At 72.7% G+C, this 41089-nt stretch carries 37 protein-coding genes and 1 pseudogene (1 of these 38 only partly in view); 23 read left to right on the top strand and 15 right to left on the bottom strand.

The genetic code is table 11. The features are described from left to right. Positions 1-448 (bottom strand): annotated as a pseudogene (locus E1212_RS10110) (hypothetical protein); the annotation flags it as partial. 204 nt (positions 449-652) lie between these two features. On the opposite strand from E1212_RS10110, the gene E1212_RS10105 reads away from it, so the two are divergent. Then, complete coding sequence (locus tag E1212_RS10105) at positions 653-2068, top strand: PQQ-binding-like beta-propeller repeat protein (protein WP_162605407.1); 1416 nt, start codon at positions 653-655, stop codon at positions 2066-2068. Here E1212_RS10105 and E1212_RS10100 read toward each other — a convergent pair. Continuing rightward, positions 2065-2373 carry a MoaD/ThiS family protein gene (locus E1212_RS10100; RefSeq protein ID WP_131981900.1) on the bottom strand — a complete coding sequence of 103 codons (309 nt, stop codon included), beginning with the start codon at positions 2371-2373 and terminating at the stop codon, positions 2065-2067. The genes E1212_RS10105 and E1212_RS10100 overlap by 4 nt on opposite strands. 7 nt (positions 2374-2380) lie before the next feature. Further along, positions 2381-3211: an alpha/beta hydrolase gene (locus tag E1212_RS10095; RefSeq protein WP_203416717.1), complete on the bottom strand. Its 831-nt coding sequence runs from the start codon at positions 3209-3211 to the stop codon at positions 2381-2383. Positions 3212-3305: 94 nt separating this feature from the next. Between E1212_RS10095 and E1212_RS30915 the strand changes: the two genes are divergently transcribed. From E1212_RS30915 to mshD, 3 genes are read left to right on the top strand one after another with little or no spacing between them, the layout of a single operon-like run. Further along, positions 3306-4079 (top strand): response regulator transcription factor, encoded by a 774-nt coding sequence (locus E1212_RS30915; RefSeq protein ID WP_131981898.1) that lies wholly within the window; start codon positions 3306-3308, stop codon positions 4077-4079. Between the two features lie 22 nt (positions 4080-4101). Then, the gene (locus E1212_RS10085) at positions 4102-4875 is read left to right on the top strand and encodes an alpha/beta fold hydrolase (RefSeq protein WP_131981896.1); all 774 of its coding nucleotides are present in this window, start codon (positions 4102-4104) and stop codon (positions 4873-4875) included. A gap of 2 nt (positions 4876-4877) precedes the next feature. Continuing rightward, positions 4878-5780, top strand: coding sequence for a mycothiol synthase (gene mshD / locus E1212_RS10080; RefSeq protein ID WP_131981894.1), 903 nt, complete (start codon positions 4878-4880; stop codon positions 5778-5780). A 5-nt stretch (positions 5781-5785) separates the two neighbouring features. Here the strand turns inward: mshD and E1212_RS30745 are convergent, their stop codons facing one another. Both E1212_RS30745 and E1212_RS10070 read right to left on the bottom strand, forming a co-directional pair. Beyond that, on the bottom strand, positions 5786-8326 hold the full coding sequence (locus E1212_RS30745) for an ABC transporter permease (protein WP_131981912.1): 2541 nt from the start codon (positions 8324-8326) through the stop codon (positions 5786-5788). 2 nt (positions 8327-8328) lie between these two features. After that, positions 8329-9069: an ABC transporter ATP-binding protein gene (locus E1212_RS10070; RefSeq protein WP_420814364.1), complete on the bottom strand. Its 741-nt coding sequence runs from the start codon at positions 9067-9069 to the stop codon at positions 8329-8331. Positions 9070-9201: 132 nt separating this feature from the next. On the opposite strand from E1212_RS10070, the gene E1212_RS10065 reads away from it, so the two are divergent. The 9 genes from E1212_RS10065 to pstB all read left to right on the top strand — a co-directional run bounded on the left by E1212_RS10065 (position 9202) and on the right by pstB (position 20080). Further along, positions 9202-10461: a sensor histidine kinase gene (locus E1212_RS10065; RefSeq protein ID WP_131981892.1), complete on the top strand. Its 1260-nt coding sequence runs from the start codon at positions 9202-9204 to the stop codon at positions 10459-10461. Then, positions 10449-11093: a response regulator transcription factor gene (locus tag E1212_RS10060; RefSeq protein ID WP_131981890.1), complete on the top strand. Its 645-nt coding sequence runs from the start codon at positions 10449-10451 to the stop codon at positions 11091-11093. Before E1212_RS10065 ends, E1212_RS10060 begins: the two co-directional genes overlap by 13 nt. A 50-nt stretch (positions 11094-11143) precedes the next feature. Continuing rightward, positions 11144-13222 carry an RNA degradosome polyphosphate kinase gene (locus E1212_RS10055; RefSeq protein ID WP_131981888.1) on the top strand — a complete coding sequence of 693 codons (2079 nt, stop codon included), beginning with the start codon at positions 11144-11146 and terminating at the stop codon, positions 13220-13222. Beyond that, a complete protein-coding gene (locus E1212_RS10050; RefSeq protein WP_162605406.1) occupies positions 13219-14829 on the top strand; it encodes a CYTH and CHAD domain-containing protein in 1611 nt (536 codons plus the stop codon). The genes E1212_RS10055 and E1212_RS10050 overlap by 4 nt, the downstream gene beginning before the upstream one ends. Continuing rightward, positions 14829-15746 (top strand): NUDIX hydrolase, encoded by a 918-nt coding sequence (locus E1212_RS10045; RefSeq protein ID WP_238992300.1) that lies wholly within the window; start codon positions 14829-14831, stop codon positions 15744-15746. Before E1212_RS10050 ends, E1212_RS10045 begins: the two co-directional genes overlap by 1 nt. Positions 15747-15950: 204 nt before the next feature. Beyond that, the gene (pstS, locus tag E1212_RS10040; RefSeq protein ID WP_203416715.1) at positions 15951-17093 is read left to right on the top strand and encodes a phosphate ABC transporter substrate-binding protein PstS; all 1143 of its coding nucleotides are present in this window, start codon (positions 15951-15953) and stop codon (positions 17091-17093) included. Between the two features lie 121 nt (positions 17094-17214). Then, complete coding sequence (gene pstC, locus E1212_RS10035; protein WP_131981880.1) at positions 17215-18171, top strand: phosphate ABC transporter permease subunit PstC; 957 nt, start codon at positions 17215-17217, stop codon at positions 18169-18171. After that, the gene (gene pstA, locus E1212_RS10030; RefSeq protein WP_131981877.1) at positions 18171-19283 is read left to right on the top strand and encodes a phosphate ABC transporter permease PstA; all 1113 of its coding nucleotides are present in this window, start codon (positions 18171-18173) and stop codon (positions 19281-19283) included. The genes pstC and pstA overlap by 1 nt, the downstream gene beginning before the upstream one ends. Before the next feature lie 17 nt (positions 19284-19300). Continuing rightward, the gene (gene pstB / locus E1212_RS10025; RefSeq protein ID WP_131981875.1) at positions 19301-20080 is read left to right on the top strand and encodes a phosphate ABC transporter ATP-binding protein PstB; all 780 of its coding nucleotides are present in this window, start codon (positions 19301-19303) and stop codon (positions 20078-20080) included. 64 nt (positions 20081-20144) lie between these two features. Here the strand turns inward: pstB and E1212_RS10020 are convergent, their stop codons facing one another. The 4 genes from E1212_RS10020 to E1212_RS10005 all read right to left on the bottom strand — a co-directional run bounded on the left by E1212_RS10020 (position 20145) and on the right by E1212_RS10005 (position 28303). Further along, positions 20145-24815, bottom strand: a complete 4671-nt coding sequence (locus E1212_RS10020) for a ThuA domain-containing protein (protein ID WP_131981873.1) — start codon at positions 24813-24815, stop codon at positions 20145-20147. A 108-nt stretch (positions 24816-24923) separates the two neighbouring features. Beyond that, the gene (locus E1212_RS10015) at positions 24924-25931 is read right to left on the bottom strand and encodes an inorganic phosphate transporter (protein WP_131981871.1); all 1008 of its coding nucleotides are present in this window, start codon (positions 25929-25931) and stop codon (positions 24924-24926) included. A gap of 4 nt (positions 25932-25935) precedes the next feature. After that, entirely contained in the window at positions 25936-26547 is a 612-nt protein-coding gene (locus tag E1212_RS10010; RefSeq protein WP_131981869.1) for a DUF47 domain-containing protein, read from the bottom strand. A 94-nt stretch (positions 26548-26641) separates the two neighbouring features. Then, positions 26642-28303, bottom strand: a complete 1662-nt coding sequence (locus tag E1212_RS10005) for a serine/threonine-protein kinase (protein ID WP_162605405.1) — start codon at positions 28301-28303, stop codon at positions 26642-26644. Positions 28304-28502: 199 nt separating this feature from the next. Here E1212_RS10005 and E1212_RS10000 point away from each other — a divergent pair, with 199 nt between their 5' ends. Beyond that, positions 28503-29321, top strand: a complete 819-nt coding sequence (locus tag E1212_RS10000) for a helix-turn-helix transcriptional regulator (protein WP_131981865.1) — start codon at positions 28503-28505, stop codon at positions 29319-29321. A 3-nt stretch (positions 29322-29324) separates the two neighbouring features. Here the strand turns inward: E1212_RS10000 and E1212_RS09995 are convergent, their stop codons facing one another. Together E1212_RS09995 and E1212_RS09990 are read right to left on the bottom strand one after the other, a co-directional pair. Then, the gene (locus tag E1212_RS09995) at positions 29325-29699 is read right to left on the bottom strand and encodes a YybH family protein (RefSeq protein ID WP_131981863.1); all 375 of its coding nucleotides are present in this window, start codon (positions 29697-29699) and stop codon (positions 29325-29327) included. A 19-nt stretch (positions 29700-29718) separates the two neighbouring features. Beyond that, the gene (locus tag E1212_RS09990) at positions 29719-30315 is read right to left on the bottom strand and encodes a cysteine hydrolase family protein (RefSeq protein WP_131981861.1); all 597 of its coding nucleotides are present in this window, start codon (positions 30313-30315) and stop codon (positions 29719-29721) included. A gap of 208 nt (positions 30316-30523) precedes the next feature. Between E1212_RS09990 and E1212_RS09985 the strand changes: the two genes are divergently transcribed. From E1212_RS09985 to E1212_RS09965, 5 genes are all read left to right on the top strand, one after another. Then, positions 30524-31426 carry a DUF559 domain-containing protein gene (locus E1212_RS09985; protein ID WP_131981859.1) on the top strand — a complete coding sequence of 301 codons (903 nt, stop codon included), beginning with the start codon at positions 30524-30526 and terminating at the stop codon, positions 31424-31426. Between the two features lie 100 nt (positions 31427-31526). Continuing rightward, the gene (locus tag E1212_RS09980) at positions 31527-33128 is read left to right on the top strand and encodes a peptide chain release factor 3 (protein WP_131981857.1); all 1602 of its coding nucleotides are present in this window, start codon (positions 31527-31529) and stop codon (positions 33126-33128) included. Between the two features lie 46 nt (positions 33129-33174). Beyond that, on the top strand, positions 33175-33852 hold the full coding sequence (locus E1212_RS09975; RefSeq protein ID WP_131981855.1) for a uracil-DNA glycosylase: 678 nt from the start codon (positions 33175-33177) through the stop codon (positions 33850-33852). 261 nt (positions 33853-34113) lie between these two features. Beyond that, positions 34114-34317, top strand: a complete 204-nt coding sequence (locus E1212_RS09970; protein ID WP_069109710.1) for a cold-shock protein — start codon at positions 34114-34116, stop codon at positions 34315-34317. Between the two features lie 362 nt (positions 34318-34679). Beyond that, positions 34680-35510, top strand: coding sequence for a SigB/SigF/SigG family RNA polymerase sigma factor (locus tag E1212_RS09965; RefSeq protein ID WP_203416714.1), 831 nt, complete (start codon positions 34680-34682; stop codon positions 35508-35510). Here E1212_RS09965 and E1212_RS09960 read toward each other — a convergent pair. After that, on the bottom strand, positions 35498-36379 hold the full coding sequence (locus tag E1212_RS09960) for a LysR family transcriptional regulator (protein WP_131981853.1): 882 nt from the start codon (positions 36377-36379) through the stop codon (positions 35498-35500). The genes E1212_RS09965 and E1212_RS09960 overlap by 13 nt on opposite strands. A 106-nt stretch (positions 36380-36485) precedes the next feature. On the opposite strand from E1212_RS09960, the gene E1212_RS09955 reads away from it, so the two are divergent. Beyond that, entirely contained in the window at positions 36486-37340 is an 855-nt protein-coding gene (locus E1212_RS09955) for an aldo/keto reductase (RefSeq protein ID WP_131981851.1), read from the top strand. Positions 37341-37349: 9 nt separating this feature from the next. Here the strand turns inward: E1212_RS09955 and E1212_RS09950 are convergent, their stop codons facing one another. Together E1212_RS09950 and cutA are read right to left on the bottom strand one after the other, a co-directional pair. Beyond that, positions 37350-37721, bottom strand: a complete 372-nt coding sequence (locus E1212_RS09950) for an STAS domain-containing protein (protein WP_162605404.1) — start codon at positions 37719-37721, stop codon at positions 37350-37352. Positions 37722-38002: 281 nt separating this feature from the next. Continuing rightward, on the bottom strand, positions 38003-38320 hold the full coding sequence (cutA, locus tag E1212_RS09945) for a divalent-cation tolerance protein CutA (RefSeq protein WP_131981847.1): 318 nt from the start codon (positions 38318-38320) through the stop codon (positions 38003-38005). A gap of 97 nt (positions 38321-38417) precedes the next feature. Here cutA and E1212_RS09940 point away from each other — a divergent pair, with 97 nt between their 5' ends. The 3 genes from E1212_RS09940 to E1212_RS09930 all read left to right on the top strand — a co-directional run bounded on the left by E1212_RS09940 (position 38418) and on the right by E1212_RS09930 (position 41025). Then, positions 38418-39104, top strand: coding sequence for a PadR family transcriptional regulator (locus E1212_RS09940; RefSeq protein ID WP_131981845.1), 687 nt, complete (start codon positions 38418-38420; stop codon positions 39102-39104). A gap of 170 nt (positions 39105-39274) precedes the next feature. Then, the gene (locus E1212_RS09935) at positions 39275-40237 is read left to right on the top strand and encodes an ABC transporter ATP-binding protein (RefSeq protein WP_131981843.1); all 963 of its coding nucleotides are present in this window, start codon (positions 39275-39277) and stop codon (positions 40235-40237) included. After that, a complete protein-coding gene (locus E1212_RS09930) occupies positions 40234-41025 on the top strand; it encodes an ABC transporter permease (protein WP_131981841.1) in 792 nt (263 codons plus the stop codon). The genes E1212_RS09935 and E1212_RS09930 overlap by 4 nt, the downstream gene beginning before the upstream one ends. 3 nt (positions 41026-41028) lie before the next feature. Here the strand turns inward: E1212_RS09930 and E1212_RS09925 are convergent, their stop codons facing one another. Then, positions 41029-41089, bottom strand: the 3' portion of a protein-coding gene (locus E1212_RS09925) for a CehA/McbA family metallohydrolase domain-containing protein (protein ID WP_131981839.1). The gene runs 1451 nt beyond the window's last position; 61 of the gene's 1512 nt are visible here — the last part of the coding sequence; its start codon lies beyond the right edge, outside the window; the stop codon is at positions 41029-41031.

Below are 41089 nucleotides of genomic sequence, written 5' to 3'. Positions count from 1 at the left end.
CCACCGCCCCCACCCCCAGCAGCGCCAGCCCGACGGGATACCGCCCGTCGCTGGACTCGCGCAGCGCCAGCCAGGTGACCGGCAGGACGGCCAGCACGGACGCCGTGACGGCGACCGCCAGCGACGTGGTGAGCCCGGCCCGGCCGTCGCGCCGCCAGAGCTGGACCACGATCGAGAGCACCAGCGTGGGACCCAGCAGCGCCGCGATGGGCGTGAGGTCGGACGTGCTCTCGGCCCACGTCCACCCGAGCGCGCCGCCGGCCGCGAGCAGGGCGACGACGGCCGACCAGCGGGCCGAGTGCACGCGCGCCGCGCCGACCGCGCCGAGCGTGAAGATCAGGACGACCAGGGCGATGCCGCCGGCCAGCAGGGTGCTCCCGGATGCCGACGCGAGGACCAGGACGCCGGCGAGGGCGGCGACGGCCAGCGAGGCTTGGACGGAGGGCACCTTTGAATGCTTGCAGACCCGGACCCCCCACCCACGCCGAAATGACAACAAGTCCACAACAGTCCGGCCGCTGGACGGGCGCTCGGCGGGTGCGGCGTGATGTCGGTCTCGCCCGCTGGACGGGCGCCGGTCCCCTACGGTATATGGCACAACGTTTCACGTGATGACGAACGGGCACATGTCGACCGAGAGGATCCACTGGACATGTCCACCACTCGCGGCCGGATCGCGGCGCTCCTGGCCGTCGCGGCGGTCGCACTGACGGGGTGCGGCGACGACTCCGACCCCTCCGCCTCCGAGCCCAGCACCGACGCGCCGAGCCAGGCGCCGTCGGACGACTCCACCCCCGAGGAGACCGGCCTGGAGTCTCCCTGCCCACCGCAGCTGCGCGAGTCGCTGCCCGAGGGCCTCCGCCCGGACGCCTGCTGGGCGCACTCGGACCTGGAACGCCCGGTCCTGGCCGACGGCATCGTGTTCGCGCTCGAGCCGGACGCCTCCGACCCCACGGCCGCGCGGCACGTGATCGCGTTGGACGCCGAGACCGGCGACCGGCTCTGGAAGTCCTCGGTGCTGCCCGGCCCGGCGTCCGGGCTACGCGCCACCGAGGTCGGCGGCGACCCGGGCGTCGCCGTCGTGGTCACCGAGAGCGACGCCGGCGACGCGCTGACCGAGGCCTCGGCGGCTTGGGGCTACCTGGCGTGGCCGGCCGACGCGGGCGGCGACGACGGCGGCGACGCCGGCAGCGAGGACCCCGCCTTCGAGCCCGAGGTGCACATCACCGCCCCGCAGAGCGAGCTGGCCGCGACCGACGTCTACTGGACCGACCAGGGCCTGCTGGCCGGCGATCAGTTCCTGGCCCCGGGCGCGGCCGAGTTCACCACGGTGAACCGCGACCCTGAGCCGATGGTCATCGGCGACTACGACCTGGACGAGCGGTTCGCCGGAGTCTCCGGCGACCTCCTGCTGTCCTACGTCAAGGGCGTGGCCTGGACCCCGGACGGCCCCGAGAACGGCTCGACCCACGTGGGCTGGCTGGCCCGCAGTGCCGACGGCACCGAGGCCTGGAACACCGTCACCGGGACGCCCAACGAGGAGGACAGCCTCTTCGGCGAGGGCCCGAACCAGCTGACGATCATCGTGGGCGGCTACGTGCTGACCGTCACCCCGACCGACGAGAACTACACGACGTTCGAGCTGAGCTGGCTCGACGCCGCCACCCACGAGGCCGTCACGCCTACCCCCGCCGACCTTGCCGGGGCCGAGCCGGCCGCCGCGGCCGCCGACGTCATGGCCGGCGAGACCGGGACGCTGCTCTCGCCCGACGGCACGCACCTGTTCGCGTCATGGTCGACGCTGGCCGTCATCGTGGACATCGAGGCCGGCACCGTCACCCGGGTGCCGACGGACTTCGGCATCCAGGGCTGGGCCGTCGACGACACCACCGTCTACGGCTCGACCGAGAACGGCACCCTCACCATCGACCTGGCCTCGGGCGAGGCGACGGCGATCGAGCCGCCGCACGAGAGCTTCGAGATGGTCGACGGCGAGTTCGGCGCGGCGATCCTGGAGGGGGCGGTCGGTGAGCCGTCCTACCTGGTCGGAGGCCGCCGCACCAGCTAGCCCTCGGATGTCGTCGGGCCGGGCCAGGAGGTCACGCGCGGGCTGCTCCCGCCGGCGAACGGCGGGAGCAGCTCGACGGCGGACCCGTCGTGCAGCGCGATGGCCGACCGGTCGCGCGAGCCGGCGGGTGTGCCGTCGACCACCACGGCGCAGATGTCGAGGACGGTGGCGAACCGCGGGTTGCCGGCGTGCGCCGCGCGGGCCGCGGCCAGCGCCTCGGCGAGCGTGCCGGCGTCGACGACCTCTTCGGGGATGCCGGCCGCCGCGCGGATGGCCGCCCAGTAGTGCAGGGTCACCTTCGCCATGGATCCATCATGCCCGGACGGCGTCGACGGCGCGCGTGTGCTGGTCGAGCCAGGCGCCGATGCGCGAGACCAGCGACTCGGTGGCGCCGGCCTCGGCGTGCCCGAAGCCGCGCTCGAGCCAGAGCGTGGCCTCGGGCGCGGCGGCGTGCACCTGCCAGGCGTGGTGCACGGGGAAGTAGTCGTCCTGGTCGCCGTGCACCACCAGCAAGGGAACGTCGAGCTCGGCGGCCGCGGCGCGCGCGTCGATGGGGTCGGGCGTCGACCAGCCGAGCGGCGACACGCGCGTGCGCCGGGCCAGCCGCAGCAGCAGCCGCCCCGGCTTGGTGAGGATGAGCCGCAGCAGCGTGCGCATGGCCGCCGTGCCGCGGTAGTGCCACTCGCCGGGGACGCTGACGGCGGCCACGGCGCCGACGCCGCGGTGCAGCGCGCCGTGCCGCACCGCGACCGCGGAGCCGAGCGAGAACCCGAGCGTGGCGACCCGCCGGTAGCCCAGCGCCCGCGCCCAGCTCACCGCCGCGTCCATGTCGAGCACCTCGCGCCAGCCCAGCGTGGAGTGCCCGCGGGAGCGGCCGTGGCCGCGCAGGTCGAGCAGGACCACCGACGCGTGCTCGCTGAGCCAGCTGCAGATGCGCTTCATCTGCGGGCTGCGCGAGCTCTGGGTGAACCCGTGGGCGACGACCACGGCGAGGTCGCCGGCGACGCCGTCGCGGCGGGGGAAGTAGCGGGCGTGCAGCAGCGTCCCGTCGGCCGCCAGCAGGCGGCGCGTGTGTCCGGAACGTGTCGGGCGGACGTCCGGCCGGGGATCGATGTCTGCCCCGGACGTGTCGAGGTCGGGCATATCAGCTATTCTCTCTCACCAAGGGACCTGGGCGATGACGCCGACAGGTCCCTTGTGCGTTCGTGGGGCACCCGGCCCGACTGGAGGTCGCGACATGGCAACCATCGTCCTGCTGACCAACTCGCTGCAGCCCTCGGCCGAGGTGCTACCGGCACTGGGCTTCCTGCTGCACGACGTCCGGGTCCTCCCGGCGGAGGCATCGGCGCTGGTCGACGCGCCGACGGGTGACGTCGTCGCCGTCGACGCGCGGCGCGACCTCTCCCAGGCGCGCGGCCTCACGCGGCTCATCCGCACCACCGGCGTCGACGTGCCGCTCATGGCCATCGTCACCGAGGGCGGGCTGGCCGCGGTCACCGCCGAATGGGGCATCGACGACGTCCTCCTCGACTCCGCGGGGCCGGCCGAGGTCGAGGCTCGGCTGCGGCTCGCGCAGGGCCGGCTGGCCGCGGCCGGCGACGACGCACCCGACGAGATCCGCTCCGGCGACCTCGTCATCGACGAGGCCACGTACACCGCCAAGGTGGCCCGGCGCACACTCGACCTCACGTACAAGGAGTTCGAGCTGCTGAAGTTCCTGGCCCAGCATCCCGGCCGTGTGTTCACCCGCGCTCAGCTCCTCCAAGAGGTGTGGGGCTACGACTACTTCGGTGGTACCCGCACGGTCGACGTCCATGTGCGGCGGCTGCGGGCCAAGCTCGGCGCCGACCACGAGTCGCTCATCGGCACCGTCCGCAACGTCGGGTATCGGTTCGTCCCTCCTACGCAGGGCCGGTCCGGCCGGGCGACGGCGAGCGTGCCGCTCCCTGACGAGGATGTGCCGCCCGCCGGGGTCGAGCGCGGCGCCATGAGCATCACGCTGCCCGACTGACCCCTGCCGCTAGGGTCGTCCCATGGGTGACTACGTCACGATCGGGCCGGCGCGCACCTGGTACGAGCAGCACGGCGACGGCGGCCCGCTGGTCCTGCTGCACGGCGGCATGGTCGACTCCCGCTGGTTCGAGCCCAACCTCGGGCCGCTGGCCGAGCGGTTCACCGTCTACACGCCGGACCTGCGCGGACACGGGCGCACGGCCGACGTCGATGGCCCCATCACGTTCCAGGCCATGGCCGAGGACATGATCGCGTTTCTCGAGCAGGCCGTCGGCCGCCCCGCCGACGTGCTGGGGCACAGCGTCGGCGCGTTCGTGTGGCTGCTGGTCGCGCTGCAGCGCCCCGAGCTGGCGAACCGCATGGTCCTCATCAGCGGCGGGTTCAGCAAGGACGGCGACGCGGTGCCCGACGCGCCGTGGGACCTCGACCTGCTCGAGCAGTTCCTCGGCCCGGCCTACGCCGAGGTGTCGCCCGACGGCGCCGAGCACTTCCGCGTCGTGGCGGAGAAGGTCGGCGCGATGTCCGAGCGTGAGCCGTACCTGCCGGTCGCCGAGCTGGCGAAGGTTTCGCACCGCACACTGCTCATGGTCGCCGACGACGACCTCGTCACGCTGGCGCACATGGTCGAGATGTACGACGCGATGCCGAACGCCGAGCTGGCCGTCGTGCCGGGCACGTCGCACTTCCTGACGCAGGAGAAGCCCGGCCTGGTCAACCGGCTGGTGCTCGACTTCCTGACCCAGGACCCGGTGCCGACGGTCGCGCCGATCCGCCGCGCGCCGGCCGCCGCCTGAGCATGGCCACCACGTTCACGGCCGCCGAGGTCGCCGAGCTGGTCGCGCTGGCCGGCCGCGCCCGGGCCGCCGACGGCGCCGCGCCGTTCTCCGACGACTTGTTCCCGGCCGCCCGCGACGGGTCGACGACGGCGGCGCTGGCCGTTCGAGCCGGTGACCGCCTCGCGGGCGCGGCGTACGCGGCCGTCCAGGGCGACCGGCTCGCCGCCGAGCTGGTCGTCGACCCCGAGCACCGCGGGCGCGGCCTGGGCGGCGCGCTGCTCAACGACCTGCTCGACTTCATCACCGGCGAGCTCTGGCTCTGGTCGCACGGCGACCACCCGGGCGCCGCCGCGCTGGCCCGGCGGCACGGCCTCACCCGCGCTCGCGAGCTGCTGCAGCTGCGCCGGCGCGTCGCCCCGGGCGAACTGCCCGAGCCGCAGTGGCCCGACGGCGTCCGGCTGCGGCCGTTCGAGCCGGGCCGCGACGAGGCCGCCTGGCTCGAGGTCAACAACGCCGCGTTCAGCTGGCACCCGGAGCAGGGCGGCCAGACCCTCGCCGACATCACCGCGGCCGAACGCGAGCCCGGCTTCGACCCGGCCGGCTTCCTGCTCGCGGTCGACGCCGACGACCGGCTGCTCGGCTACCACTGGACGAAGGTGCACGAGCACGACCCCAACCCGGGCCGCGACGGAGTCGACGAGGCGATCGGCGAGGTGTACGTGCTGGGCGTCGCGCCGTCCGCGCACGGCCGCGGACTGGGCCGCGCGCTCACCACGGCCGGGCTGCGGTACCTGGCCGACGTGGCCGGCGTCCGCACCGTCACCCTCTACGTCGAGGGCGACAACGCGGCCGCCGTCCGCCTCTACGAGGGGACCGGCTTCACCCGCCACGCCGTCGACGTCGCCTACCGCCGCGACGCCTGAGCGCGTCACTCGCGCAGCCCGATCGCGTCGACGGGGCGCAACCGGAGCGCGGCGCGGGCCGGGACACCGATGGCGAGGAAGCCCAGCAGCGCTGTCGTCAGCACGATGCCGAGGAACCCGGCCGCCGAGATCGACGGCAGGAACGACTCCGTCAGGCCCACGCTGACCCCCACCAGCGGCGGCAGCGCGACCAGCAGGCCGACCACGACCGACACCGCGACGATCACGGCCGCCTCGACCCGCATCATCGCCAGCACGTGCCGCCGCCCCGCCCCGGCCAGCCGCAGCAGGGCGAACTCACGGGTCCGCTCCGACGTGGCCATGACCAGCGTGTTCACGACCGACACCGCCAGGTAGGCGAGCAGTGCGAGCAGCGCGACCAGACTGGTGGACGACTCCGCCGACCGCTCGGCCGAGCCGGCCGCGGACAGGCCGGCGCCGGTGCCGGCGACCAGGCCCGGGTAGGCGGCGGCCACCCGGGCGAGGGTGTCGCCGGTGGCCTCGGCATCGGCGCCGCCGATCAGCACCCAGCTGTCCTGCCCGGTGGTCGTGTGCGCCGCCAGCTGGTCGTGCGGCAGCGTCAGGTCGCCGAAGCCCAGGCCACGACCGTAGACCGCGACCACGGTCGGCTCGATGGCGGTGCCGTCGCCCAGCACGATCTCGACGGTCTCGCCGACCGAGGCGCCGAACGTGGCCGAGGCGTTGCGGCTCAACGCCACGGTGCCGTCGCGCAGGTCGCCGAGGTCGCCGTCGCGGACCTCGAGGTCGAGCGTGCGCTCGAGCCCGGCGGGGTCCAGCCCCTGCGCGGCGAACGTCTCCTGGGCCGGGTCGCCCAGCTCGGTGTACCGGACGACGACCTGGCTGTGCACGACCGGCGTCACCGTGGCGTCGTCGCCCAGCTCGCGCCGCAGCTCGTCCGTGACCGCCGCGCCGACGCCGCCGTCGCTCCCGGTGACCACATGGCCGGCCACGACGCCGTCGACGGTCTGCCGGCCGGCCGCGGCCGCCAGCGTGCTCTGACTGAACAGCTGGACGGAGACGACCGCGACCGCCAGCACGATCGGCGTGACGGCCGCCGCCAGCCGGCGCGAGTTGGCCCGCATGTTCGCCGTCGCCAGATACCCGTGCACGGGCGACAGCCGCCGCACCGGGGCGGCCAGCAGCCCGGCCGCCGCGCCCAGCACCCGCGGCCCCAGCAGCGCCACGCCGATGGCCAGCAGGAGCGCCCCGCCCGCCGCACCGGCCACGGCCACCGTGCCGGGCACCAGCATCGGGATGCCCGACGCCGCCAGCCCCAGCAGGATCAGCACCACGCCGGCGATGACCCGCCCGGTGCCCAGCCGCGGCTCCTCGACCGCGCTCTCCCCCAGCGCCTCGACGGGGTTCAACCGCGCCGGTCGCCGGGCCGCCACCCACCCCGCCAGCCGCGCCGTCACCAGGCACAGCACGATGGCGGCAAGCCCCGGCAGCGGGCTCATCGCGAGCCGGAAGTCGGCCGGCAACAGCCCGGAGCCGGCGAATCCCCTGCCCAGCAGGACCGCCACCAGGTACCCGGGCACCGCGCCGAGCACCGCGGCCGTGCCGGCGAGCAGCATGACCTCGGCGCCGACCAGCCGCCGGACCTGCCCGCGCTTCGCGCCGACCGCCCGCAGCAGCGCGAACTCGCGCCGTCGCTGCTGGATCGACAGCGCCAGCGTGCTCGCCACGACGAACATCGCGATCAGCACCGTGGTGCCGGCCAGTGACAGCGCCAGGAACGTCAGTTCGCTGCGGGCCCGCCCGATGTCGAAGAACTCCACGTGGCCCCGGGCGTCTCCGGTGTAGGTGCGCACGCCGGGCACGGCGTCGGCGATCCGGCCGGCCAGGTCGTCCGTGGCCACCCCGTCGGCCGCGACCACGCCGACGGCGTCCCACCGCCCTTCCGCGCCGGCCAGCTCGCCGGCCCGCTCGTCGGTGAGGAACACCGCCGACTCGCGCGCGTCGGCGCCGCCGGGCCGGGTCACCACGCCGGTCACCGTGTACTCGGACGCGACCCCGCCGACGGCCAGCTCGACGCGGTCGCCGACCCCGGCGCCCAGCGACGACGCGAGATCGTCCTCGAGCGCCACCTCGTCGTCGCGCTCCGGGCCGGCGCCGTCGCCGTCGACCTCGAACGGCGTGAGCACCGCCGACGACCAGCCGTGCCCGGTCACCGGCCGCGGCGTGTCGGCCACCGCGCCGCCGGCCACGACGCTCACCGGGACGGCGACGTCGCCGGCCGCCTCGGCCACGCCCGGCACGGCGGCGACGGCGTCGACCACGCCGGCCGGCAGCCGGACCCGTTCGGACAGCGGGAGATCGGTGTCCTCGACGACCGGCAGCGCCTGCACGCCGCCCACGACGACGTCGGCGCCGTCGTAGCGCTGGGGCGGCAGGCCGCCCCGCACACCGGACTCCACCAACACGCCCAGCGCCGTCACCAGCACCGACGCGAGCAGCACGGCGAGGAACGCGCCGGCGAACCCGGCCTTGCGCCCCTTGATGGTCTTGCGGGCGATGTCGCGCATCCTCACCACGCCCCGAGCTTCGTCATGCGCTCGGCGACCAGCTCGGCCGTCGGCGCGTCCACGACGCCGGTGATCCGGCCGTCGGCGAGGAACAGCACCCGGTCGGCGAAGGACGCCGCGACCGGGTCGTGCGTCACCATGACCACCGTCTGGCCGCTCTCGTCGACGACGCGGCGCAGCAGCTCCAGCACCTGCCGGCCGGTGCGCGTGTCGAGCGCCCCCGTGGGCTCGTCGGCGAAGACGGCGTCCGGCTCGGTGACCAGCGCCCGGGCGATGGCCACCCGCTGCTGCTGGCCGCCGGAGAGCTGGGCCGGACGCCGCTGCAGGTGCTCGCCCAGCCCGACCGACCCGGCCACCCGGGCGATCCAGTCGGGGTCGATCCTGCGTCCGGCCAGCCGCAGCGGCAGCGACACGTTGTCCTCGACGCTCAGCGAGGACAGCAGGTTGTAGGCCTGGAAGACGAAGCCGATGCGGTCGCGGCGGACCACGGTCAGCTCGTTGTCCGACAGCGTCGACAGTTCGGTGTCGCCCAGCCGGACCGAGCCCGACGTCGGCCGGTCCAGCCCGGCGGCGCACTGCAGGAAGGTGCTCTTACCGGACCCGGACGGGCCCATGATCGCGGTGAAGGTGCCGGTGGCGAGGTCGGCGCCGACCTCGCGCAGCGCCGTCACCCGGTTGTCGCCGCTCCCGTAGATCTTGGTCACGGCGTCGAGCCGGACCGCCGGTGCCGTCATGGTGTGCACGTCGTTCCTCCTTGTAGGACCTGGTCACGACGCTATGGAGCGGACGCGGCGGTGACGATCCGGCTGACGCCCCGATCGATGGTGGTGCTGGGTATACCGACTCGCGGGGGGTCGGTCGGGCATGCTGAGGACATGGGCAGGGTGCGGGTGGCGGTCGCGGCGACGCGACGGGCGCTGCCGTACCTGCTGCGCGGGCTCGTCAGCTCGGCGGTGGCGCTGGTCCTGCTGATCCGGGTGCTGCTGGTGGCCGCGTTCACCCTGATCGGGATCGGCTGGCTGGCCATCCCGTCGACGGTGCGGGCGGTGCGCCGGTGGGCCGGCGGCGAGCGCCGCCGGGTCACGGCGTTCACCGGCCGCCCGGTCCCCGCCCCGTACCCGCCGCCCGACGAGCCCGGGCCCGTCTCCACCCGCGCCCTGCTGGCCGAAGCCGCCACCCGGCGCGACCTCGGGTGGCTCCTGATCCACGGCCTCACCGGGCTGGTCGTCGGCATCGGGGCGCTGCTGCTGCCGCTCAGCGTCCTCAACGCCGCCGTGGTGCCGCTGTACTGGTCGGCGATGCCGAGCGACGACCCGGTCCAGTCGCCCTACCCGGTGACGTCGTGGCTCGGGGCGCTGGGCATGCTGCCCCTCGGCCTCGGCTGGCTGGTGCTGACGCTGGTTCTGGTGCCGCTGCTGGCCACGTGGCAGGCATGGGGCGCCCGCGCGCTGCTGCTGCCCACCCGCGACGCCCGGCTCAGCGAGCGGGTCACCGAGCTGACCGCCACCCGGGCCGCCGCCCTCGAGGCGCACGGCGCGGAGCTGCGGCGCATCGAGCGCGACCTGCACGACGGCACCCAGAACCGGCTGGTCGGCGTGATCATGCACCTCGGCATCGCCGAGCGGGCGCTGCGCCGCGACCCCGCCTCGGCGCTGCCGCTGCTGCTGCGCGCCCAGGACCAGGCCGCCGACGCCCTGGGCGAGCTGCGCGAGGTCGTGCGCAGCATCTATCCGCCCGTGCTGGCCGAACGCGGGCTCGACGGCGCACTGGCCGCCCTCGCCGCGCGCTGCGCGGTCCCGTGCACGCTGCGCGTCGACGGCCTGCGCCGGCTGCCCGCCGCGCTCGAGGCCACGGCGTACTTCGTGGTCGCCGAGGCCCTGACCAACACCGCCAAGCACAGCGGCGCCGAGCACGCCGAGGTCACCGCGACGGTGCGGCCCCCGGCCGGCCCGGACGAGGAGGAGGCGCTGGTGATCGAGGTCCGCGACGACGGCCACGGTGGCGCCGACGAGTCCGGCGGCAGCGGCCTCGCCGGCATCCGCCGCCGCGTCGCCGCGTTCGACGGCCACACCGAGGTCACCAGCCCGCACGGCGGGCCGACGCTGGTGCGGGCGGTGATCCCGTGCGCGTCGTGATCGCCGAGGACGACACCCTGCTCCGCGAGGGCCTGGTGCTGCTGCTGGCGAACGAGGGCATCGAGGTGGCCGCCGCCGTCGACAACGCCGACGACTTCCTCGCCGCCGTGGCCGCCGAGGCGCCCGACGCCGCCGTCGTCGACGTCCGCCTGCCGCCCGGCTTCACCGACGAGGGCATCGCCGCCGCGGCCGCCGCCCGGCGCGACCGGCCCGGCCTGCCCGTCCTCGTCCTGTCGGCCTACGTCGAGGACAGCTACGCCACCGAGCTGCTGGCGAGCGGCGCCGACGGCGTCGGCTACCTGCTCAAGGAGCGGGTCGGCAAGGTCGGCGAGTTCCTCGACGCGCTGCATCGCGTGGTCGGCGGGGGCACCGTCATGGACCCCGAGGTGGTGTCGCAGCTCATGGTGCGCCGCCGGGCCGACGACCCCATCCGCACCCTCACGCCGCGCGAGCGCGAGGTGCTGGCGCTCATGGCCGAGGGGCTGGCCAACCTCGACATCGCCGGGCGGCTGGTGGTCACCGAGACCGCGGTCAGCAAGCACATCCGCAGCATCTTCGCCAAGCTCGGGCTGGCCCAGGGCGACGCGGGGCACCGCCGGGTCCGGGCGGTCCTCGCCTATCTCGAGTCATGAGGCCCCTCCCGAGCTACCCAGTGTTCACTCGCGCGTGACAGCATTGAGCCATGGCCGAGTCGACGAAGCCGGAAGAGCGCTACCTCGACCGTGAGTTGTCGTGGCTCGCCTTCAACACCCGGGTGCTCGAGCTCGCCGAGGATCCCGACATCCCGCTGCTGGAACGGGCCCGGTTCCTGGCCATCTTCTCCAGCAATCTCGACGAGTTCTACATGATCCGCGTCGCCGGCCTGAAGCGGCGCATGGCGGCCGGCGTCGCGTTCCCCTCGGTCAGCGGCATGATGCCGCGCGAGGTGCACGAACGCACCCTCGATCGCACCCGCGAGCTCATGGCCCGGCAGACCAAGTGCTTCCGCAGCGACGTGCTGCCGGCGCTGGTCAAAGAGGGCATCGACATCGCCCGCTGGGACGACCTCGACGACGCCGAGCACGCCCGGCTGCGGCGGCTGTTCAGCGAGCGGATCTTCCCGGTGCTGACGCCGCTGGCCGTCGACCCCGCGCACCCGTTCCCGTACATCTCCGGGCTGTCGCTGAACCTCGCCGTCGTCGTCCGCAACCCGCGCAACGGGACCGAGCACTTCGCCCGGGTCAAGGTCCCGCCCAACTTCCCCCGCTTCCTGCCGGTCGCCGAGCAGCGTTTCGTCCCGCTCGAGGACGTCATCGCCGCCCACCTGGCGCAGCTGTTCCCCGGCATGGACGTCCTGCAGCACCACATGTTCCGGGTCACCCGCAACGAGGACGTCGAGGTCGAGGAGGACGACGCCGAGAACCTGCTGACCGCCATGGAGCGCGAGCTCATGCGGCGGCGCTTCGGCCCGGCGGTCCGGCTCGAGGTCGAGGAGACCGTCGACCCGCACGTGCTCGACCTGCTCCAGCGCGAGCTGGGTGTCAGCGACGGCGAGACGTTCTCGCTGCCCGGGCCGCTCGACCTCACCGGGCTCACCGCCATCGCCGACCTCGACCGGGCCGAGCTGCGGTACCGGCCGTTCCTCCCGGCCACGCACCGCGACCTGCGCGACGTCGAGTCCGCGTCGCCGGCCGACATGTTCGCCGCCATCTCGAAGGCCGACGTGCTGGTGCACCACCCTTACGACTCCTTCTCGACCAGCGTGCAGCGCTTCGTCGAGCAGGCCGCGGCCGACCCCCGGGTGCTGGGCATCAAACAGACGCTCTACCGCACCAGCGGCGACTCCCCCATCGTCGACGCGCTCATCGACGCCGCCGAGGCCGGCAAGCAGGTGCTCGCCGTCGTCGAGATCAAGGCCCGGTTCGACGAGCAGGCCAACATCAGCTGGGCGCGCAAGCTCGAGCAGGCCGGTGTGCACGTCGTCTACGGCCTGGTCGGGCTCAAGACGCACTGCAAGCTCTGCCTGGTCGTACGCGACGAGGCCGGCGGCGGCATCCGCCGCTACAGCCACATCGGCACCGGCAACTACCATCCGCGCACGGCGCGCATCTACGAGGACATGGGCCTGCTGACGGCCGACCCCGAGGTGGCCGAAGACCTCAACCACCTGTTCAACACACTGTCCGGGTACTCGCTCGAGTCCGACTACCAGCGGCTGCTCGTGGCGCCCCACTCGCTGCGCACCGGCATCATCGAGCGCATCGACCGCGAGATCGAGCACCACCGGGCCGGCCGCCCGGCACGCATCCGGTTCAAGGCCAACAGCTTCGTCGACGAGGCCATCATCGACTCGCTGTACGAGGCGTCGGCCGCCGGCGTGCCGGTCGACATCTGGGTGCGCGGCATCTGCAGCATCCGCGCAGGCGTCGAGGGGCTGTCCGAGAACATCCGCGTGCGCAGCGTCCTCGGCCGCTTCCTCGAGCACTCCCGCATCTACTCGTTCGAGAACGGCGGCGACGCCGAGCACTGGATCGGCTCCGGCGACCTCATGCACCGCAACCTCGACCGCCGGGTCGAGGCACTGGTGAAGCTGCGCCGGGCCGAGCACCTGCACGAGATCGACGGCCTGTACGACCTCGCCTTCGACTCCGGAACCGCCTCGTGGCACCTGCGGCCCGACGGCACCTGGGACCGCGTGCACCTCGGCCCCGACGGCGAGCCGCTGGCGGACATGCAGCAGGTGCTCATCGAACGCAAACAGCGCCGGAGGTCCACCACGTGAGCCGTGCGGAGCAGGCCGCCCGACCACACACCGCGCGTGAGGTCGAGCAGAAGTTCCGCGTCCACGGGCTTTTCCGCATCCCCGACCTCTCCACCCTCGCCGGCGTCTCCGCGGTCGACGACCTCGGCGTCGTCGAGCTCGAGTCGGCCTACTACGACACCCCCGACCTCCGGCTCGCCCGCGAGGGCATCACGCTGCGGCGCAGAGTCACCCGCACCCTCGGCGGAGAAACGAACCTCGGACGTGCGGGCGGCGACGAGGGCTGGCACCTCAAGCTGCCGGCCGGCGGCGTCGGCGTCCGCGACGAGATCCGGCTGCCGCTCGAGCCCGGCGCCGAAGGCGACGGCCGGCCGGCCGCGGGCCCGCGCACGCCGCCGGCCGCGCTGGCCGTCCTCGTCCGCGTCATCACCCGCACCGAGCCGCTCGTCCTGGTCTCCACGCTGCGCACCACCCGGGCCCGTCAGGTCATCCGCGACGGCGACGGCGACGTCGGCGAACTGGTCGACGACACCGTCCACGTGGTCGGCTCCGACGGCACGATCGCCGCGCGGTTCCGCGAGATCGAGCTGGAAGAGCTGCGCGGCGGTCCGCTCATCGCGACGGTGGCCGCGGCACTGGGCGACGCCGGCGCCGTCGGAGGCGAGTTCGTCGCGAAGGCGGTCCGCGCGCTCGGGCCCAATGCCGCGGCACCGCCCGAGGTGCCCGTCTTCCCGGTGCCCAAGGCGAAGGACCCGGCCCGCGACACGCTGGTCGCCTACCTGTCGACGCACGTGCGGGCGCTGCGTGCGGCCGACATCGCGTTCCGCCGCGAGCCCGCCGACCCCGAGGCGGTGCACCAGCTCCGGGTGGCCGCCCGGCGGCTGCGCAGCGGTCTGCGCACGTTCCGGCCGCTGCTCGACAAGCCGTGGGCCGAACAGCTGCGCACCGAGCTGGCCTGGTTCGCCGGCAGCCTCGGCGAGCTGCGCGAGGGTGACGTGCTGCGCGAGCGGCTCGACCGGCACTGCGCCGACCTCCCGTCCGACCTCCCCGCCGCCGAGGTGAAGCAGCTGCTCGCCGAGGTCCTGGGCGGCACGGTCGCCGACGCCCGCGCTCGGGTGGCCGAGCTGCTCGACGACGACCGCTACTTCGCCCTGCACGACCACCTGGTCCGCGCGGTCGCCCGGCCGCTGGTCGGGCCCGACGCCGAACGCCCGGCCCGCGACGTGCTGCCGCCGCTGGTCGAGAAGGCCTGGACCAGGCTCGACCGGGCCGCCGAGGGCCTCACCGACGCCGATGCCGACGACGAGTGGCACGACGCGCGGCTGGCGGCGAAGCGCACCCGCTACGCCGCGGAGGCCGTCGTCCCCACCCTCGGCGGCGACGCCAAGGCGTTCGCCCGGCAGATCGAGAAGGTCACCGAGATCCTCGGCGAGCACCAGGACGCCGCCATGGCCGCCGCGAAGGCCCGCGAGCTGGCCAACTCCGAGCACGCGTCCGCCGACGTCGCGTTCGCGCTCGGCGTCCTGGCCTCGAACGAGCGGGCCCGCGTGCACGCCGCACGGGCCGCGTTCGCCGAGGCCTGGCCGCAGGTGCGGAGGGTGAAGTGGCGGCGGTGGCTCGAGCCGTGATGGCCAGGCGAGACCCCGTCCTCGCCGCCGGAGCGGTGCTGTGGCGGACCCAGGAGGGAGCGCCCGAGGGGCGCGTCGAGATCTGCCTCGTCCACCGCCCCAAGTACGACGACTGGTCGCTCCCCAAGGGCAAGGCCGACCCCGGCGAGCACCTCATGACCTGCGCGGTCCGCGAGGTGTTCGAAGAGACCGGGCACCGCGTCGCCCTGGGCCGGCCGCTGCCGTCGCAGCACTACGTCGCCGCCGGACGGCCCAAGGTGGTCCGGTACTGGCTGGCCGAGGCCGACCCGCAGGCGGCGCCGCGGCTGCCCGACCACGAGGTCGACGACGTCGTCTTCCTGCCCGCGGGCGAGGCGGTCCGGCGGCTCAGCTACGAGCGTGACGCCGAGCTCGTCCGCACCGCCCTGCGCGGGCCGCTGCGGACCACGCCGCTGGTGTTGCTGCGCCACGTCAAGGCGGTGTCGCGCTCGGACTGGGCCGGTCCGGACATCGAGCGGCCGCTCGACGCCGCGGGCGTCGCCGACCTCGAGGCGCTGGGCGAGGTGCTGGGCACGCTCGGGCTGCGGAGGGTGCTCTCCAGCGACTCCGTGCGGTGCGCCGAGACCGTGCGTCCGTTCGCCCGCAAGCAGGGCCTCGTGGTCGAGCTCGAGCCGCACCTGTCCGAGGAGAGCCTGCGGGCCGTCGACGGGCGGCACCCGGCCGTCGCGATCCTGCGGACGCTGCTGCGCGACGACGCTGCGCTGGTGTGCTCGCACCGGCCGATCCTGCCGATGCTCTTCGAGGCGGCCGGGACCGATCCGGGCGACGACCTCGAGCCCGGCGGATTCGCCGTCCTGCACCACGACCACGGGCACGTGACCGCCATCGAGCGGCACCTGCCGCGCGTGGCCGGCCGACCGCCGGTTACCGACCTGTGACCACGCTCAACGGCGGGTCGTGATCGTCTCGCAACCGGCCGCTCAGCCCGTTCACGTGACGGCCATCACACGGTCAGAGACATGTCGACTTCTCTGCGCCAGCCGTTCATTCCCCGTTCACCCTCAGCGTGGAACGGCGTCACCTCCGAAAACTACGTTCTAGGCGATACGCAAGGACGAATAGGTCCAGGAAGGACACCAGACGTGAACCTCAGCATCGTGCGCCGCACGCTGGCACCAGTCGCCGTCGCCAGCGCGGCCGCCCTCGTGCTGGCCGCTTGTGGCTCGGACCCCGACACCGAGAACTCCTCCGACGAGGAGACCTCAGGTGGCGACAGCTCCGAGGGCACCGAGACCGGCGGCGACTCGCTCTCCGGCACCCTGAACGGCGCGGGCGCCAGCTCGCAGGAGGCCGCGGTCCAGGCGTGGATCGCCGGCTTCCAGGGCCAGCACCCCGACGTCACCGTCAACTACGCGCCCGAGGGCTCCGGCGCGGGCCGCGAGCAGTTCACCTCCGGCGCGGTCGCGTTCGCCGGCTCCGACGCCTACCTCGACGACGAGGAGATGGCCGCCGCGGAGACCGCGTGTGGTGCGCCGGCCGTCAACCTGCCGCTGTACATCGACCCGATCGCCGTCGCGTACAACATGCCGGGTGTCGACGGCCTGCAGCTCGGCCCGGTGACGCTGGCGAACATCTTCAACGGCACCATCACCAACTGGAACGACCCTGCCATCGCCGCGGACAACCCGGACGCCACGCTGCCGGACCTGGCGATCACGCCGGTGCACCGTTCCGACGAGTCGGGCACCACCGAGAACTTCGTCGAGTACCTCGCCGCCGCCGCGCCGGAGGCATGGACCTACGAGGTCAGTGGTGACTGGCCGGCCGACCTGCCGGGCGAGGCGGGCGCGCAGACGCCGGGCGTCATCGCCGCCGTCCAGGCCGCCGAGGGCACCATCGGCTACGCCAGCGCCGCCGCGGTCGGCGACCTGCAGACCGCCGCCATCGGCGTCGGCTCGGAGTTCGTCGAGTACTCTGCCGAGGCCGCCGCTGCCGTCGTCGACGCCTCGCCGCGCGCCGAGGGCCGGGCCGAGAACGACCTCGCGATCGAGCTCGCCCGCGACACCACCGAGTCCGGCGCCTACCCGATCGTGCTGATCTCGTACACGATCGTCTGCACCGCCTACGAGGACCCGGCGGTCGGCGACCTGGTGAAGGCCTACGTCGGCTACGTCGCGAGCGACGACGGCCAGCAGGCCGCGGCCGACGCCGCGGGTTCGGCCCCGATCTCGCCTGAGCTGCAGACCGAGGTCCAGGCCGTCGTGGAGTCCATCGAGGTCGGCTGAGTCCTATCCTCTGCACGAAGTTCCACGTCGCCGGGCGGCTCGTCCCATGCGGGACGGACCGCCCGGCGTCCGCACGACACCGGCATGACCCGCGAGACCTCCACGAGCCGGAGCTGACGCCGTGACCACCACCGCCACACCACCGCCGACCGAGCGGCGGTCCGCACCCCCGCGGGCCAAAGCGCGCCCCGGCGACCGCATCTTCTCCCGGTCCGCGCAGGTCGCGGGCATCCTCATCCTGATCATCCTGGCCGGCGTGGCAGCCTTCCTCGTCCGCGAGGCGCTGCCGACGTTCACGGCCGACCCGTCCGAGATCGACGGCGGCGAGGGGTTCCTGTCCTACGTCTGGCCGCTCGTCTTCGGCACGGTCGCCGCGGCGCTCATCGCTCTCGTCGTCGCGACGCCGCTCGCACTGGGCATCGCGCTGTTCATCTCGCACTTCGCGCCCCGCCGGCTGGCGCAGGGCCTCGGCTACGTCGTCGACCTGCTCGCCGCCATCCCCAGCGTCGTCTTCGGCCTCTGGGGCATCCAGTGGCTGGCGCCGCAGGTGCAGCCGGCCTGGGCCTGGCTGGCCGACAACCTCGGCTTCATCCCGCTCTTCACCGGCCCGGCCTCGGCCACGGGCCGCACGATGATGACGGCCGGCCTGGTGCTGGCGGTCATGATCCTGCCGATCATCACCGCGATCTCGCGCGAGGTGTTCCTGCAGACGCCGACGCTGCACGAAGAGGCCGCACTCGCGCTCGGCGCCACGCGCTGGGAGATGATCCGCATGGCGGTCCTCCCGTTCGGCCGGCCCGGCATCATCTCCGGCATCATGCTGGGCCTGGGCCGCGCACTGGGCGAGACGATGGCCGTCGCCATGGTGCTCTCGACCGGCGGCTTCACCTGGTCGATGCTCACCAGCGGCAACAACACCATCGCCGCGGAGATCGCGCTGGACTTCCCCGAGTCGTCGGGGCTCAAGACGAACACGCTCATCGCCGCGGGCCTGGTGCTGTTCGTCATCACGCTTGCCGTGAACATGTTCGCCCGCTGGATCGTGTCGCGCCGCAGTGAGTTCTCGGGGGCCAACTGATGTCCATCGACACCTTGCCGCCCGCCGGCCCGGCCTCGAGCTCGCTGGCCCACAACCAGCTGCCCCGCTACACCACCCAGATCGTCCTGGTCGCGTCGCTCGCGGTCGGAGCGGGTCTGTCGGCCGTGTTCGGCGGGTTCTCGCCGATCCGGTTCGCCGTCCTCTCGACGCTGGTCTTCCTGATCGTCAACACCACACTGTCGGCCGTGGTCGAGGGCCGGCGCAAGGCCGTCGACAAGCTGGTCACCGCGCTGGTCTACACCGCGTTCGGCATCGCGCTGGTGCCGCTGATCTCGGTCATCTGGTCGGTCCTCGACAACGGCCTCGAGCGGTTCAGCCTCGACTTCCTGCAGACGTCGATGCGCAACGTCACCGGCCTCAACGACCAGCAGGCCCTCGAGGGCGCGGCCCCGTTCATCGGCGGCGCCTACCACGCCATCGTGGGCACATTCCTCATCACGGCGCTGGCCTCGGTCATCTCGGTGCCCATCGGCCTGCTCACCTCGATCTACCTGGTCGAGTACGGCCGCGGCCGGCTGGCGCGGGCCATCACGTTCTTCGTCGACGTCATGACCGGCATCCCGTCCATCGTGGCCGGCCTGTTCGCCGCCGCACTGTTCGCGGTGCTGTTCGGCGTCGGCACCCGCAACGGCTTCGCCGGCGCCGTCGCGCTGTCGGTGCTGATGATCCCGGTGGTCGTGCGGTCGAGCGAGGAGATGCTGCGCATCGTCCCGAACGAGCTGCGCGAGGCCGCCTACGCCCTGGGCGTGCCGAAGTGGCGCACCATCGTCCGGGTGGTCGTCCCGACGGCCATCTCCGGCATCGCCTCCGGCGTCACGCTGGCGATCGCGCGGGTGGTCGGCGAGACCGCGCCGCTGATCGTCACCGCCGGCTTCACGTCGTCGATCAACACCAACCCGTTCTCCGACTGGATGATGTCGCTGCCCGCCTATGTCTACAGTCAGGCGATGCGGCCGCTGTCGGGTTCGTCACCGCAGCCCAGCTTCGACCGGGCGTGGGCAGCGGCACTGACCCTGATCCTCATCGTCATGGTGCTCAACCTCGTCGCCCGACTCATCGCCCGCCTGTTCGCCCCGAAGACCGGCCGCTAGAGCAAGGAAACCGCCACATGTCCAAGCGCATCGACGTCGGCGATCTGAACGTCTACTACGGCAGCTTCCTGGCCGTCGAGGGCGTGTCGATGGCCATCGAACCCCGCTCGGTCACGGCCTTCATCGGCCCGTCCGGCTGCGGCAAGTCCACGTTCATCCGCACCCTCAACCGCATGCACGAGGTCATCCCCGGCGCGCGGGTGCAGGGCAAGGTCCTGCTCGACGGCGAAGACCTCTACGGGTCCAACGTCGACCCCGTCACGGTCCGGCGCCAGGTCGGCATGGTCTTCCAGCGGCCCAACCCGTTCCCGACCATGTCCATCCGCGACAACGTCCTGGCCGGCATGAAGCTCAACAGCAGCCGCATGAGCAGGAACCAGGCCAACGAGATCGTCGAGAGGTCGCTGCAGGGCGCGAACCTGTGGAACGAGGTCAAGGACCGCCTCGACAAGCCCGGCTCCGGCCTCTCCGGCGGCCAGCAGCAGCGTCTGTGCATCGCCCGGGCCATCGCCATCCAGCCCGACGTCCTGCTGATGGACGAGCCGTGCTCCGCGCTGGACCCCATCTCGACGCTGGCCATCGAGGACCTCATCGGTGAGCTGAAGCAGAACTACACCATCGTCATCGTGACCCACAACATGCAGCAGGCCGCCCGGGTCAGCGACCGCACCGCGTTCTTCAACATCGCGGGCACCGGCAAGCCCGGCAAGCTGATCGAGATGGACGACACCACGAAGATCTTCACCAACCCCAGCGTGAAGGCCACCGAGGACTACGTCTCCGGCCGCTTCGGCTGACGCGCCGCGGCAGCAGACCGCGCCCGCCACGAGCTCCTCGTGGCGGGCGCGGCCGCGTTCGGCGTCAGCGCATCGCGATCGCACCTCCCCGCCCGATGCCGGACTCCGCCGCCGCGCGCCGGATGACGCTGCTCTCCCGGGCGTTGACGACACCCTCCGCGACGAGGCGGTCCAGCACGTCGCCGACGTGGCGCAGGAACGCGCCGGTGGAACCCCACTCGCGGTCCTCGTCGATGAGGTCGTTGACCGTGCACCCGTCGGCGGCGGCGCGGTTGGGCACGCCGCTGTCCACCGTCCCGACCACCACTGTCGCCCGGGCATCGGGCTGCGGGCACGTGGCGTCGACGGGCGCGATCCACACGTCGCGGAACTCGACGTCGGAGCCGTCGTGGTGGTTCTGGAACCCGAGGTGACCCTCGAGCGCGCGGCTCCCGTCACCGGTGTAGGTGTTCACGAGCTCGCCGTTCAGCCAGACGCTGTAGGTCTGCCCGACCGCGCGAATCTCGTAGGTGTTCCACTCCCCGATCGGGTGCGCCAGGACGTCGGTGATCGTGGCGAAGTTGTAGATCGAGCCGGTCTTCTGCGGGTCGCCGCCGCCCGGGTCGTCGTGGACCTGCGCCTCGTACCCCCGCACGCTGTCGTCGGGCTGGCGGACCCACGGGCCCTCCCAGTCCAGGGGCGCCGGGAAGCGCAGGAACACCCCGGAGTTGTCACTCGGGTTGTTCATCCGGTACTGCAGCCTCAGGTGGAAGTCGCCGAAGGCCTGCGGCGTGTACCACAGCAGTCCGCCGGAGCCGCGGCTCAGCAGCGTGCAGTCCGACGTGACGGTGAACGATCCGTTGCCCACCATCTCCCAGCCGTCCAGCGTCTTCCCGTCCCAGAGGGCGGTGAAGCCGTCGGCCGGTTCGGGGTCCGGGCAGACCTGCGGCTCGGTCGCGGTGAGCTCGAACCGGTCGAACGCGACGTCGACGACGGGGATGTTCGGGTCGCCGTTGCCGCCGGACAGCGCGGCCACCCCGACGTTCCACGACGACGCCGCGCCCAGGCCGTACGGGCGGCCCACCGGCAGCCACGTCTCGCCGTCGGCCGAGTACTCCGCCGTCACCTCGAGCCCGTCGCTGACCAGCCGCAGCTCGAACGTGTCCGGGAAGTCCGCCGGCAGCGCCACGTAGTCCTCGGCGGTGTTGCGCTCCTGCCCGCCGGCGACGGTGAAGAACGACATCCGCCTGGTGCCGTCCGGCCGCGCCATCACGACCGCCTTGGCGAAGTCGGCGTCACCGGCGTGCAGCACCAGGCCGGCCTGCTGGAACGCCGTCCCCACGTCGGCGGTGAGCCGGGTGGTGGCGGTCCAGCCGCCGTCCGGCGCCGGCCGCATGACCAGGTTGGCCGCGTCCGCCCGGGCGGCGGTCAACTCGCCGTGCGCCGTCGGCAGCACCAGCTGCCCGTCCGTGACCTGGTAGCCGTCCGGGTCGTGCCGGACGATCGACGTCCAGCACGAGAGGTTCAGCGCGTCGCCGTCGAACTCGTCCACGCCGCCGTCCTCGCACGGCGGGGGCGGCACGCTGACGCCGTCGCCGTTGAACCGCACCCAGTCCAGCGCCAGCAGGTCCGGCCCGCCGGACCCGACGGCGTCGTTGCGGAACACCAGGTAGACGTCGAAGGTCTCGCCCGGGTCGACGAGATCGGTGGTCCGCTCGACGACGGTGTCGACGCCGCCTGTGACCGGCACGTCCACCGAGCCGAGCAGCTCGCCGCCGGGGGCGTCGCGGCGCACCTCGATGGTGCCGCCGTGCGCCGCCGACGAGGCGCCCACGGTGAGCGACTCGATGCCGGCCAGGTGGACGGTGTCGAACCTGATCCAGTCGCCGTGCGAGATGCTGCCGACCCGTGCCCGCGCACTGGCCAGCGGCCGCTCGAACACCTGGACGCCCTGAGCCCCTGCGTAGTGCTCGGCCTCGCGCCGCTTCGGGTTGAGCCTGACCGCGTCGCCGCCGGTCAGCGGCTCGACGCCGGGTGCGCCGGCGTCGGTGAAGCCGGCCTCCAGCACGTAGTAGAGGTTGGTCTCCTGCCCGTGCCCGCCGTCGGTGATGGTCGGGACGGTCCCGGTGCAGTGCGGGTAGTTGTCCAGCGGGTGCGCGTGCTGGTCGTGGCCGAGCAGCGCCCCCACTGTGACGGCGCCGCACTCGATCGAGCCGCCGGCGGTGCTGCCGTCCTCGGCGTCGTCGACCGTCACCTCGTAGGCCACCTCGTCGCCCCAGTCGAAGAACCCGCCGTGCGGTGGCCAGCTGAACGCCACCTCGGGCCGGGTGTTGCCGGCGGCGATCCGGACCGCGGCCACCGAGCTGCGGTCCCGGCTGTCGGTGACGGTCAGCAGCGCGGTGTAGTTGCCCGCCTCGGTGTAGGTGTGCGACGGGTTCGGCTCGTCCGAGGTGGCGCCGTCGCCGAACGACCAGTGATAGGTCATCGGCAGCCCCGCGGAGTGCTCCGTGCCGTCACTGGAGAACTGCACGGTGAGCGGCAGCTGCCCCGACGTCGGGGTGCCCGCCGCCTCCGGGGTCGGCGGCCGGTCGCCGCCCACGTAGTCGATCCGGTAGATGCCGGCCCCCTCGTTGACGTCGCCGCGCCCGGCGCCGCTGCCGGAGCCGAAGTCGATGACGTACAGCGACCCGTCCGGGCCGAAGGTCGCGTCGAACGGGCCGCGGAACGTGGTCGAGCCGAAGACCGGGTTGATCGACAGCAGGTCGCCGGTGTCCTCGGCGCGGGTGATCGTCTTGTACCAGTTCCGGGCGTACTCGAAGACGAACCACTTCCCGTCGTAGTACTCGGGGAACTTGGTGTCGGACTCCAGGTCCGGGTCGTAGTCGTAGACCGGGCCGCTCATCGGTGCCGCGCCGCCGCTGCCCAGCTCAGGGAACTGTGGTGAGGTGCCGTAGCTGTACCAGACGAGCGCCTCCTGCACCGGCGGCAGCTGCTGCAGGCCGGTGTTGTGCGGCGAGTCGTTGACGGGGCCGCCCTCGCAGTCGAACGGCTCGCCGGACTGGCCGGTGGCGAAGTCGTAGTCGATGTAGGGCAGGTTGTTCCCGACGCAGTGCGGCCAGCCGTAGTTGCCGGCCTCGCTGACGACGTTCCACTCCACGATGCCCTCGGGACCGCGCGCCGGGTTCGGCTGGGTCGCGTCGGGCCCGTAGTCGGCGACCAGCACGTCACCGGTCTGCTGGTCGACGGTGATGCGGAACGGGTTGCGGAAGCCCATCGCGTAGATCTCGGGCCGGGTCCTGTCGTCGGTGTCCTCGGCCTCGGGGAACAGGTTGCCCTCGGGGATCGTGTAGCCGCCGTCGTCGGTCGGCACGATCCGGATCACCTTGCCGCGCAGGTCGTTGGTGTTGGCCGACGTCGCCTGCGCGTCCCACGCGGCCCGGCCCTCGCGCTCGTCGATCGGCGCGTAGTTGTTCGACTGCGAGAAGTCGGTGTTGTCGCCCATGGACGCGTAGAGGCTGCCGTCCGGGCCGAACTCCACCGCGCCGCCCATGTGCACGTTCGCCAGGCCGACGTCGCGCCAGGTCGGGAAGTCCAGCAGCCGGCTCTCGGACTCCATGTCCAGCAGCGACGTCTCGAAGTCGAACGTGAACCGCGAGATGTTGATCCGCGCGACGTCGGGGTCGGAGTACATCGCGTACACCCAGCCGTTGGTCGCGAAGTCCGGGTCGAGGGCGAAGCCGGTGAGGCCGTCGGAGTGCCGCGCCGTGCTCAGGCCCAGCTCGAGGTCGCCGACGGTGCTGACCTCGAGCGTCGTCTGGTCGATCAGCCTGAACTGCCCGGTGCGCTGGATGTACATCACCCGGCGGTCGGGCAGCACCTCCAACTCGAACGGGTCGGCGAGGTCGTCGGTGAGCTCGGTGACGGCGAAGCTCTCGTCGTCGGTGGCGCCGCAGTCGCCGGGCTCCGCGCCCGCCGCCCAGGTGAGACCGCCCAGCAGATGCCCGGCGAACGCCGGCTCCGCGAACGCGGCGGCGTCGTGCCCGCCGGCGGTGTACCAGGAGCGGCCGCCGTCGTACACCTGGCACCACGAGAACGGATGGTTCAGGCCCGAGTCGAGGCCGGGGATGCCGTCGCGCAGCTTCAGCTCGGCCAGCACGTGCACGTCGCCGGTCGGGTCCGGCGCCAGGTTCACCCAGCCCTCCGAGCGCTCCCACAGCTGCGGCAGGTCGCGGGTCGACGGGTGCACCCGGTCCAGCACCTCGATGCGGCCGGGATGGGTGCCGGTCCCGCCGAGGTCCGGGTGACCGGTGATCGTCGAGCCGACCAGGCCTGCGTACCACTCCCAGCCCGGCTCGGACCCCGCCGCGGAGTGCAGCCCGACGTAGCCGCCGCCGGCCTGGATGTAGCGGGTGAAGGCGGCCCGCTCCTCCTCGTCGAGCAGGGCGGCGTCCGCCGTCGACGACGTGTTGTTGAACACGACGACGTCGAAGCCGGCCAGCCCGTCGTCGGTGAACAGCGCGGTGGAGTCGTCGACCACGACCTCGAAGTCGTGTTCGGCGCCCAGGTCCTGGATGAGCTCCGCGCCGGCGGCCACCGACGCGTGCGGCTCCCCGGTGACCTTGGAGAACACGAGAGCGCGGAACAGCGGGTCCGCCTCGGAGAGTGGATCGGGTGCGGCCGCCGTCGGCGGAGCGCCGGCCAGAGCGACCGCCAGGACGCCGGCGAACAGGGAGGAGAGCAGGCTGGATCGGCGCATTCGGGACTCCGTCCATGCGGGGGTCAGGACGTACGGAAAGCGCTTACCGCGACCAAGACTGTCGGTGCCGGGCGCATGCTGTCAAGGCATCGGCCGGCAGGAGAGAAGTCAGAGCGAGCTGAGCCCCGGCACCAGGTGCAGCAGCGCGTAGCAGAGCGCCGCCGCAAGCCCGGCCATCGGGATGGTCAGCACCCAGGCCGTGACGATGTTGCCGGCGACGCCCCAGCGCACCGCCGAGAGGCGCCTCGTCGCCCCCACGCCGATGACGGCGGACGTGATGGTCTGGGTCGTCGAGATCGGGGCGTGGAAGGCGAACGCGGTGGTGTAGAGCACGCTGGCGGCCACCGACTCGGCCGCGAACCCCATGGGCGGGTCGAGGTGCACGATGCGCCGGCCCAGCGTGCGCATGATGCGCCAGCCGCCGGCGTACGTGCCCGCCGCGAGCGCCGTCGCCGCCAGCACGATGACCCACCACTGCACCTCGAAGCCGGTCTGGTACTGCCCGACCACCAGTGCGAGCGTGATGACGCCCATGGTCTTCTGCGCGTCCTGCAGGCCGTGGCCCAGCGCCATGGCCGCGGCGCTGAGCGTCTGCGCCATTCGGAAGCCGCGGTTGACCCGCCCGGGGTGGGCCCGCCGGAAGATCCACTGGATCGCCGTCATGACCAGGAAGGCGAGCAGGAACCCGACGATCGGCGAGAGCACCATCGGGATGACGACCTTCTGGAAGATGCCGGTCCACTGCACCGTGTTGGCCGACGCGAGGGCGGCGCCGACCAGGCCGCCGATGAGCGCGTGCGACGAGGACGACGGCAGGCCGAACCACCAGGTGATGAGGTTCCAGACGATCGCGCCGACCAGGGCGGCGAGCACGACCAGCAGCCCCCTGTCGCCCTGCGGCGCCACGATGATGCCGGAGCCGACGGTCTCGGCCACGCCGGTGCCGAGGAACGCGCCGATGAGGTTCATCGATGCCGCCATGAGCAGCGCCGCGCGGGGCGTCAGCGCGCGGGTGGACACCGACGTCGCGATCGCGTTGGCGGCGTCGTGGAACCCGTTGGTGTAGTCGAACGACAGGGCGACGACGATCACCGTCAGGATGAGCGCGAGCTCCACCCGCTCACGACTCCTTGATGGCGATCTGCTCGACGATGTTCGCGACGGTCTCGAAGCCGTCGACGGCGTCCTCCAGGGTGTCGACGACGTCCTTGAGCTTGTGCACCGTCAGCGCGTCGTACTCGCCGGAGAAGATGCGGGCGAGCAGCCGCCGGTAGACCTGATCGGCCTGGTTCTCCAGCCGGTTGACCTCGATCCAGTAGTCGGTCAGCTCCGACGCCGTCCGCAGCCGCGGCATCGCCTCGGCGGTCAGCTCGGCCGCGCGGTCGAGGACGTCGACCATGTCACCGACCCCCGCGGGCAGGTCGCCCACGCGGTACAGCACCATGAGGTCCAGCGCCGCGTCGACGTCGTCGAGGACGTCGTCGAGCGCACTGGCCAGCCGGTAGATGTCCTCGCGGTCGAACGGTGTGACGAACGTGGAGTTGACCCGCCGGATGATGTCGTGGGTGTGCTCGTCGCCCTGGTGCTCGACCTCTTTGAGCGCGACGGCCAGCGCCGCACGGTCCGCGTCGGACGCGAGCGCCTGGGACAGCAGCCGCACGCCGTCGCGGACGTTGCGAGCGTCGGCGGCGAACAGGTCGAAGAAGGCGTTGTCTCGCGGTGAAAAGCGCACGAAACTCCTCTGTCGGACGTGGGCGAACGGTGGAATGCTAAACGGTGAACAGTCTGTGACGCCGCACACGCATCGGCTGTTCACCTGTGGATCTTCAGCCGCGCCACCGGTTCAGGTCGGTCAGGGAGTAGTCGGCGGGCCACCATCCGGCCCCGAACGAGTCGAACACCAGGGCCGCTGCGCACACCAGGACGAAGAGCGCGCCGAGCACCACCCAGGCGAGGTCGCGCGACCGGTCGAGCGGCGCCAGGATCGACCGGATGCCGTGCCGGCTGCGCACCGTTCCGGGGCCGCGCCAGATCAGCCAGGTCGCCACGACGGCGGCCCCGACCGACGGCGTCCGCGCATCGCCCGCGTCGAGCAGGTCGAGGGTGCCTCCGACGAGCGCGGCGCCCACGGCCGCCACCACGAGCTGGGCGAGGCACGGGACGGCAGCCGCCAGCATGTCCCATGGCGCGGCCAGCGCCGCCACCACGGAGTCGTTGCGCTGGGCGCCGCGCGCCTCGCGCCGCTCGAACAGCCGCCGCTGGATGCGCCAGACGATGCGCCCCGTCAGCAGGATCATCAGGGCGGCGACGGCGCCCGCGTACGGCGTCGACGCGATGAGGAAGAACAGCAGCAGCCCGCCCAGGCCGATGGCCACCCGAGACCGCCAGCTGCCCGGCGCCGGCGACTCGCCGCCAGGGCGCGGCGGCGGCACGGCCAGCGGCGACGGCTTGGCCGGCTGCTGGGGCTGCTGGTGCCGGCGGGCGAGGTGCTCGCGGTTGCGCTGCTCGTAGCCGGGCAGCGGCGGCGGTGGTCCCTGCGGGGGCGGCGGGACCGGCGCGATGACGGCGGTGTCGTCGAGCGCCGGGGACGGCGGCGCGGCGACGGTGGGAGCGGCGTGCGGCGGGACGGCGACGGTGGCCGCCTCGGCCGGCGGGACGGCGACCGTCGGCGCGGTGGCGACCGTGGCCGCCTCGAGCGGGCCGACCACCCGCATGATGTCGGCGACCCCCGGCCGGCGGGCGGGATCGGGGTGCAGCGCGGCGTCGAGCACCGTCGCCAGCCAGGGCGCGACACCCGTGAGGTCGTGCTCGCCCCGCCGGATGCGGTCGACGACGGCGAGGTCGGGGCCGCCGCCGTACGGCGCCCGGCCGGTGGCGGCGTAGGTCAGCGTGGCCGCCCAGGCGTGGACGTCGGTGGCTGGAGTCGGGTCGCGGCCGAGGATGGTCTCGGGGGCGAAGTATCCGGGCGTGCCGGAGATGAGGCCGGTGGCGGTGAGCCGGGTGTCGTCGGTGGCGTGCGCGATGCCGAAGTCGATGAGCACCGGCCCGCCCGGCGCCAGCATGACGTTGCCGGGCTTGATGTCGCGGTGCACCACGCCGGCCGCGTGCACCGAGGTCAGCGCCTCGAGCAGGCCGTGCGCCAGGATCTTCAGGTCGCCGTCGGCAAGCGTCCCGTGCTCGGCCACCCACGTGCTCAAGGGGACGCCGTCGACGAACCGGGTGACGATGTAGGGCGGCTCGGCCGACACGTCGGCATCGAGGACCTCGGCCACCCTGGCGCCGCGGACCCGGGTGAGCGTGGTGACCTCGCGCTCGAACCGGCGCCGCCCGTCGGTGCCGCCGACCAGCCACGGGCGGAGCGTCTTGACCGCCACCGGACGGCCGTCGGGAGCCGTCGCCAGATAGACCACCCCCATGCCGCCCTCACCGATCTGCCGGAGCACTCGGTATGGGCCGATGTGGGTGAGTTCGGCCGGCCTCGCATCCACACGTAGACGGTAACCGACGAGTGCCTGGTGAGGCATTCGCGAGCCACGCCGGGCGAGCACCACGCCTGAGGGCCCGCGGCGTGCTTTGCTATGACCCGACACGATCATCGGGGACTGACGTCAGACCTCGCGGTCGGCGACAATCGACATCACGGGGGTGCGGCCGGGCCGAAGGGACCGGCCACGGGGAGGACCGGCGATGGGCAGCCAGAGCCAGGCGACGGCTCAGCACGACACCACCGACGCGCCCTCCCGGCTGCCGCGCATGCGCCGGCCGGGTGCGGCCGAGATCTCGGCACCCTCCGCGGCGGGCGACACCGCCGCCGGCCGGGCCAGCCGCAGCAACCGCCTCGATCACCTCGCCCGCGAGCTGCACGCCGCGGGCCGGCAGGGCCGCACGTCGTCCTGGCTGGCCCAGCGGCTCGGCGTGTCCGCCCGCACCGTGAAGCGCGACGTCATCGCGCTGCAACAGGCAGGCGTGCCGATCCGGGCCTCCAGCGGGCCGCAGGGCGGCTACGTCATCGACCAGACCGGGCAGCGCTCGCTCACCCTCACGCCCGACGAGGCGCTGGCCATCGTCATCGGGCTGCAGTCCGTTCCCGACCAGCCGTACGCCGCCGCCGCGTCGTCCGCCGCCGCGAAGGTGCTGCGGGCGGTCGCCACCGACCGCCGGGCCGACGTCACCGCCGTCGCCGACCGCATCTGGATCCGGCCGGGCGAGCCGGTGCCGCCGCACGACGACACCGTCCGCACCGCCCTGACCGACGCCATCCGCGACCACCGCGTCGTCCTGCTCGACTATGCGCCCGCCGACGGCCCCGCCCTCACCGAGCAGGTCGAGCCGCTCGGGTTCGCCCACTCCCGCGGGGCCTGGTTCGTGCTCGCCTGGAGCCGCGAGACCGACACCGGGCGCTGGTTCCAGCTCGACCACGTCACGGCGGCGCAGGCCACGCACGAGACCTTCCAGCCGCGCGACGTGCGCGAGATCTTCCGCCCCGGCCCGGCCGGGTCCGAGTAGGGCTCAGCCGCGGCGGCTGGGCGGGGCGAACGGCCACTCCTCGAACCAGCTGCAGCGCCCGTCGTCGCCCAGGCGGACGACCCAGAGGTCGCGGTACTCCTGCGTCACGGGGTCGCCGTACCAGACCTCGGCCCGCACGACCGCGGTGTCGCCGTCGACCGCCACCACCTCGGTGTCCATGCGGAACACCTCGTCGGGGCCGTCGCGCTGCGCCTCCCACATGCGCCCGATCGCCGGCAGTCCGACGACCGGGTCCTGGTAGGGGCCCTGCGAGTAGGTCGCGTCGGCGGTGAACAGCTCGCCGAGCGGCTCGACGCCGGGCGTGCGCCAGGCGAGCTCATAGGCCTCGATCCACGCGTCGACCCGTGCTCTGTCCATGACCGCCAGCCTGCCACGGCTAGACGGTGACCGCCTCGCCCACGACATCGGCGACCCGTACCACCGTCGCGAACCGCCCCGCCAGCGCGTACTCCGTCCGCGCCAGGACGTCGGGCACCTGCAGCGTGCGGGGGTCGGCCATGATCTCGGCGTTGCTGCGCCCGGCCGGCGCCTCCGGGTGCTCGATCGGGTTCGTCGCCGTCGCGTCGATGACGAACGTCACCCGGTAGCCGAGGTCACTGGCCAGGCGGGCGGTGGTCTCGCAGCACTGCTCGGTGCGGATGCCGCTGACCACCACCTCGCGGACGCCCCGCTCGGTGAGCAGCTGCTGCAGGTTCGTGGTGGTGAACGCGTTGTGCGAGGTCTTGGTCAGCACCGGCTCGCCGGGCTCGGGGTCCAGGCCGGGCTGCAGCCGCACGTGCCCCAGCTCGGGATCGAAGACGTTGCCGGTGCCGGGCTCGGTGTGCAGGACCCAGATCACGTGGTCGCCGCCGGCGCGGGCGTGCTCGACCAGCGTGGCCGCCTTCCCCGCGACGTCGGGGTCGGAGATCAGCTCCCAGCTGTCGCGCTGCCGGAACGACTCCTGGATGTCGATGACGAGAAGTGCTCTGCTCATGTCACCGATCGTCCGCCGCGCGCCGCGCGTTGCCCAGGCGCGATCGCGCCGTCCTACCGCCACATCCCGTCACCCCCGCCCCGTTGATCATGGAGAAATCGGCCCTCCGGCGGCCCGGGAACCCCGATTTCTCCATGATCAACGGGGGTCGGGGGAGGGCTGTGGATAGCTTTCGGGGCGGTTCGCGGGTTCGGGCGATGATCGGGCGGTGCCACGCCGACCCGTCATCCCGGAGCCGTTCGGCTCGCAGCCGTTCCACGTCGCCGACGCGACGGCCGCGGGTCTGCCCGTCGATCTGTTGGACGGCCCGCGGTTCCGGCGGCCGTTCCGCGGGGTGCGGGTCCCCGCGGCGCTGCCCGACTCGCTCGTCACCCGCTGCCGCGCACTCCGGCTGGTCCTGCCGCGCGAGGTCGCGTACAGCCACGAGACCGCGGCGCTGCTGTGCGACCTCCCCGTACCCGAGTTCGACGGCGACCTCGACGTCGCGGTCCCGCCCGGCGCCGTCGTCCCCCGGCTGGCCGGCACCGACGGTCACGTCGGCCTCGACCGCGCCACCGTCATCGAGGTGCACGGCGTGCCCGTCGTCGCCCCGGAACGCACGTTCGTCCACCTCGCCGCGACCTGGCGCCGCGACGACCTCGTCACGCTGGGCGACGCCATACTGCGCCGCTGGACCACCCACGAGCGCCTGCACGACGAGGTCGCCGCCGGCACCCGCCGCCGCGGCATCGTGACCGCCCGCGAGGCGCTGCGCCTGATCCGCCCCGGCGTCGACTCCCCCATGGAGACCCGCGTGCGCCTGCTCCTGATCGACGCCGGCCTGCCCTGCCCCGACATCGGCGTGAACATCACCGACGACACCGGCGCCTGGCTCGCCCGCCCCGACCTCTGCTACCCCGACCTGAAGATCGCCATCGAGTACGACGGCGACCACCACCGCACCGACCGGCGCCAATGGCGGCGCGACCGCTACCGCGACGAACAGTTGCGCGACGCCGGCTGGATCGTCATCCCCCTCACCGCCGACGACATCATCCGCCACCCGCAGCGCACCGTCGATCGCATCCGCCGCTACGTCCACCTCCGCTCCACCCTCCCGGCTCCCCGTTGATCATGGAGAAATCGGGGTTCCGGCCGCCTCGGAAGGCCGATTTCTCCATGATCAACCTGGGTAGACGGGGCGGGCGGCGGGCGGTCGTAGAATTGAGGCCATGCCCCCCACCTCTGCCGCGTCGCCCGCTGCTGCCTCCGGCGTCGCCGCCGAGGCGGCCAGGCGCCGCACGTTCGCCGTCATCAGTCACCCCGATGCCGGCAAGTCGACGCTCACCGAGGCGCTGGCGCTGCACGCCCGCGTCATCGGCGAGGCGGGCGCGGTCCACGGCAAGTCCGGCCGGCGCGGCATCATCTCCGACTGGATGGAGATGGAACAGGCCCGCGGCATCTCCGTCACCTCGGCGGCGCTGCAGTTCGAGTACCAGGGCCACGTCGTCAACCTACTCGACACCCCGGGGCACGCCGACTTCTCCGAGGACACCTACCGGGTCCTGGCCGCCGTCGACTGCGCGGTCATGCTGCTCGACGCCGCGAAGGGGCTCGAGCCGCAGACGCTGAAGCTGTTCGACGTCTGCCGCCACCGCGGCGTCCCGGTCGTCACGTTCGTGAACAAGTGGGACCGCCCCGGCATGCACGTGCTCGACCTCGTCGACGAGCTGGACCAGCGCATCGGGCTCAAGGCCACGCCGCTGAACTGGCCGGTCGGCGAGGCCGGCACCTTCCACGGGCTGCTGAACCGCGACGACGAGACCATGACGACGTTCGAGCGGGCGCCCGGCGGCGCGCGCATCGCCGAGGAGCACACGCTCACGTCGGCCGAGGCGAAGGAGCAGCACACCGACGCCTGGGGGACGGCGCTCGACGAGGTGTCGCTGCTCGACGGCGTCGACGTCGAGTCGTTCCTGGCCGGCACGTCGACACCCATGCTGTTCGGGGCCGCCGTGGTCAACGTCGGCGTGCGCCAGCTGCTCGAGGCCATCGTCGCGCTGGCCCCTCCGCCCGGCGCCCGGCCCGACGCCGCCGGCGAGCCGCGCCCGGTCGACGCGCCGTTCTCGGGGCTGGTGTTCAAGGTCCAGGCCGGCATGGACAAGGCGCACCGCGACCGGCTGGCGTTCGTCCGCGTCTGCTCGGGCAAGTTCGAGCGCGGCGCCGTCGTCACCCACGCTGCCACGGGGCGCCCGTTCGCCACCAAGTACGCCCGCACCATGCTCGGCCGCGAGCGCGAGACCATCGACATCGCCTATCCCGGCGACATCGTCGGCCTGGTCAACGCCAACGCGCTCACCGTCGGCGACACCCTGCATGCCGAGGGCTCCCCCGTCGCGTTCCCGCCCATGCCGTCGTTCGCGCCTGAGCACTTCGTCACCGCGCGCACCACCGACACCGGCAAGGCCAAGCAGTTCCGTCGCGGCATCGAGCAGCTGGCCGAAGAGGGCGTCGTGCAGATCCTGACGTCGAAGCAGCGCGGCGACGGCGCCCCGATCCTCGCCGCAGTAGGCCCGCTGCAGTTCGAGGTCGCCACCGCCCGGCTCGGCCAGGAGTTCGGCGTGCCCATCGCGCTCGACTCACTGCCGTACGGGCTGGCCCGGCTCACCGACGCCGACGGCGTCCCCGTGCTCGACGCCGAGGCCGGGGTCGAGGTCGCCGAGCGCCGCGACGGCGCCCTGCTGGCGCTGTTCCCGGACAAGTGGCGGCTCGCCTCGGTGGAACGCCGGCACCCGGACGTCACGCTCGCCCCGCTCGTCGCCGGCGCCGACTGACGCCGGGCCCTGACGCCGTCGCGCACCTTCTCTACACTGTGCGGTCATGACCGCTCGGCCGCTCTCCGAACTCGTCGATCCGGGCTGGGCGCGCGCCCTCGAGCCGGTCGCCCCGCGCATCGCCGCCATGGGCGAGTTCCTGCGGGCCGAGATCGCCGCCGGCCGCACCTACCTCCCGGCCGGGCAGCACGTGCTGCGCGCGTTCACGCAGCCGTTCGAGTCGGTCCGGGTGCTCATCGTCGGGCAGGACCCCTACCCCACACCCGGGCACGCCGTCGGGCTCAGCTTCTCCGTCGCGCCCGACGTCCGGCCGCTGCCGCCCAGCCTGGTCAACATCTTCCAGGAGTACTGCGCCGACCTCGGCTATCCGGCCCCGAGTACCGGTGATCTCTCGCCGTGGTCCGAACACGGAATCCTGCTGCTCAACCGGGCCCTCACGGTGGCGCCGAGAAATCCCGGCGCGCACCGTGGAAAGGGCTGGGAAGAAGTCACCGAGCAAGCCATCAGGGCGCTCGTCGCGCGGGGAACACCAATGGTTGCCATCTTGTGGGGTCGCGATGCGAGAAATCTCCGGCCACTACTCGGTAACGTTCCATGTATTGAATCGGCCCACCCGAGCCCCATGTCCGCGCGCAACGGTTTCTTCGGCTCACGGCCGTTCACTAGGGCGAACGAGCTCCTGCAGGGGCTGGGTACCCAGCCGGTCGACTGGAAGCTGCCCTGACACTCTTCGTTCACGAAGTGGGACACACACTTGTGCAACTAGCGTTCGATCATCGTATGCTTCCCCGCGCGGGCCCAAGGTGGTACTGTTTCCGCGGTTGCAGTAACAGTTCCTCGCACGTCCTTGAACGCCCGTGGGATGTTATCGCGGGCGTTTTTCGCTTCTCTGTGCCTCCAGCACTGTGGCAGCGGGAGACGGCGGCAGCAACCCGGGGGTCGCACGGTGCGGCCCTCGTCACCGTCCCGTAGGAGGACACGGCACATGGCACAGGGAACCGTCAAGTGGTTCAACGCCGAGAAGGGCTTCGGCTTCATCGCACAGGACAACGGCGAGCCGGACGTCTTCGTGCACTACTCGGCGATTCAGTCCGACGGCTACCGCACGCTGGACGAGAACCAGCGCGTGGAGTTCGAGATCACCCAGGGTCCCAAGGGCCCGCAGGCTGACGCGGTCCGTCCGGTCTGATCAACCTGTCACACCGCTGCCCCCGTACCTCCCGCGAGGTACGGGGGCAGTGTTGCGTCCGGGCTCGATCACCATGCCCAGTGGTACGTACCACCGAGGAACTCCTCCGCCGCCCGCCCCGTCCCTCGACAGTCCTGGAACTTCGCGGTTACCGACGGGTTTAGCCGCACGTCACGGAGGGCGTCAGCGATCGTGGAATGGCGCGCCCCGAGCCCGCGCGGGGTCGTCAAGCGACCCTCGCCGCGGGGCAGACGGACCGTTCTGTGCAGAGAGGGCTTGATAACGAACGGGACACTGTGATTCGGTAGTCCGCACGTGGTCAAGCAATCGCCACATCGACTCATTCTGGAGAGGTGTAGGCCGTGCAGACCCACGTTGTCGCAACGACGGACGACCATCAGCACCAGCACCAGAACGCTGACCGTCACGAACTGACCACCGACCTCCTCCGCCGGGCGGCCCAGGCCACCGGCGCGGACCGGCAACGTCTGATCGACGAGGTCGTTCTTCTTCATCTGCGCCTCGCCGAGTCCATCGCCAGGCGGTACTACGGACGAGGCATCGAGCGCGACGACCTGGTGCAGGTCGCCAACCTCGGCCTGGTCAACGCCGCCAAGCGGTTCGACCCGGACATGGGCAAGGACTTCATCTCCTTCGCCGTCCCCACCATCACCGGCGAGGTGAAGCGCTACTTCCGCGACCACGGCTGGACGGTTCGCCCACCCCGCCGGGTCCAGGAGCTGCACGCACAGATCACCGCCGCCACGGCGGAGATCTCGCAGACCAAGGGCACGGCGCCGACGCCGTCCGACCTCGCCGAACACCTCGGCGTCGAGGTCTCCGACGTCCTCGAGGCGAGCGCGTCGCACGAGTGCTTCACGGTGGCCTCGATCGACTACCGCGGCAGCGGCGGCGACGAGACACCCCTCGCCGAGAGCCTCGGCGAGAACGAGGACGGCTTCGACCGCGCCGAGGCCGTGGTCGCTCTGGCTCCGGCCTGTCGCGAGCTCAAGCCCCGCGACCGGCAGATCCTGTACCTCCGGTTCTTCAAGGGCTGGACGCAGCAGGAGATCGCCAAGGAGCTGGGCGTGACCCAGATGCAGGTCTCGCGCCTGCTGGCCCGCATCCTCGGCCAGCTGCGCACCAAGGTCGGCGTACAGGAGCCGGCCGCGAGCGGCAGTCAGGCCGGCTGACCCAGCAGCTCGAGCAGCCGGTCGACGGCGACCCCGCGTCGCTCGGCAGCCGGCAGCGCCACGGAGACCGCCCAGCGCGGCAGGACGTCCTCGATCATGAGGACGTCCAGCCCCTGGGCGGCTCTCTTGCGCGTGACGTGCTCGGGCACCAACGCGACGCCGAGCCCGTGGCCCACGAGGTCGAGCAGCGTGTGGACGTCGTTGACCTCCATGGTCACCCGACGGTCCAGCCCGGCCGCGGCGAACGCGGCGTCGGCGGCCTGCCGGGCGCCCCAGCCCTCCTGCAGGTCGACGAAGGCCGCGTCGTGCAGCTCGTCGAGCTTGACGGTGCCGGAGCCCGCCAGCGGATGGTCGGGCCGGCACAGCGCCACCACGGCCTCGGAGTGCAGCGGGACGAGCTCGACGTCGTCGGGCGGCACTCCCACGACGGGCACGAACGCGGCGTCGAGCACGCTGGCCCGGACGTCGTCGAGGAGCCGGGCCGAGCCGGCCTGGTCCAGCCGCACCTCGACCCCGGCGTGGGCCGCCCGGAACCGTGCCAGCAGCCGGGGCACGTCGACAGCGCCCAGGCACTGCTCGGTGCCGATGCGCAGCGTGCCGCGCAGCAGCCCGTTGACCGCGGCGACGGCCTCGCGGGCCGCCTCGACCGACGCCAGCGTGCGCCGCGACTCGGCGAGCAGCGCGCGGCCGGCCTCGGTGAGGCTGACCTGCCGGGTGTTGCGGTGGAACAGCGCCGCGCCCAGCTCGCGCTCCAGCGTCCGGATCGAGGCCGAGAGACCGGACTGACTGATGATCAGCCGCTGCGCCGCCCGGGTGAAATGGCCCTCCTCGGCGACGGCGACGAAGTGTTCGAGGTGCCGCAGTTCCACAATTGAGAATCGTAGCTTCTGAATGCGTTCGGCTTCTCCTGTTGGACAGTCAGCCCGTGCCGCCGAAGACTGGATCGGTCACCACCACATCCCCGGAGGTTCCCCCATGCAGTACCGCCGCATCGGCGAGGTCCACGTCAGCGCCATCGGGCTGGGCGGCATGCCCATGTCGATCGAGGGCCGGCCCGACGAGGCGCGCTCGATCGCCACCGTCCACGCGGCGCTCGACGCGGGCGTCACGCTCATCGACACCGCCGACGCCTACCACCTGCTCGCCGGCGAGGTGGGTCACAACGAGACGCTCATCGCCAAGGCGCTGGCGAGCTACGGCGGCGACACGTCCGGCGTGCTGGTCGCCACCAAGGGCGGTCACCTGCGCCCCGGCGACGGGTCGTGGACGAAGAACGGCTCGCCCGAGTACCTCAAGCAGGCCTGCGAGGCATCGCTGAAGCGGCTCGGCGTCGACGCGATCGGCCTCTACCAGTTCCACCGGCCCGACCCCACGGTGGAGTACGCGGACTCCGTCGGCGCCATCCGTGACCTGCTCGACGAGGGCAAGATCCGGATGGCCGGCATCTCCAACGCCAACCCGGAGCAGATCCTGCTCGCCAACGAGATCCTGGGCGGCCGGCTGGTGTCGGTGCAGAACCAGTTCTCGCCGCGGTTCCGCAGCAGCGAGCCGGAGCTCGAGCTGTGCGACCGTCTCGGCATCGCGTTCCTGCCGTGGAGCCCGCTGGGCGGCATCTCACGGGCCGGCGAGCTCGGGTCGGCGCACGACGAGTTCGCCCGTGTGGCCGACGCGCACGGCGTCAGCCCGCAGCAGGTGTGCCTCGCCTGGATGCTGGCGAAGAGCGATCGGGTCATCCCGATCCCGGGCTCGAGCCGGCCCGAGACGATCCGCGACTCCGCCGCCGCGGCGGACCTGGTGCTCACCGCCGACGAGCTGGCCGCGCTCGGCTGAGGCCGCGCGCTACGCCAGGTCGGCCGGCGCCGCGTCGCGGTCGGACATGGAGGCCTCGAGGGCGTCGCCGATCTGGTCGTAGCAGCGGGGCGCGAAACCGGGCGCCACCTGCTCGAACTGGGCCCGCACCCCGAGCTCGCGCGTGACCACGCAGACGCCGCCGCCCCGTGCCCGCGCCCGCTCGTGCAGGCCGACCAACGCCGTGGCCGCCGACGCGTCCACCGAGCCGGCGCGGCCGAGGTCGACCACGACGTGTCGGCTGTCGGCGGCGTTGGCGGCCCAGCGGATCTCGTCGGCCAGTGCGGCGTCGAGGTCGCCGGGGACGGTCAGGATCGTGCAGCCACCGAAGTCGCGGGTCTGCACGGCGACGTCGTTGCTCACGGACGCTTCACCACCATCTGTTCGCGAAGCCGGGAACTCCACCCTGGTTCCCGCCTGGCTCCTGGGGTCGGCACCGAAGTGCCGGGTTGTCATCCGACGCTTACCTTTGCTGAGGGTCGCTAGAACTGTCAAGGTCCCCGTGGATCGTGACGCGGAGGTCACTCCGGCATGCCGGCCCCGGCGAGGCAAGATCCTTTGTGCCGGGGAAGGGACGGTACCATGCGGGATGCCGCTGTGGGGGTCGTTCGGGCGAGTCGTCCTCCGGCGAGCCGCGACGGCCGTCAGCTGGTCTCGGCATCCACCCAGGCCAGGTACTCGGCGCTCCCGCCGATGACCGGGGTCACCACGATCTCGGGCAGGTCGTACGGATGCCGCTCGCGCACGTGCGCCACGAGGGCGTCGGCGCGGTCGGCGGAGGTCTTGATCTCGACCCGCCATTCCGGGTCGGCGTGCACCGTCCCCTCCCAGCGGTAGACGCTCGTGACGGGCACGATCTGCGCGCAGGCGCCGAGCCGGGCCGCCACGACGCTCTCGGCGAGCTCACGCGCCACCGCCTCGCTGCCCGCCGTCGTCGTCACGCTCACCTGCTCACCGGCCACGTCCGCAGCCTAACCCGCGACCCTGCATCCCAGCGGTTGACAGCGTCTGCTCGGCGGCGAATACTCGATGTCGAATATTCGACTTAGAGGAGTTCCCATGGCCGCGACCCGCCCCGCCAATCCCCTGGCGCTGGCCGTCCTCGTCCTGCTCTGGGAACGGCCGATGCATCCGTACGAGATGTCGAGCACCCTCCGCGAACGGCGCAAGGAGGACAGCATCAAGGTCAACTACGGCTCGCTGTACTCCGTCGTCGAGTCGCTCATGAAGCGCGGCCTGATCGAGGCCACCGAGACGGTCCGCGAGGGCCGCCGGCCCGAACGGACCGTCTACGCCATCACCGAGACCGGCGGGCAGGTCATGGTCGACTGGCTGGTCGAACTGCTGAGCACGCCGAAGAAGGAGTTCACGCAGTTCGAGGCGGCACTGTCGCTGGCCGGCGCGCTGCCGCCGGAGCAGGTGATTGAGCTGCTCGGCCAGCGGCTGCGCAACCTGCGCTTCCAGCAGAAGGCGGCCGAGGCGGTGTTCGAGGAGGCGCGGTCGGTCGGGCTGCCACGGCTCTTCATGATCGAGACGGAGTTCACCGTCGCGCTCCAGAACGCCGAGATCGCGTTCGTCGAGCACCTGCTCCACGACTTGCGCGACGAGACCCTCGGCGGGTTCGGCATGTGGCGGCGCATCCACGAGCTGCGCCGCGACGGCGTCGCACCCGGCGAGATCGAGGCGAAGATCGCCGCGGAGTTCCCCGACGAGCTCGTCTTCGCCCAGCACGACGAGAACCACTAGACGCAGCGACTCCCGGCCACGGTGCTGCAACACCACGGCCGGGAGCCCATCGGAAACCAGGAGCCGGAGACTCAACGGACGGATCGGCCCGACCCCAGGATCCTGCACTCCCAAGGATACGGGCGACGCCGTGCGGCACCGGCTCCCTCCATCGGAAGGAGCACCGCACCATGCACCACGCCATCGAGGCCGATGGCCTCGTGAAGACCTACGGCAAGGGCGCCAAGGCCGTCCGGGCGCTGTCCGGCGTCGGCTTCACGGTGCCCAGCGGCACCGTGTTCGGCCTGCTCGGGCCGAACGGCGCCGGCAAGTCCACCACCACGAAGATCCTCACCACGCTCGTCACCCCTGACAGCGGCACCGCCGTCGCCGGGCTCGACGTCGCGACGGAGCCGGGCCGGGTCCGCCACGCCATCGGCTACGTGCCACAGAAGCCGTGCTTCGACCCCACCGCCACGGGGCGCGAGAACGTCACCCTGCAGGGACACGTCTACGGCATGACGCGGGCGGACATCCGCGCCCGCGGCGACCAGCTGCTCGAGCGGTTCGGGCTGGCCGACGCCGCCGGCCGGGTCACGAAGACGTGGTCCGGCGGCATGCAGCGCAAGCTCGACGTCGCGCTGGCGCTCATGCACCGGCCCCGGGTGCTCTTCCTCGACGAGCCCACGACCGGGCTGGACCCCGAGGCCCGCGCCGGCATGTGGGCGGAGATCTCCGGGGTCACGGCGGCCGACGGTGTCACCGTCCTGCTGACGACGCACTACCTCGAGGAGGCCGACCGGCTGGTCATCATCGACCGCGGCCGGGTCGTGGCCGAGGGCACGCCCGAGGAGCTCAAGGGCGGCCTGCACGGCGACGCGGTCCAGGTCGAGCTGGCCGACGCGAGGCAGCAGGAGGCCGCCCGACGGGCCGTCGGCTCGGTGCCGGGCGTCGGCGAGATCACGGTCGACGGCGCCCGGCTGCATGCCCGCGTCGACGACGGCGCCGCGCCGCTGCCCGGCCTGCTGGCCGCGCTGGAGACCTCCGGCGTGCCGCTGGCCTCGGTGACGCTCGCCCGGCCCTCGCTCGACGACGTGTACCTGCGCCACGCCGGCCGGTCCTTCCACAGCGCCGACACGAAGGTGGCCGCGTGAGCACGACCACCGTCCCCGTCGCGCTGCGCCACGCCGGACATCTCACCGGGCGGTCGCTGCGCATCCTGCGCCGCGAGCCGGTGTACCTCGCGTTCACACTGATCCAGCCGATGGTCTGGCTGCTGCTGTTCGGCCAGCTGTTCCAGCGCGTCGCCGACCTGCCGGGCTTCGGCGACACCTCGTACCTGGAGTACCTGACCCCGGGCGTCGTCGTCATGACGGCGATGATGTCGGCCGGGTGGGCCGGCACCGGCTTCATCGACGACATGCAGCGCGGCGTCATGGACCGCACCCTCACGTCGCCGGTCAGCCGGGGCGCGCTGATCACCGGCGCGCTGGCCTACCAGGCGGTCGTGACGGTGGTGCAGTCGCTCATCGTGTTCGGCGTCGGGCTGCTGGCCGGGGCGCGCTACGACGGCGGCGTGGCCGGCGTGCTGGTGGTGCTGCTCTGCGCCACCCTGCTCGCGGTGATCTTCGCGGCGCTGTCGTGCGCGGTCGCGCTGACGCTGCGGTCGCAGGAGTCGCTCATCGGGGTGTCGCAGTTCCTGACCCTGCCGCTGGCGTTCCTGTCGACGGTGATGATGGCGCCCGCGCTGCTGCCCGGCTGGGTCGGCACCGTCGCGCGGTACAACCCGGTCGACTGGGCGGCCCGGGCGAGCCGCGACGCGCTGCTCGGCGACCCGGACTGGCCGGCGGTGTTCGGCCGGGCCGCGATGCTGATCGCCCTGACGCTCGTCATGGCCTGGCTTGCGACCCGGGCCTTCCGGGCCTACCAGCGGTCGGTGTAACGGTCAGTGCGCGTGTCCCCACCAGGCCAGGTCGTGCGCGCTCATGCGCCGGGCCCGGTGGGCG

The sequence above is a fragment of the Jiangella ureilytica genome, from assembly GCF_004348545.1.
Lineage (GTDB): Bacteria > Actinomycetota > Actinomycetes > Jiangellales > Jiangellaceae > Jiangella > Jiangella ureilytica.
Note: the sequence above shows the minus strand (reverse complement) of the source record. Positions and strands in the feature narration are given on the sequence as shown.

Bases quoted from the DNA above. Each gene is read 5' to 3' on its own strand.
- E1212_RS10000 (WP_131981865.1), top strand. From the start codon at position 28,503: ATGGGCAGCCAGAGCCAGGCGACGGCTCAGCACGACACCACCGACGCG.
- E1212_RS09940 (WP_131981845.1), top strand. From the start codon at position 38,418: ATGGCCGCGACCCGCCCCGCCAATCCCCTGGCGCTGGCCGTCCTCGTC.
- E1212_RS30915 (WP_131981898.1), top strand. From the start codon at position 3,306: ATGGCAACCATCGTCCTGCTGACCAACTCGCTGCAGCCCTCGGCCGAG.
- E1212_RS10100 (WP_131981900.1), bottom strand. From the start codon at position 2,373: ATGGCGAAGGTGACCCTGCACTACTGGGCGGCCATCCGCGCGGCGGCC.
- E1212_RS09975 (WP_131981855.1), top strand. From the start codon at position 33,175: ATGACCGCTCGGCCGCTCTCCGAACTCGTCGATCCGGGCTGGGCGCGC.
- E1212_RS09935 (WP_131981843.1), top strand. From the start codon at position 39,275: ATGCACCACGCCATCGAGGCCGATGGCCTCGTGAAGACCTACGGCAAG.
- E1212_RS09970 (WP_069109710.1), top strand. From the start codon at position 34,114: ATGGCACAGGGAACCGTCAAGTGGTTCAACGCCGAGAAGGGCTTCGGC.
- E1212_RS10105 (WP_162605407.1), top strand. From the start codon at position 653: ATGTCCACCACTCGCGGCCGGATCGCGGCGCTCCTGGCCGTCGCGGCG.
- E1212_RS09980 (WP_131981857.1), top strand. From the start codon at position 31,527: ATGCCCCCCACCTCTGCCGCGTCGCCCGCTGCTGCCTCCGGCGTCGCC.
- E1212_RS10095 (WP_203416717.1), bottom strand. From the start codon at position 3,211: ATGCCCGACCTCGACACGTCCGGGGCAGACATCGATCCCCGGCCGGAC.
- E1212_RS10045 (WP_238992300.1), top strand. From the start codon at position 14,829: ATGGCCAGGCGAGACCCCGTCCTCGCCGCCGGAGCGGTGCTGTGGCGG.
- pstB (WP_131981875.1), top strand. From the start codon at position 19,301: ATGTCCAAGCGCATCGACGTCGGCGATCTGAACGTCTACTACGGCAGC.
- E1212_RS09955 (WP_131981851.1), top strand. From the start codon at position 36,486: ATGCAGTACCGCCGCATCGGCGAGGTCCACGTCAGCGCCATCGGGCTG.
- E1212_RS09995 (WP_131981863.1), bottom strand. From the start codon at position 29,699: ATGGACAGAGCACGGGTCGACGCGTGGATCGAGGCCTATGAGCTCGCC.
- mshD (WP_131981894.1), top strand. From the start codon at position 4,878: ATGGCCACCACGTTCACGGCCGCCGAGGTCGCCGAGCTGGTCGCGCTG.
- E1212_RS30745 (WP_131981912.1), bottom strand. From the start codon at position 8,326: ATGCGCGACATCGCCCGCAAGACCATCAAGGGGCGCAAGGCCGGGTTC.
- E1212_RS09990 (WP_131981861.1), bottom strand. From the start codon at position 30,315: ATGAGCAGAGCACTTCTCGTCATCGACATCCAGGAGTCGTTCCGGCAG.
- pstA (WP_131981877.1), top strand. From the start codon at position 18,171: ATGTCCATCGACACCTTGCCGCCCGCCGGCCCGGCCTCGAGCTCGCTG.
- E1212_RS10020 (WP_131981873.1), bottom strand. From the start codon at position 24,815: ATGCGCCGATCCAGCCTGCTCTCCTCCCTGTTCGCCGGCGTCCTGGCG.
- E1212_RS10085 (WP_131981896.1), top strand. From the start codon at position 4,102: ATGGGTGACTACGTCACGATCGGGCCGGCGCGCACCTGGTACGAGCAG.
- E1212_RS10065 (WP_131981892.1), top strand. From the start codon at position 9,202: ATGGGCAGGGTGCGGGTGGCGGTCGCGGCGACGCGACGGGCGCTGCCG.
- E1212_RS10055 (WP_131981888.1), top strand. From the start codon at position 11,144: ATGGCCGAGTCGACGAAGCCGGAAGAGCGCTACCTCGACCGTGAGTTG.